Origin of the sequence: Fuscovulum blasticum DSM 2131 (assembly GCF_003034965.1) — a bacterium.
GTDB lineage: Bacteria > Pseudomonadota > Alphaproteobacteria > Rhodobacterales > Rhodobacteraceae > Pseudogemmobacter > Pseudogemmobacter blasticus.
In genome coordinates this window covers 1-55,822 of record NZ_PZKE01000010.1, presented here as the reverse complement: position 1 = coordinate 55,822, position 55,822 = coordinate 1, and the positions used below count along the sequence as shown (strand labels likewise).

Here is a 55,822-nt window from a genome sequence, read left to right as displayed (position 1 = left end):
TGTTCTGCGACCGGGTGTGTGACACGGCGGCCGAAGCGGTGCAGGGGGCCGATCTGGTGGTTCTGGCCGTGCCCGTGGGCGCGATGGAGGCCATCGCGATCGAAATCGCCCCGCATCTGAAGCCGGGCGCGGTGGTCACCGACGTGGGGTCCGTCAAGCAGGCGGTGGTCGAGGCGGTGGCGCCGCATATCCCCGCCGCTGTGCAGTTCATTCCCGGTCACCCGCTGGCGGGAACCGAATATTCCGGCCCCCGGTCGGGCTTTGCCACGCTGTTCCAGAATCGCTGGTGGCTGCTGACCCCGCTGGAAGGTACCGATCCGGCGGCGCTGGCGCGGCTGCGGTCGCTTCTGGATGCCATGGGCGCCAATGTTGATGAGATGGACGTGGCGCGGCATGATCTGGTGCTGGCCGTGGTCAGCCACACGCCGCACCTGATTGCCTATACCATGGTCGGCGTGGCCGATCACATGCGCCGGGTGTCCGAACAGGAGGTCGTGAAATACTCGGCCTCGGGCTTCCGCGACTTTACCCGGATCGCGGCCAGCGATCCGACGATGTGGCGCGATGTGTTCCTGACCAACAAGGATGCGGTTCTCGACATTCTTGGCCGGTTCACCGAGGAGTTGTTCGTGCTGCAACGGGCCATCCGCATGGGCGATGGCGACCATCTGCACGCCTATTTCACCCGCACCCGGGCCATTCGCCGTGGCATCATCGAGGCCGGGCAGGACACGGCCGCCCCTGACTTTGGCCGCGGTGTCGATCCGGCCAAGGGAACGGCGGGCGAATGAGGGCGGCGCTGGCGGTTGTCCTGACGCTGCTGTCCGCCCCGTTGGCGGCGCAGACGATGGACCGCTCACCCCGGCCCGTTCTGAACCCGGTCTATGCCACGGCCGCCCCCGCCGCCACGCCCGCCGCACCCCCGGCGGCCGAGGCGGGGACGCAGGCGGTGATCGCGGCGTCGCTGCGGCCGGCGCCGCGCCCCGGCGGTCTGGAACAGAAGGTTGCCGCCGCCCGCAAGGGGCAGGGCGACGAAGGGCTGGACCTGCTGGGTCTGCGCCCCGGCGGCAGCGCGGTGGAAACCGCCAGCGCCCCGGCCCCCGAACTGACCCCCGACCCGGCGCCGACCGGCAAGAAGAAGCGCAAGAAAGACCGCGAAACCGTGTCGAAGAAGGGCTCGGTCTGCGGGGTGGCGGCGATCAAGGGCGAAAAGATCGCCCCGATCAAGGCCAAGGTGAAGGGCTGCGGCCTGGCCGATGGCGTTCGCGTGACCAGCGTTTCGGGTGTGCGGCTCAGCCAGGCGGCCACCATCGACTGCGACACGGCCCGCGCGCTGAACACCTGGGTCGATCAGGTCTTGCAGCCCAGCTATGGCAATTCGGTGGTCGAGCTGAAGATCGCCGCGCATTACATCTGCCGCCCGCGCAACAACAAGAAGGGCGCCAAGATCAGCGAGCACGGCCGGGGCAAGGCCATTGACGTGGCCGGCTTCGTTCTGAGCAACGGCAAGACCCTGTCTGTCGCGCGCAACTTCGACCGGACGATGCGCCGCGCCTACAAGAGCGCCTGCGGCATCTTCGGCACCACGCTGGGGCCGGGGTCGGACGGCTATCACGAAGACCACATGCACTTTGACACGGCCAGACAGCGCAACGGGCCCTATTGCCGCTGAACGCTCAGCCGGTGGGCGGGTGCATCTGCGGGGCCGGACCCAGCGGGAAGGGGCCAAGGCTCATCCGCCCGTCCTGCAAGACCAGCGGCAGCCTCAGCACCGCCGGGTCGGCGGTCTGCCCGGCCAGCGCCCGCAGCATGTTGCCCACCGTCGGGCCAACGCCGGGCTGAACCGCGCCCGACGCCACCAGAAGGCCGGGCAGCCGGTCCCAGTTGGTCAGCGCCAGTTCGATCCGGCCGGCGGCAAACCCCTGGGCGTCGGCCTGAACCGTGCCGGTGGCGGCAAGGGACAACTGGCCCCAGGTAAAGCCCGCTTCGGCAATCTCGACCGTGTTCAGGAGGGGCGGGCGGTCTGCGGCGTGGCGATCCAGCGGGGCGCTGAATTGCAGGTGGATCGTGCCGGCCAACGTGTCCACCGCATCGGGGAAATCGGGGGGCGGCAGGTCGGGCAGGGTGACGGCCCGCACCCGGGCCAGAAGGGCGGGGTCGGGCGTCAGCGGCGCCAGATCGAAGGTCAGGAGATAGCCGCCCGGCGGGCTGTCCGGGTCAACCCGCAGGGTCACCGCAAATTCGCCAAGCCCCAGCGTCCAGCCCGCGTCCGAGCGCAGGTCAAGCCGGTCTCCGGTCAGCGTCACCTCGGTCAGCGGCACGTCGGGCGAGGGGGCCGAGCCAAGGGTCGCGGCCAGCGCCTGCCCGGTGACGGTGACCGTCTCGCCCGGCAGGGTGACGGTCTGGGTGGGGGGCAGGGCGGCGGTCAGGTGCCAGGGCTTCCAGCTTTGGGCAAAGACATGCAGTTCGGGCGCAAGCCAGCCCGTTCCGGTTGCCGGATCGGCCAGCCGCAGCCCGGTGATCCCCAGATCGAACCGGCCCGGAAAGCCCGTCACCGCCAGCGCCGTCTTTTCCGCGGTGATCCCCTGCGCCGCCTGTTGCTGGAACCAGCCCTCGGCACCGTCATGGATCAGCACCGATCCGCCGTACCAAAGGCCGCTCCACAGCACCGCGCCGATCCCGGCAAGCCATCCCAGCCAGCGCATCGCTTTCCCCTTTTCCTGCCGCCTTCCCCGGTGTTTACAGGGGGCCGCACAGGAGGGCCAGCTTTGGACGATGCGCTTTGGGTCTTCGGCTATGGATCGCTGATCTGGAACCCGGAATTTCCGGTGGCCGAGCGCAGGCTGGCGCGGGCAACCGGCTGGCACCGCAGTTTCTGTATGCGGTCGATCCACCATCGCGGCAGCGAGGCGGCGCCCGGTCTGGTGCTGGCGCTGGACCGCGCGCCGGAGGCCGCCTGCGACGGCGTTGCCTTTCGCGTGGCGCCGGGGGAGGAAGCCGCAACGCTGGCCGCGCTGCGTGAGCGCGAGCTGATCTCCTCGGCCTATCTTGAGGAATGGCTGGATCTGGACACCGCCACCGGCCCCCTGCGGGCGCTGGCCTATGTGATTGACCCGGTGCATGTGCAGTATTGCGGCGGCCTGCCGCTTGAGGAACAGGCCGAAATCATTGCCCATGCCCATGGCGGGCGCGGCCCGAACCGTGATTATCTTTGGGCCACGGCCGCCCATCTGGCCGAACTGGGCATTGCCGACCCCGATCTGGAATGGCTGTCGGCCCGCGTGCGCGCGCTGGTGGGCTGACGTCCCCTGCGGCAACTGGCCCCCTGCACGCAGAGGGCGATTTGAATTGGCAGCGCGGGTCGATCTGCTAGTCTGCGCGCAAGACCAACAACAGGGCAGTCCGTTCCGGCCATGAGAGCAGATCAGGCAACGCCGGGCACCACGTTCAGCCAGCCCATCCGTGCCCTGACCACCATGCTGGTGGTCTGCGCGCTGGTGGCGGCTGCCGCCTGGGCCATGCACGGGCAGATCGCCGGCATCGTTGCCGCCAACCCGGTGCTGAACGGGCTGATCGCCTTTGTCTTCGTGCTGGGGGTGCTGACCTGCTTCTGGCAGGTCTGGAGTCTGGCACAGTCGGTTAGCTGGATCGAAAGCGTCGTGCGCGGCAAGCCCGGCGCGGCCGAGGCGGCGCCGCCGGTGCTGCTGGCGCCGCTGGCGGCGCTGTTGCAGGCGCGCGGCAAGGCCCGGTCGATGACCATTTCGGCCACCTCGGGCCGGTCGATCCTGGATTCGGTCGCCCAGCGGGTGGACGAGGCGCGGGATATCACCCGCTATCTGGTGAACCTTCTGGTGTTCCTGGGCCTGTTGGGCACGTTCTGGGGGCTGGCAACCACGGTGCCCGCCGTGGTGGAAACCATCCGTGGCCTGGCCCCGAAGGAAGGCGAGACCGGGATCGAGGTGTTTTCCAAGCTGATGGGCGGCTTGGAAAGCCAGCTTGGCGGCATGGGCACGGCCTTTTCATCCTCGCTTCTGGGTCTGGCCGGATCGCTGGTGGTGGGGCTCCTGGAGCTGTTCGCCGGTCACGGCCAGAACCGTTTTTATCGCGAGCTTGAGGAATGGCTGTCCTCGATCACCCGGATTGGTCTGTCGGATGGCGATGGCAATGCCGACCAGTCGGTGATCGTGCAGGTGCTGGACAATCTGGCCGGGCAGATGGAGGGGCTGCAGGCGCTGCAGGCGCAGGCCGAGGCCAGCCGTGGCCTGCTGGAAGGGCGGCTTGGCGGGCTGGGCCAGTCGCTGGACCGGCTGGCCACGCGGCTTGAGGCGCAATCCGGCGACAGCGCCTTTCTGCAACGCATGGCCGAGGGGCAGGACCGTCTGGCCGAGGCGCTGGCGCGGCTGGCCGAGGGGCAGGAACGGCTGACCGCCACCCTTGCCGCCGCCCGGCCCGCCGAAGACACGGGCGAAGACCCCGAAAGCCGGATGCGCCTGCGGTCGATCGACGTGCAGCTTCTGCGGATTCTGGAGGAAATCAGCGCTGGCCGGGAAGAGGCGCTGGCCGATCTGCGTGCCGATCTGGCCGCGATGACCGCCGCCATCCGGCAGGCGGCCCGCACCCCGCCGGCCCCGCGGGGGTAAGCCATGGGCCTGTCGCGCCGCCGCGATTCCAACATGATCTGGCCCGGCTTCGTGGATGCCGTGACCACGCTGCTGATGGTGATGATGTTCGTGCTGACCATCTTCACCCTGATGCAGGCGGTGCTGCGCGACACGATCACCACAAAGGACAACGAGCTTTCGGCGCTGAACGAACAGGTGGCCGCCCTGTCGCAAGCCCTTGGTCTGGAACGAAATCGCGCCAGTGATCTTGAGGCGCAGGTGGGCCGCCTGACCACCTCGCTGGCCGAGGCCGAGGCGGCGGCGGTGCGACAGGACGGCGTGATCGCGGGCCTGCGCGCCGATCTGGCCACCCGCAGTTCCGAGCTTTCGGCCGCTGCTGCCAGGATCACCGCCTTCGAGGCCGAGGTGGCGGCGCTGGTCGCCGACCGCGACAAGGCGTTGTCCGATCTGGCGCTGGTGACGAAAGACCGCGACAGCACCGCCGCCCGCGCCGAAGGTCTGGCCGCGACGGTGGCCGAGCTTGAGGCGGCGAAGGTAAAACTGATCTCGGACGCCGAGGCGATGCAGATCGTGCTGGCCAAGGCGCGCGAGGAAATCGACGTCGGGGCCGAGGCGGCGCGGCTGGCAGCGGCCCGGACCGAGGCGCTTGAGGCGCTGGTGGCCGATCTGCGCAAGAAGGGCGAGGCCGACGGCGCGGCGCTTGAGGCGGCGAAGGTCAGCGTGTCCGAGGCGGAGGCGCGGCGGCTGGCGGATGCGGCGGCGCTGGAGGAATTGCGCAAGCGGTTGGCGGGGTCGGAAACGGAGCTGACGGCGATGACGCTGGCGCTGGAGGCCGAGCGGCTGAAGGCCGAGCAGACGCTGACGCTTCTGGCGGCGGCACGGGCGGCGGCCAGCACGACCACCGGCGAGAAGGACGCGGCGCTGAAGGCTGCCGAGGCCGCGCTGACCGCCGAACAGGACAAGGCGCTGAAAGCCGCGCGCGAGGTTGAACTGCTGAACCGGCAGATCGCCGATCTGCGCGGCCAGTTGGCCGGGCTGCAAGAGGTGCTGGACGCCGCCCGCAGCAAGGACGAGGCGGCGCAGGTGCAACTGGACACGCTGGGATCGCAACTGAACGCGGCCCTGGCACAAGTGGCCGCCGAGCAGAAGAAACGCGCCGAACTGGAAGAGGCCGAGCGCAAGCGGCTGGAGGCCGAAAAGGCCAATCTTGAAACCTTCCGGTCGGAATTCTTCGGACAACTCAGCAGGTTGCTGGCCGGCCGCGAAGGCGTGCGGGTGGTGGGAGACCGTTTCGTCTTCTCGTCCGAAGTGCTGTTCCAGCCCGGTGCCGCCGACCTGTCGCCTGAAGGCAAGGCGCAGATTGCCAGCGTGGTGCAGATCCTGAACGAGATCAAGGGCGAGATCCCCGCCGGCATTGACTGGATCATCCGGGTCGATGGCCATACCGACAACCAGCCACTGTCGGGACTGGGCGAATTCAAGGACAACTGGCAGCTTAGTCAGGCCCGCGCGCTGTCGGTGGTGCGCTACATGCAGACCGACCTTGGCTTTCCGCCCGACCGTCTGGCGGCCACCGGCTTTGGCGAATACCGCCCCGTGGTGCCGGGCGACAGCGAAGCCGCCCGCGCCCAGAACCGCCGGATCGAGCTGAAGCTGACCGAACGCTAGGGCGTTCCGGCCGGGTGTCAGGAAGGTATGCGGCGCGTATGATTTATGGGCGCTTCACGGCAGCACAGCCGATTCGCTGCGACAGTTTTGTCATTTTGACAAAACTGTCATTCACAGATCCGAAACCCGGCTCTATCCTGCCGTCATGTCCCTGTCTGCCCCGCCCTCCGATCACCGGACCCGCACCGCCGAGCGGCGGCGCGATGCGATGCGGCGGCGGCTGATCGAAAGCGCCGTGCCCCTTTGGGAAGAGCGAGGGCCGGATGCGGTGGTCATCGACGATGTGGTCCGCGCGGCGGAGGTCGCGCGCGGGACGTTCTACAAATACTTCGCGTCGGTCCATGACCTGAAGGTGGCGATCAGCGAGGAGCTGGCGGCGGAGCTGATTTCGCAGATCGAACCCGTGGTCCGCCCGGTTGCCGACCCGGCCCGGCAGATTGCCCTGGGCATGACGCTGTTCATCGAAACGGCGCGGGCCTTTCCGTTGCTGGCGCATTTCTTCCGCGCGACCGGGCTGGAGGCCGCAGGACCGGCGGCGCTGTTCTATGACTATCTGCCGTCCCATCTGGCGGAGGGCGTTGCACAGGGGCGGTTCCTGGATGATCCGCCCGCGGTTCAGCTTGATCTGATCGCAGGGGCCGCGCTTCTTTGCGTGCTGCGGCAGATCGAGGGACCGGCCGAGCCGGGGCATGTGCCGCGGGTGGTGGCCTCGGTCCTGCGCGGGCTTGGGCTTTCGGGGGCCGAGGCCCGGGCCGTTGTTGCCGATCTGGATGCCTGCCCGCTGTCCCTGCCTGACCAGAGCCTGCTGGTGCGCGCGCACCGCCGGCTTGAAACCGTCTCGACCCCGCAATGAACGAACGACCGGAGCGCCTGCCGATGAAGCCCCTTGCCCTTGCTGCCCTGCTGGCGCTGTCCTGCCTGCCCGCCGCGACACAGGCCGAAACGCCGTTCGAGGCGCTGATCGCCCGGTTCCGTGGCGGCGACGCCTATGCCGGGTTCACCAGTTCCAACGGCCGGCTTGAGGCGCAGTCGGTGGCGGTTGCCTCGAAATATGCCGGGCGGGTGACCGAGGTTCTGGTGGCCGAGGGCGCGCTTGTCGAGGCCGGGACGGTTATCGCCCGGCTGGATGACCGCGACACCCAGGCCCGGATGCTGGGCGCCAAGGCCGATGTGCTGCGCGCGCGCGCCGCCCGGCAGATTGCCGAGGCGGCGGTGATGCAGGCGCAAAGCACGCTGGACGTGGCCCGCACCAACCAGGAGCGGGTCAGCAAGCTGAACGCCGATGGCCATGCCGCGCAATCGGTGCTGGACGATGCGACCAATGCGCTGACCTCGGCCCAGGCTGCGCTGGCCATGGCGCAGGCGCAGGTGGCCGATGCCGATGCGCTGATCGAGGTGTCGGGGGCGTCCTTGCGGCAGCTTGAGGTGGCGCTGGATGACCTGACCATCCGCGCGCCGACGCGGGGCCGCGTGCTGTACCGGCTGCGCGAACCGGGCGAAGTCATCGCGGCGGGGTCTTCCATCGTCACGCTGCTGGATCTGAGCGATGTCTGGATGAACGTCTACCTGCCGGCCGATGCGGTGGGGCGGCTGATGCTGAACGACGAGGCGCGGCTGATCCTGGACCCGATTCCGAATTTCGTGGTGCCGGCGCGGGTGACCTTTGTCTCGCCCGAGGCGCAGTTCACGCCGCGGTCGGTCGAGACGGCGACCGAACGGCAGGATCTGGTGTTCCGCGTGAAGCTGACCATTCCGCGCGAGTTGCTGGAAAGGTTCGAAAGCCAGGTCAAGGCCGGGGTGCGGGGCATCGGGTTCGTGCGGTCCGACCCTTCGGCCGACTGGCCGGCCGAGCTGTCCGTGAAACTGCCGGAGTAGGCCGATGGACCCGGTTGCCCGGTTGCAGGGGGTCAGCCATGCCTATGGCGGCAGGCCGGCCCTGACCGATGTCACGCTGGATATTCCGGCGGGCTGCATGGCCGGGCTGATCGGGCCGGATGGCGTGGGCAAGTCCACGCTGATGGCGCTGGTCGCGGGGGTGCGGCAGCTTCAGACGGGCCGGGTTTCGGTTCTGGGCGCCGATATTGCCGGGGCGCGGGCCCGCAGCGCCATTGCGCCGCGCATTGCCTATATGCCGCAGGGGCTGGGCCGGAACCTTTACCCCACCCTGACCGTGCGCGAGAACCTTGAATTCTTCGGGCTGCTGTTCGGGCAGGGCCCGGCAGAGCGGGATGCGCGGATCGGGATGCTGCTCAAGGCGACCGGGCTTGATCCGTTTCCCGACCGCCCGGCGGGCAAGCTGTCGGGCGGGATGAAGCAGAAGCTGTCGCTGTGTTCGGCGCTGATCCATGACCCTGACCTGCTGATCCTGGACGAGCCGACCACGGGCGTGGACCCGCTGTCGCGCGGGCAGTTCTGGGATCTGATCGACCACATCCGCGCCAGCCGCCCCGGCATGAGCGTGCTGACCGCCACCGCCTATATGGAGGAGGCCGACCGTTTCGACTGGCTGGCGGCGATGGATTCCGGCCAGATCATCGCGCGCGGCACCCCGGCCGAGCTGCGGGCGCAGGGGGGCGCGGCCAGTCTTGAGGCGGCCTTCGTCAATCTGTTGCCGCCGGCGCGGCGCGGCGATACCACGCCCGTCGTGCTGCCCCCGCGCCCGGCGCACGAGGGGGCCGCCCCGGCCATCGAGGCCAGCCACCTGACCATGCGGTTCAACGAGTTCACCGCGGTCAGCGATGTGAGCTTCACCATCCCCGAGGGCGAGATCTTCGGGTTCCTGGGGTCGAACGGCTGCGGAAAATCGACCACGATGAAGATGCTGACCGGGCTTCTGACCCCCAGCGAGGGCACGACCCGGCTGTTCGGTGAACATCTGACCACGGGCGACATGCAAAGCCGGCTGCGCATCGGCTACATGTCGCAGGCGTTTTCGCTGTATGGCGAGCTGACGGTGCGGCAGAACCTGGCGCTGCACGCCCGGCTTTACGCCCTGCCGCCCGAGGGACGCGCGGCCCGCATCGCCGAGGTCTTGCAGGATTTCGATCTGGACGATGTTGCCGATGCGCGGCCCGAAGACCTGCCGCTGGGCATCCGCCAGCGGTTGCAGCTTGCGGTGGCGGTGCTGCACCGGCCCCGCATCCTGATTCTGGACGAGCCGACCTCGGGCGTTGATCCGGTGGCGCGCGACGTGTTCTGGCGCAAGCTGATCCGGCTGTCGCGGCAGGAGGGCGTGACCATCTTCATCTCGACCCATTTCATGAACGAGGCCGAGAGGTGCGACCGGATTTCCCTGATGCACGCGGGCAGGGTGCTGGACGTGGGGGAACCGGCCGAGATCGTGGCCCGCCATGGCGCGCCCACGCTGGAGGCCGCCTTCATCTCGGTGCTGGCCGCCGAAATGGGCGAGGCCGCGCGGCCGCTGGCCACGGGTCCGCTTGACCTGCCGCCCGCGCGGCCGGCGCGGCTGGCCTGGGCCGTCCGCACGCGGGCCTATGCCTGGAGGGAGGCGCTGGAACTGATGCGCGACCCGATCCGGCTGCTGTTCGCGCTGGCCGGGCCGCTGATCCTGTTCATCACCATGGGCTATGGCATTTCCTTCGACGTGGACGAGCTGGCCTTTGCCGCCCTTGACCAGGACCAGAGCGCCGAGAGCCGACAGGTGATCGAGGGGTTCACCGCGATCCGGCAGTTCGCGGATGCGGGGCCGGTCTCGGGGCCGCAGGATCTGATGGCCCGGATGGGGCGGGGGGAAATCGCGCTGGCGCTGGATATTCCCGATGGCTTCGGGCGCAAGCTGGCGGCGGGCGAGGTGCCCGAACTCTCGGTCTGGGTCGATGGGGCGATGCCCTTTCGGGCGGAAGTGGCGCGCGGATATGCGCTTGGGGTGCTGAACCGCAGCAACGAGGATCTGGCGGCGGGGCAGGCGGTTTCGGCTCCGGTCGGTTTCGAGACGCGGTTCCTGTTCAACCAGTCCTTCAAGAGCGCCAAAGCCATGGTGCCTTCGGTGATCATGCTGATCCTGATGCTGATCCCCGCGATCATGGCGGCGATCAGCGTGGTTCGGGAAAAGGAAACCGGCACGATCGCCAATTTCCGGTCAACCCCGGTGACGCGGCCCGAGTTCCTGATCGGCAAGCAGCTTCCCTATATCGTGGTGGCCTGGGCCAGCTTCTGGATGCTGGTGCTGCTGGCCCGCGGGCTGTTCGGTGTACCCTTCACCGGCAATGTCTGGGCCTTCGGCCTTGTCGCGCTGGCCTATGTCACGGCCTCGACCGGCTTTGGACAACTGATGTCGGCCTTCACGACGACGCAGGTTGCCGCCGTCTTTGCCACCGCCATCATCGCGATCATTCCGACGGTGAACTTCTCTGGCCTGATCGTGCCGACGTCGACGCTGGCCCCGGCCGGGTGGCTGATCGGGCAGGCTTTTCCGGGGGGCTGGTTCCAGCCGGTCAGCGTGGGGTCTTTCGTCAAGGGCTTTGGCGGGGCCGATCTTGCGGGGCCGGGGCTGGTGCTGGCGGGGTTCGCGGTCCTGTATCTGGCCCTGGCCGTTCTGGGCCTGCGCAAGCAGGAGCGATAGATGCAGAGCGTGAAGAACATCGCCACGCTGACGGTCAAGGAACTGCGGGCCCTGGCGCGGGACCGGGTGATGCTGGTGCTGATCCTTTACGTCTTTACCGCGGCGGTCTGGCTGGTGTCGAACGCCGCCTCGACCGAGGTGCGCAACCTGTCGGTGGGTGTGGTGGACGAGGACCAGAGCCAGCTTTCCGGGCGCATCACCGATGCCATCCGCCAGCCAATGTTCGCCACGCCGGTTCCGCTGACGCCGGCACAGGCGGCGGCCGGGCAGAAGGCGGGCAATCATGTGCTGGTGCTGTCCATTCCGCCGGGGTTTGAGCGCGACCTGATGAAAGGAAAGCCGGCCAGCCTGCTGCTGCTGGTGGATGCCACGGCGGTGGCCCATGCCGGCAACGGGGCCACCTTCCTGCAACAGGCGGTTCTGAGCGAGATCGCCGCCTGGGCCGGCCCCGACGCGGCGAGCGTGCCAAAGGTCGATGTGGCGTTCCGCAACCTCTACAACGCCAACCTGACGCCGCGCTGGTTTACCGCCGTCATGCAGTTGATGAACAACGTGACGATCCTGATGCTGATCCTGGCGGGTTCGTCGCTGATCCGCGAACGCGAGCATGGCACCATCGAACATGTGCTGGTCATGCCGGTGCATCCGCACGAGATTGCGCTGTCGAAGATCCTGGCCAACGGGATGGTGATCCTGTGCGCCCAGATCCTGAGCCTTGTTCTGGTTGTGGAAGGGCTGATGGGCGTGCCGGTGGCCGGGTCTTTGGCCGTGTATATCGTGGGGGCGGTGGTCTATGCCCTGGCGGTGGGCAGCATCGGGCTGCTGCTGGGAACGCTGGCGCAGAACATGGGGCAGTTCGGCCTGCTGGTGATTCCGGTGATCGTGGTGATGCTCTTGCTGTCGGGCGGCATGACACCGATCGAATCCATGCCCGACTGGTTGCAGATCGTCATCCGCATTGTCAGCCCCGCGCCGCATTTCGCGGCCTTTGCGCAATCTGTTCTTTACCGGGGGGTAGGGCTTGCGGCCGTCTGGCCGCAGATCGCGGCCATTTCCGCCATGGCGGTGGTTGCGGTGGCCGGTGTGCTGTGGCGCTTTCGCAAGTTGCTGGCCGGCTGAGGTGACGGCTTGCCCGGCGCCCCGTTGCAGGGCGCCGGGCGGTGTCTGGTCATTCGCCGTGGTGGTAGGTCACGGTCTTCACATCCTCGCCGGGGGCGGTTTTCTGGCGGCGGATGATCAGGCGGTTCAGCGCGTTGATATAGGCGCGGGTCGAGGCGACGATCGTGTCGGTATCGGCGGACGAGCCGGTGACGATGCGACCATCTTCTTCCAGACGGACCGAGACGGTGGCCTGCGCGTCGGTGCCTTCGGTCACGGCATGAACCTGATAGACCTGCAGCCGCGCCTTGTGCGGGAAGAGCATCTTCACGCAGTTGAAGGCGGCATCGACCGGGCCGTCGCCGGTGGCGTCGATGTGGTGATCGGTGCCGTCGATGGTCAGGATCATGTCCGCTTCCTGCGGGCCTTCGGTGCCGCAGATGACCCGCAGCTTTTTCAGTTGCAGGAATTCATAGGCATCGTTGGTTTGTTCATCCGCGACCAGCGCGATCAGGTCGTCGTCGTAGATTTCCTTCTTGCGGTCGGCCAGCGCCTTGAAGCGCACGAACACGTCATTCAACTGGTTGTCGGCCAGATCGAAGCCCAGTTCCTTGAGCTTGGAGCGCAGCGCGGCGCGGCCCGAGTGTTTGCCCATGGCGATGTTCTTCGCCGTCAGGCCGATGTCTTCGGGGCGCATGATCTCGAACGTCTGGACGTTCTTCAGCACGCCGTCCTGATGGATGCCGGATTCATGCAGAAAGGCGTTCTTGCCGACGATGGCCTTGTTGAACTGCACCGGGAAGCCCGACACCTGGCTGACGCGGCGCGACAGGTTCATGATCTTGGTCGAGTCGATGCCGGTGCGGTAGGGCAGGATGTCATTCCTGACCCGCATCGCCATGACCACCTCTTCCAGCGCGGTGTTGCCGGCGCGTTCGCCAAGGCCGTTGATGGTACATTCGATCTGCCGCGCGCCGGCCTCCACCGCCGCCAGGGCGTTGGCCGTGGCCATGCCCAGATCGTTGTGGCAGTGGGTGGCGAAGACGATGGTATCGGCGCCCGGCACCCGTTCCAGCAACATGCGGATGATCTTGGCGGATTCGAACGGGTAGGTGTAGCCCACCGTATCGGGGATGTTGATCGTGGTCGCGCCGGCCTTGATGGCGATTTCCACCACGCGGCAGAGGTAATCGGCCTCGGTCCGGGTCGCGTCCATCGGCGACCACTGGATGTTGTCGCACAGGTTGCGGGCGTGGGTCACCGTGTCGTGGATACGCTCGGCCATCTGGTCCATGTCCAGATTGGGAATGGCCCGGTGCAGCGGCGAGGTGCCGATGAAGGTGTGGATGCGCGGCGATTTCGCGTGTTTCACCGCCTCCCAGCAGCGGTCGATGTCCTTGGTGTTGGCGCGGGCCAGACCGCAGATGGTGCTGTTCTTCGCGCGCCGGGCGATTTCGCTGACGGCGGCGAAGTCGCCCTCGCTGGCGATGGGGAAGCCGGCCTCGATGACATCGACCCCCATTTCATCCAGCAGGGTGGCGATTTCGAGTTTCTCTTCATGCGTCATGGTCGCGCCGGGCGACTGTTCGCCATCGCGCAGCGTGGTATCGAAAATCAGGACGCGGGGTTGCGCATTCGTGTCGGTCATCGGGGAAATCCTTGGAATCTTAGCCTGTTTGCGTGGTCCGGGCGCTGGTCACCTCCGAGCGGTCGCGCCCAAGGGCACGCTCAGAGGCGGCTAAGAAGAAGAAGGCCAAGCGCGGCTGCCGGGCGGAAGCCCGTGCAGGTAGCAGGAATCTGCGGCGCTTTGGTCATGGGGCCGGACTATACGGGCGTTTTCCGCGAAGGAAAGAGCAGAAACGCATTCCCGGCGGTCTGGATGGCGGCGGCAGACGGATTAGGTTCCGCCGCAGCACGGCCATCGGGGGCCGCAGGGAAGGGACGATGCCGAAGCCGCGCCTGATTCTGGTGCTGGGCGACCAGCTTTCGGCGGATCTGTCGGCGCTGCGGGCCGCCGATCCGGCGCGCGATCTGGTGGTGATGGCCGAGGTGACGGGCGAGGGGGCCAGCGTCCCGCACCACCCGCAGAAGATTGCGCTGATCCTGTCCGCGATGCGGCACTTTGCGCAGGATTTGCGGGCGGCCGGCTGGCAGGTTGCCTATTCGCGGCTTGATGACCCGGGGAATGGCCAGACGCTGGCGGCCGAACTGCTGCGGCGGGCGGCGGATGCCGGGGCGGAGGCGCTGATCTGCACCCATCCCGGCGAATGGCGGGTGCTGGCCGACCTGCAGGCGCTGCCGCTGGCGGTGACGGTTCTGCCGGATGACCGCTTCCTGTGTTCGCCGGGTGACTTCGCGGCCTGGGCCGAGGGGCGCAAGGAGCTGCGGATGGAATGGTTCTACCGCGACATGCGCCGCAAGACCGGCCTGTTGATGGAGGGTGACAAGCCCGCGGGCGGCCAGTGGAACCTGGACGCCGAGAACCGCAAGCGGGCCGAGCGCAGCCTGTTGCGGCCAGCCCCGCTGCGGTTTGCCCCGGATGCGGTGACCGAGGAGGTGCTGACGCTGGTCGAGGCGCGGTTTGCCCATTTCGGGCGGCTGCGGCCGTTCGGCTGGCCGGTGACGCGGGCGCAGGCGGTGCAGGCGCTGGACGATTTCGTGACGCACCGCCTGCCCAGCTTTGGCGCCGAACAGGATGCCATGCTGGAGGGCGAGCCGTGGCTTTCCCATTCGCTGCTGTCGGCGGCGCTGAACATCGGGCTTCTGCGGCCGCTGGAGCTGTGCCGGGCGGCCGAAGACGCCTGGCGGGCGGGCCGGGTGCCGCTGAACGCCGCCGAGGGGTTCATCCGGCAGATCATCGGCTGGCGCGAGTTCGTGCGCGGCATCTGGGCGCTGAAGGGGCCGGCCTATCTGGAGGCGAACGCGCTGGGCCATGGCCGCGCCCTTCCGGCGGCCTATTGGGGCGGCGAAACGCGGATGGCCTGCCTGCGCGCGGCGGTGGGCCAGACGGGGGCGCTGGCCTATGCCCACCATATCCAGCGGCTGATGGTGACGGGCAACTTTGCGCTGCTGGCGGGGGTGGACCCGGCGGCAGTGCATCAGTGGTATCTGTCGGTCTATATCGACGCCTTCGAATGGGTCGAGGCGCCCAACACCCTGGGGATGAGCCAGTGGGCCGACGGGGGCGTGGTCGGGTCAAAACCCTATGTCAGTTCGGGCGCCTATATCGACCGGATGTCCGACCATTGCCGGGGCTGCGGCTACAAGGTTGCGGAAAAGGCGGGCGAGGCGGCCTGTCCGTTCAACCTGCTGTACTGGCACTTCCTGGACCGGCACCGGGCGCGGTTCGAGCGCAACCCCCGCATGGCGCAGATGTACCGGACCTGGGACCGGATGCCGGCCGACCATCGGGCGCGGGTGATGAACGGGGCCGAAACCGTGCTGGCCCGGCTGGACCGGGGCGATGTGGTGTAATTGTGCCCGTCACAAGGTTCGGCTGGCCCGGCATATCCGGCCGGTGTAAGCGCGCGGCATGATCCTGCACCGCATGACCCTTGCCGAGGCCGAACGGCTGCCGCGCTGGCGGCGGCCCGAGGCGCTGCTTTACCTCATGGCCTTTGCCATGCCGATGAGCTTTGCCACCTGGACCGCGCTGCTGAACAACTTCGTGATCGAGGCGGCGGGCTTTACCGGCAAGGAAATCGGCTGGCTGCATACGGTGCGCGAAATCCCCGGCTTTCTGGCGGTGGGGGTGATCCTGGTCCTGTGGGTGATGCGCGAACAGACGCTGGCGCTGGTGGCGCTGGCGCTGCTGGGCGGGGCGACGGCGGTCACCGCCTGGTTCACCAGCTTTGGCGGCCTGCTGGTGGTGACACTGCTGTCGTCGATCGGGTTTCATTATTTCGAGACGGTGAACCAGTCGCTGCAACTGCAATGGCTGGGCCGGGACCGCGCGCCGCGGGTGCTGGGGCGGATCATCGGCGTGGGGTCGGCGGCGTCGCTTCTGTCCTATGGGGCGATCGTGCTTTTGTGGGACAGGCTGGGCCTGGATTACAACACGGTCTATCTGGCCTCGGGCGGGATCACGCTGGCGCTGGTGGTGTTTGCCGCGCTGGCCTGGCCGCAGATCGAGGCGCCGCACCCCCAGCACCGGCATATGGTGCTGCGGCGGCGCTACTGGCTGTTCTACCTGCTGCAATTCATGGCGGGCGCGCGGCGGCAGATCTATGTGGTCTTTGCCGGCTTCATGATGGTGGAACAGTTCGGCATGAAAGTGTCGGAGATGACGGCGCTCTTGCTGGTGAACTTTGCCGTCAACATGGTGGCGGCCCCGGCCATGGGGCGGGCGCTGGGCCGCTGGGGCGAGCGCAATGTGATGGCGGTGGAATACATCGGCCTGACGCTGGTGTTCCTGGCCTATGGCGGGCTGACCTGGTTCGGCTGGGGCATCGTGGTGGCGGGGTTCCTGTATATCGCCGACCAGTTCTTCTTTTCGCTGTCCTTCGCGCTGAAGACCTATTTCCAGAAGATCGCCGATCCGCGCGACATTGCCCCCACGCAGGCGGTGGCCTTCACCATCAACCATATCGCGGCGGTCTTCCTGCCGGCGGCGCTGGGCTATCTCTGGGCGGTGGCGCCGGACAAGGTGTTCGTGCTGGGCGCGGGCATGGCGGCGGTGACGGTGGGGCTGGTGATGCTGATCCCGCGCCATCCGGCGCCCGGTCACGAAACCTTGTTGTCGCGCGGTTTGGCCCGCCCGGCCGAGTGACATTCGGCCCGCGCCCCCTATATTCCTTGGGCAGACAGATGAGGAGTTGCAGATGTTCCTTTTCGACCGCCGCAAGACCGAGATGGTGACCGCCGACCGCGCCCTGCCGGGCCGGGCCGAGCCGTTGCCCACCGCCGAGACGCATTTCCTGTCGGGGCTGCCGCTGAAAGCGCCGGTGCCCGAGGGGATGGAGGAGGCGATGTTCGGCATGGGCTGCTTCTGGGGCGTCGAGCGCAAGTTCTGGGCCGTGCCGGGTGTGTGGCTGACCATGGTCGGCTATGCCGGCGGGTTCACCCCGAACCCGACCTACAAGGAAACCTGCACCCAGTTGACCGGCCACAACGAGGTGGTGCGGGTGATCTACGACCCGAAGGTCGTGAGCTATGGCGAGCTGCTGAAGCTGTTTTGGGAAAACCACGACCCGACGCAGGGGATGCGGCAGGGTAATGACGTGGGAAGCACCTACCGCAGCGGCATCTACACCTTTACCGAGGCGCAGGAGACGGTGGCGCGGGCCAGCAAGGCCGCCTATCAGCAGGCGCTGACCGCCGCCGGGCGGGGGCAGATCACCACCGAGATCCTGCCCGCGCCGGTGTTCTATTACGCCGAGGACTATCACCAGCAGTATCTGGCGAAGAATCCTGACGGCTATTGCGGGATTGGCGGAACCGGCGTGTCCTGCCCCATCGGGGTGGGCGTCACGGCGGCCTGAAACGGGTGCGAAGGGGCCTGACGCTTGCGCCTAAGGCCCCAACCGCGTAACGCAAGGCCCACGCCCTGACCGGAGCCTGCGATATGACGACCTATTCCGCCCTTACTTCCACGCAAGGCGAAGCCGCCGCCCGCGCCTTGGCCGAGGCGGTTGAGCGGATGGAACCCGAGCCCTATGGCGTGGGCGTCTTCGAGGTGGAAGACGGGTCGGGCCTGTGGGAAGTGGCCGGTTATTTCCACGATGCGCCCGATGGCATCATCCTGGAAATCCTGGCCACGGCCTTTGGCGCCAAATCCTTCCTTGTGTCGGAGCTGCCCGAGGTGGACTGGGTGGCCAAGGTGCAGCGCGAGCTGCATCCGGTGGATGCGGGCCGCTTCTTCGTGTTCGGCAGCCATGATGCCGACAAGCTGCCCGCCGGCCGGGTGGCGTTGCAGATCGAGGCGAGCATGGCCTTCGGCACCGGCCACCATGCCACCACGCTGGGCTGCCTGCTGGCCTTTGACCATCTGTTCACCGAAGGGTTCCGCCCTGCGAACGTGGCCGACATCGGCGCCGGAACCGCGGTTCTGGCGATGGCCGCGGCCAAGGTTCTGCCCGAAGCGCGGGTGATCGCCAGCGACATCGACCCGGTGGCGGTGGATGTGTCCAAGGTGAACGTGGCGATCAACGGGCTGGAAGGCCGGATCGACTGTCTTGAGGCCGCAGGTTTCGATCATCGCCGGATCAAGGCGGCGGCGCCCTTTGACCTGATCTTCGCCAATATCCTGAAGGGGCCGCTGGTCGAACTGGCGCCGGCGATGGCAACCTATGCCGCACCGGGCGGGCGCGTGATTCTGTCGGGCCTGCTGGCAGTTCAGGCAGAAGCTGTGATTGAAACTTATCTTGGGTCAGGTTTCCGTCTTTTGAATCGCAACGATCTTGGCGAATGGTCGGCATTGGTGCTGGAAAAGGCAACCGGGCTTGAAAATAACGCCTGATTAAGTTCTCCTGAGCGAACGTTCCCTTATCCGGGCCACATTGAGGCGGCCTGTGGAAAGGGGGGCGTGTTGGAAAACGCTGTTTCCGGTGTGCAAATGTGGTCTGATCCTAATCTCAAGGAATTTTACGGCCGCGTTGAACGTATCGAAAAGATGCGCCGCAAGGGCTATGGCTTCGAGGCGCGGGGCACGCTGGGCCGGTCTTCGACCTTTCGGCGCGAAGGGTCTGTCGGGCGGCTGCTGCGGTCGCTGGTGGTGGTGATCGCCATCGGCTTTGTCCTGAAGGGCGCGATCCTGTTCCATGTCGGGGATGAAACCTATGATCGCCGGGTCGGCGAATTGGCGACCGGCACCGGCTTTGATCCGCTGGCCGCAACCCTGATGGCCGCCGATCCGGTGACGCGGATGATCGCGTCTTTCCTGGGGCAGGTCTTTCCGGCCTGAGCCTTTGGCCGAGATGCCGGGCTGAAAAGGCCGCCGTCGGGGCGGCCTTTTGCATGTTGGCGGCCGGGATGTGGTGCGGGGCCTGTGGCGCGGGGCGCGTAAAACAGAAAGACCGCCGGCAGGAACCCTGCGCGACGGTCTTTCATCGTCCGGCGACCGATGGTTCGGTCAGGGGTGGCTCAGCGCCCCAGCATCTCGATATCGCCACGGCACAGTCCGATGTCGTCCAGCTCGCGGTCCGAGAGCTTCGACAGGGCCTTGCGGGTGACACGTGCGTCGTTCCAGGCGCCGATCGTCGAGAAGACGGTCGAAAGCGCGTTGAACGCACGGTAAGTCGTGATGGCGCCGAACGGCGCCGGGCGGCTCGTTTCGATGGCGGCCATGATGGTGTTCCTTTTCACAAACTGCTCAATTCGGGGGCGTTGTGCCCCTCGGAGAGCGAGATAGACGTGCAGCGTGAGAAAAGCAATGAAGCGGCCAACAAGGCCGCCTTGCAGCCAATGCATGGCTGACACAAAGGTTTTGACGATTTTCAATCGGCCTGGGCGGCTGGCCGGCGCAAACGTCGTTATTCTGCGGCTCTGCGTCGTTTTCACGGCTTTGCATACAACCGCATCCCGAAGAATGCAACGCAGAAGTAACGTCTTGGCGGATGTTCTCTTTTCGTGCTAACCCTTCCTGCGACGAAAAGGAACAGCTATGCGCGTCATCGGCATCGACCCGGGGCTTCGGAATCTTGGCTGGGGGGTCATTGATGTGGCCGGCGCCCGGCTGTCGCATGTGGCGAACGGCATCTGCCACAGCGATGGCGCCACCGACGATCTGGCCCGCCGCCTGTGCAGCCTGCACGCCCAGTTGACCGAAGTGTTCCGCCTGTATCAGCCGGAAACCGCGGCGGTGGAGCATACCTTCGTGAACAAGGATGCGGTGGCCACGCTGAAGCTGGGGCAGGCGCGCGGCATCGCGCTTCTGGTGCCGGCGCAGTTCGGGCTGGAGGTGGGGGAATATGCCCCGAACGCGGTGAAGAAGACGGTGGTCGGTGTCGGCCATGCCGCCAAGGTGCAGGTGGACCATATGGTGCGGCTGCATCTGCCGGGCGTGCAGATCGCGGGCCCCGACGCGGCCGATGCGCTGGCGGTGGCGATCTGCCATTCCCATCATGTGCAATCGGCCGGCCGGTTGCAGCAGGCGCTGCGGAGGGCGGCGGGATGATCGGCAAGATTGCCGGGCGGCTGGACTGGAAGGGTCTGGACACCGTTCTGATCGACTGTCGCGGCGTGGGCTATATCGTGCATGTCAACGACCGCACCATGGCCGCGCTGCCCCCGGTGGGCGAGGCCTGCGCCCTTTATACCGATCTGCTGGTGCGTGAAGACCTGCTGCAACTGTTCGGCTTTCCCACCATGCTGGACCGCGAATGGCACAAGCTGCTGATGACGGTGCAGGGCGTGGGGGCCAAGGCGAGCATGGCCATTCTGGGGGCGCTGGGCGCCGAAGGGGTGGCGCGCGCGATCACGCTGGGCGATGCCCGTGCCGTGCAGGCCGCGCCGGGCGTGGGGCCGAAACTGGCGCAGCGGGTGATCCTTGAGCTGAAATCCAAGGCGCCTTCGGTCATGGCCATGGGCGCGCGGCTGTCGGGCACCGCCGAGACGGTCGAGCTGATCGAGCCGGCGCCGCCGGTGGCCGCCGCGCCCCGCAAGGCCGCGAAGGTTGACGAGGCCGCCGCCCGCCGCGCGGCCGGAACGGCGGATGCGCTGTCGGCCTTGCAGAACCTGGGCTATGGGCCGGGAGATGCGGCGCAGGCGGTGGCGACGGTTTCGGGCGAACAGCCCGACGCCGACACGGCCACGCTGATCCGGCAGGCGCTGAAACTTCTGGCGCCGAGGTAAGGCATGACCTCTGACCCCGCCCTGCGGCCCGAAAAGCTGCCCGAGGATTCCGACCGCGCGCTGCGCCCGCAGGCGCTGGAGGAATTCATCGGCCAGCACGAGGCGCGGGCGAACCTGCGCGTCTTCATCGACAGCGCCCGGATGCGGGGCGAGGCAATGGATCACACGCTGTTCCACGGCCCCCCCGGCCTGGGCAAGACCACGCTGGCGCAGATCATGGCGCGCGAGCTGGGGGTGGGGTTCCGCATGACCAGCGGCCCGGTGCTGGCGCGGCCGGGCGATCTGGCGGCGATCCTGACCAATCTGGAACCGCGCGACGTGCTGTTCATCGACGAGATTCACCGCCTGTCGCCGGTGGTGGAAGAGGTGCTGTATCCCGCGATGGAGGATTTCGCGCTGGATCTGGTGATCGGCGAGGGGCCGGCGGCGCGGACGGTGCGGATCGACCTGCAACCCTTCACGCTGGTGGGGGCCACCACGCGGCTGGGCCTGCTGACCACGCCGCTGCGCGACCGTTTCGGGATTCCGACCCGGCTGCAATTCTATACCGAGGACGAGCTGCATGAGATCGTTACCCGGGGCGCGCGGCTTCTGGGCGTGCAGGCGGAGGAGGACGGTTGCCGCGAGATCGCGCGGCGGGCGCGGGGCACACCGCGGATTGCCGGGCGGCTGTTGCGGCGGGTGGTGGATTTCGCGCTGGTCGAGGCGGGCGGCAAGATCAGCCGCGCGCTGGCCGACCGGGCGCTGACCCGGCTGGGGGTGGACAATCTGGGGCTGGATGGCGCGGACCGGCGCTATCTGGTGCTGCTGGCCGAGAATTACGGCGGCGGGCCGGTGGGGGTGGAAACCATCGCCGCGGCACTGAGCGAGCCGCGCGACGCCATCGAAGAGGTGATCGAGCCCTATCTGCTGCAACAGGGCCTGATCCAGCGCACCCCGCGCGGCCGGATGCTGGGCGCCAAGGCCTGGCGCCACCTGGGCCTTGAGGCGCCGCGCGCCCCGGGGCAGAGCGACCTGTTCGACGGGTGACCCCCTGGCCGGCGTCGGGCGGCGGGGGCGCTGCCCCCGCACCCCCGGGGTATTTGGGCCAAGAGGAAGGGGCTTGGGGCGGTGAGGTGGTTCTGGCGTCGCTGTGCGGCGGGGGCTTGACCCGCGCGGGTCGGCGGGGGATGACCGCGCCGCCGCCGAGAGGAGCCGGACCATGACCCCGCAGGAGATTGAAGCCCTTTTCACCCGCGCCGACGGCAGTTTCCTGTGTGCGCGCTGGGGGCGGCCCATCGTGCCGGTGGTCTTTGGCATCGAGGATGCGACGCTGCCGGTGGTGAAGGGGGCGATCGAGGCGGTGGTGGCGCTGGCCGGGCACCGGATGGCCGAGACCGACCCGGAACTGGGCGCGAACCTGATGGTCTTCTTCTTCCGCGACTGGGCCGAGCTGCCGCAGGTGCCGAACCTTGACCGGCTGGTGCCGGGGCTGGCCGGTCTGTGTACCCGGCTTGAGGCCGAGGGGGCGAACCAGTACCGGGCCTTCCGCTTTGACCCGGACGGCGCGATCCGTGCGGCCTTCGTGTTCCTGCGGATGGATGACCACCTGTCGGCCGTTCCGGCCGAGACGCTGGCGCTGGCGCAGGCGGTGCAGATCATCCTGCTCTGGTCGGACCGGGCCTTTGCAGCAGGGGCGCCGCTGGTGCGGGCGGGCGAGGCGGTGATGCTGCGGCCCGACATCGCCGCGCTGATCCGCGCCGCCTATGACCCGGTGCTGTCGGCGGTGGCGCAGGACCGCAGCCATGCTCTGCGGCTGGCGGCGCGGCAGTGAAAGAGGCCGATCTGTCCGCCCCCGTCAAAGCCTTCCTTGAGGCGCAGGGCTATGAGGTGAAGGCCGAGATCGGCGCCTGCGACCTGATGGCGGTGCGGGGGGACGAGCCGCCGGTGGTGGTGGAACTGAAGCTGACATTCTCGCTGGCGCTGGTGATGCAGGGGGTGGCGCGGCAGGCGCTGTTCGATGCGGTTTACCTTGCGGTGCCGCTGGGGCCGCGGGGCTGGGGCGCGCGCTACAAGGAGATCATCGCGCTGTGCCGCCGGCTGGGGCTGGGCCTGCTGGCGGTGCGGGGCGACGTGGTCGAGGCGCATCTTGACCCCGGCCCCTATCAGCCACGCCGGAATGTCCGGCAGGCAGGGCGGCTGTTGCGGGAGTTTTCGCGGCGGGTGGGCGATCCGAACACCGGGGGCACGACGGGCATCCGCCGCGTCACCGCCTACCGGCAGGATGCGCTGCGCTGTCTGGCGGCGCTGTCGGGCGGGGCGATGAAGGCGGCTGCGGTCGCGGCGGCGACCGGCGTCGCGCGGGCGGCTGTCCTGATGCGGGACGACCACTACGGCTGGTTCGAACGAGAGGCGCGCGGCATCTACCGGCTGACGCCGAAGGGGCGCGCGGCCCTGCAGGATGAGGCGACCGAACTCGCGCGGCTGGGGGTTACTCAGGCAGCGGGATGACCGAGATCGACATCTTGCCCGAGCCTTGGGTAATTTCGCTGGCATGGGCCAGGTAGATCAGGGCGTTTGACCGGGCATCGTAGATCCGCGTCACTTCCAGCGTCTTGAGGATCAGGGACTGGCGTTCCGAGAACACCTTTTCGCCGTCTTCGCCGGTGTCGATGTCGCCCAAGGTGATGGGGCCGGTCTGGGTGCAGTCGACGGCGGAATAGCTGGGGTCTTCGAACCAGTTGCCGTTGGTCAGCCGGTCATAGATCGAGCGTTCGAAATAAGCGAGGTGACAGGTCACGCCCTGCACCTTGGGGTCGGGGATGGCTTCGATGATGATGTCGTTTCCGACCCAGTCAACGCCGACGCGGCCCACTTCTTCGGCCATGGCGGGCAGGGCGGACAGGGTAAGGGCAAGGGCAACTGCGGGGGCGGCAAGGCGCATGGCGGGTTCCTTTCGGGCGGCGGGGGTGGTGGCATTCCCGCAGAAGAAAGAATAGGAAGCCAGCATCGCCGTTGCGAGGCCAGCATGTCCGATATTTCCGCCCATAGCCTGCCTGTCCGGGTTTATTACGAGGACACCGACCTGGCCGGCATCGTGTATTACGCCAATTACCTGAAGTTCATCGAACGGGGCCGCAGCGAATGGGTGCGGGCGCTGGGGGTGGACCAGACCGCGCTGAAGGCGGGGCAGGGCATCGTGTTTGCGGTGCGCCGGGTCGAGGCCGATTATCTGCGGCCGGCGAAATTCGGCGATGACCTCACCGTCACCACCCGTCTGCGCGAGATGGGCGGGGCGCGGATCGTGGTGGAGCAGGAGGTGCTGCGCGCGGGCGAGCGTCTGTTCCAGGCGGTGGTGACGCTGGTCTGCCTGAGCGACGACGGCCACGCCGCCCGTATTCCCGCCGAGGTGCGCGCCCGGCTTTCGCCGCCCGTTCACTAGGCACAGCCAAGACGGATTGGCGCGAAGTTTGATGCGCGGGGGACCGCCAGTCGCCAACTTGTGTTGGCAATCCCTCTGTATCCTTGCTAGAATCAGGGGTAACGGACCGGGAAACGGCCCGACGACATAACAGAGCAGGCGTAATGGAAACGGAAACCCTCGCATTGGCGCAGGAGATTGATTTCTCCTTGCTGGCCCTTTTCGCGCGCGCAACGCTGACGGTGAAGATCGTCATTCTCATGCTGTTGGGCATGTCCTTCTGGTCATGGGCGATCATCATCCAGAAACACATCATGTTCCGCGCCGCGCGGAACGAGGCGTCGATCTTCGACCGCGCCTTCTGGTCGGGCGAACCGCTGGATGAGCTGTATGAGAAGATCGGGTCAGACCCGCAGGGGGCCAGTGAAAAGGTCTTTGCGACCGGGATGCTGGAATGGCGGCGCAGCCACAAGCAGGACGGCGCCCTGATCGCCGGCGCGCAGGCCCGGATCGACCGGGCGATGGATGTGGCCATCGCGCGCGAAAGCGAGAAACTGAACAAGGGGCTGAGCTTCCTTGCGACCACCGGGTCAACCGCGCCCTTCATCGGGCTGTTCGGCACGGTCTGGGGGATCAAGCACAGCTTCGAGCAGATCGCGCTGAGCCAGAACACCAACCTTGCGGTGGTGGCCCCCGGCATTGCCGAGGCGCTGATGGCCACGGCGGTGGGTCTGGTCGCGGCCATTCCTGCCGTGGTGTTCTACAACAAGCTGAACGCCGACAGCGAACATATCCAGGGCGGCTATGAAAGCTTTGCCGATGAGTTCGCGACGATCCTGTCGCGCCAGTTGGACGCGTAGGTCATGGGCGCCGGGGTCATCAAGAAAGGCGGTGGCGGTGGGCATCGCCGCCGGCGTCGCGGCACCGCCGCCGCGATGAGCGAGATCAACGTCACGCCCTTTGTGGACGTGATGCTGGTGCTGCTGATCATCTTCATGGTGGCGGCACCCATGCTGACGGTGGGGGTGCCGGTCGAACTGCCGAAGACGGCGGCCAATGCTCTGCCGACCGAGCAGGAAGAACCGCTGACCGTCACGCTGACAGCCGACGGTCTGGTCATGGTGATGACCACCGAGGTGGCGCCCGACGAGCTGATCCCCAAGCTGAAGGCGATCGCGGCCGAGCGGACCAGCGACAAGATCTTTCTGCGGGCCGACGGGTCGCTGCCCTATGAACGGGTGGCGCAGGTCATGGGGGCGCTGAACGCCGGCGGCTTCACCAACCTTGGCCTTGTGACCGATGCGCAGGGTCCGGCTTTCGGCGCGGATGGCCAGGACTGAACCGATGGAAACGCGGTTGCAATCGGGCACGCTCTATTCTGGAATAGGGCATGCCGGGGCGCTCCTCTGGGTTCTCCTGGGGGACTGGCTGTTTGCGCCTGAACCACCGCAGGAGATCATCTCGACCCAGGTGTCGATGATTTCCGAGGCCGAGTTCGCGGCGATGCAGTCGGCGGCCCCGTCGGGTGCCGCCGAGGCGCCGGAACAGCCGTCCGAGATTGCCGCGCCCGAGCCGGTGCAGCCCGAGGCCCCGGCGGCGGAACCCGCGGTGGAAACGCCACCCGCGCCGCGCCCGGAGCCGCAGCCCGAACCGGAACCTGCTCCCGAACCGGAACCAGCGCCCGAGCCTGACCCCGAGCCGCTTCCGGTTGCCCCCGAACCGCAGCCCGAAGAGGTTGTGGTCGCCCCTGAAGAACAACCGCTGCCGTCGCTGTCGTCGTCGATGCGGCCAAAGCCCAAGCCCGCCGATCGCGTGGCACCTGCCCCGGTGGACGTGCCGGAAGATGCGCAGACATCCGAGGCCCCGGAAGAGGCCGTAAGCCCCGAACCGACGCCCGAGCCGCAGGTCGTGGAAGACACCACGGAAGAGACCTTGCCGCAGGAATCCGGCGACGTGCTGCGCACCGAGGCAACCGAGGAACAGGACCAGTCGCTGGGCATGACCGCCAGCATCCGGCCGAAGTCCAAGCCCGCCCGGCGCCCCGCCGCGACGGAAACCCCGACCGAGACCGCCGCAAGCAGCGAGTCCGGCAGTGCTGCCGAAAACGATGCCATTGCCGCGGCGCTGGCCGAGGCCACCGCCGAGGAACCCAGTTCCAGCAGCTCCAGCAGCAGCGCGGCCAGTTCCGGGGGGGCCAGCAGCGGACCTGCGGGCCCGCCGCTGAACGCGGGCGAGATCGGCGACATCCGGTCGGCCATCGGCAACAAGTGGAACCTTGGTGCCGTCTCGACCGATACGATGAGTACGGTCGTGGTGGTGCGGGTGGAGTTCGCGCCTGACGGGCGGCCGGGCAATATCAGCCTGATCGAAAGCAGCGGCCCGACACAATCGGCCATCGACACCGCCTTCAGCGCCGCCCGCCGCGCCATCCAGCGTGCCTATACCGAAGGCGGCATCCCGTTGCCGCCCGACAAATATGATACATGGAAGGTGCTGGATCTGGTCTTTGACGCCAACGGGATGAGATTCAGATGACCGACAGCCGCCACAAGACTATGGGCAAAAGGCCGAGCATTTGCCGGAATTCCCCTGAAACACCGACCCCATCCAAGGGTAAAAACAAGAAAAACGGAGCCAGAGGCATATGAGACCGTCTTTTCGATTTGTCACAGTCCTGATTGCGCTTGGTCTTGCGGCATTTGCCGGGCCGGCCGCGCAGGCGCAAGACGCCCCGCCGCCGCGCATCGTGATCGGCGCCGGTGTGATCGAGCCGATGCCTATTGCCGTGCCGGCCTTTGTCGATGAAGGCGGCGCCAGCGATCTGGCCCGCGACCTGAGCCGGGTCGTGGCCTCGGACCTGGTTGGAACCGGGTTCTTCCGCGAGATTCCGGCCGATGCGCATATCAGCCGGATCACCAGCTTTGACGGCGGTGTTGCCTTTGAAGACTGGAAGGCGGTCAATGCGCAGGTGCTGATCACCGGCGCGGTTTCGGCCAGCGGCGACCGGATCACCGTCAAGTTTCGCGCCTATGACGTGCTGAACGGCAAGGTCATGGACGGTGCCGCGTTGCAGTTTGCCGGCACCACGGCAGGCTGGCGGCGTATGGCGCACAAGGTGGCCGATGTGGTCTATTCCAAGATCACCGGCGAAGGCGGCTACTTCGACAGCCGCGTGGTGTTCGTCAGTGAAAGCGGCCCCAAGAACGCCCGCCTGAAGCGGCTGGCGGTTATGGATTACGACGGCGCGAATGTGCAGTATCTGACCGACTCGGGGTCAATCGTGCTGGCGCCGCGCTTTTCCCCCACGGGCGACCGCATCCTTTACACCAGCTACGAAACCGGCTTTCCGCGCATCACGCTGATGGATGTGGGCAGCCTCAAGCGGCGCACGCTGGAGGAACAGCCGGGCACCATGACCTTTGCGCCGCGCTTCTCGCCCGATGGTGGCACGGTGGTGTTCAGCCTGGAACGCGGCGGCAACTCTGACATCTATGCGCTGAACATCCGCTCGGGCCAACTGAGCCAACTGACCAATTCGCCCTCGATCGAGACGGCGCCTTCGTTCAGCCCCGACGGCAGCCAGATCGTGTTCGAAAGCGACCGCTCGGGCACCCAGCAGGTCTATATCATGCCGGCTTCGGGCGGCGAGGGCCGCCGCATCTCGGGCGGCGAGGGGCGCTACTCCACCCCGGTCTGGTCGCCGCGCGGGGACCTGATCGCCTTTACCAAGCAGAACGCGGGGCGGTTCCACATTGGCGTCATGCGCACCGATGGCAGCGAAGAGCGCCTGCTGACCGCCAGCTTCCTGGACGAAGGCCCGACCTGGGCGCCGAACGGCCGGGTGATCATGTTTACCCGCGAAACCAGCGGCGGCGGCGGTCAGGCCTCGCTGTGGTCGGTTGACATCACCGGGCGGAACCTCAAGCAGATCCCGACTGACGGGCCGTCCAGCGACCCGGCCTGGTCGCCCTTGCTGCCGTGATCGTGACGCGCGCCCGATTCCCTTGGGCGCGCAAACCTGCTAGACAAGGCCAAATGCCCGATTTCGCGCGAACGAGAAGGATTCTCCCGATGATGCTTGCCCCCAAGGCCCTGCTTGTTTTGGCCGCTCTGACGCTGGCCGCCTGCCAGAACCCCGACCGCTATGGTTCGGGCGGGGCCGGCGGTGCCGGTGGCATGGGGGGCGCCGGCGGATCGGGCGGCTATATCGACACCACGGGTCTGGGCGACCCCAGCGATCCGCGGTCGATTGCCTATTTCAACCAGACGGTCGGTGACCGGGTGCTGTTCGCGGTTGACCAGTCGACCCTGTCGCCCGAGGCGCGGACGATCCTTTCGGGGCAGGCGGGCTGGCTGAACCAGAATCCGGGCTATGCGATCATCATCGAAGGCCATGCCGACGAGAAGGGCACCCGCGAATACAACCTTGCGCTGGGCGCCCGCCGTGCGGCCGCCGTGCAGCAGTTCCTGATCAGCCAGGGCGTGGCCGGCAACCGGATGAAGACCATCTCTTACGGCAAGGAACGCCCGATCGAGGTGTGTTCGGAAGAAGCCTGCTATGCCAAGAACCGCCGCGCCGTGACGGTGCTGTCGGCGGGCGCGGGGGTCTGACGCGATGCGTCGTACCCTGCGACTTGCCCTTCTGCTGACGGCGCTTCCCGTCGCCGCGCTTGCGCAGGACAAGGCGCAGACGCTGGCGGACATCCGGGTCGAGCTGGGCCAGCTTGCGGCCGAATTCAACGCGCTGAAGGCCGAGACCGTGGCCAGCGGCGCCTCGGCCAGCTTCGGCGGCGGCGATGCGCTGCAACGGATGGATGCGATCGAGGCCGCGCTGGCGCGGCTGACCTCGCGCGCCGAGGACGTTGAACTGCGGCTGAACCGGGTGGTGGCGGACGGCACCAACCGGATCGGCGATATCGAGTACCGCCTGTGCGAGGTGACCGAGGGTTGCGACCCGATGAACCTTGGCAAGACCTCGGTGCTGGGCGGCGCGACCGGGGCTGCGGCCCCTGCGGCGGCGCCGGCCCCCACGGGCACCACATCCAGTGCAACAGGCGGTGCAGAAATGGCCGTCGCAGAAAAAGACGACTTCGACCGGGCCAAGGGGGTGCTCGGTCAAGGTGACTTTCGCCAAGCTGCAACGCTCTTTGAGGCCTATGCCCAATCCTATCCTGGCGGGCCGCTGATCCCCGAGGCGAACTATCTGCGGGGCGAGGCGCTGACCAGCCTGGGTGAGACGTCCAACGCGGCCCGCGCCTATCTGGACGCCTATTCCGCCGATCCGCAGGGCCAGTTCGCGCCGGACGCGCTGCTGAAACTGGGGCAGGCGCTGGGCGCCCTGGGCCAGACGCCCGAGGCCTGCGTGACGCTGGCCGAGGTGTCCACGCAATATCCGGCGTCACAGGCCGCAACGCAGGCGCCGGTCGCCATGCAGGGGCTGGGGTGCCCGTAAGCGCAGGCGGCGGGCTGACCGGCGCGGGCAGCGACGCCCGCCTTTTGCAGGTGGCCCGACAGGGCCTTGACCGGACCGGCCCCCCGCACGGGGCGCTTGGCCTTGCCGTTTCGGGCGGCAGCGATTCCCTGGCGATGCTGCATCTGATGGCCGAGGCCGCCGCGACGGCGGGCCGGGCCTTGCAGGTGGTGACCGTGGACCACGGGCTACGGCCCGAGGCGGCTGCGGAAGCCGAGTTTGTGGCCGGCATCTGTGCCGGTCTGGGGCTGCCGCATCGGGTGCTGGTCTGGGATCATGGCGGCCGTATCGAGGGCAATCTGATGCAGACGGCGCGGCGGGCGCGCTATCGGCTGATGGCCGATTGGGCCGTGGCAGCGGGCATCGGGGATATTGCGCTGGCCCATACCGCCGATGATCAGGCCGAGACCTTCCTGATGGGGCTTGCCCGCGAGGCGGGGCTGGACGGGCTGACCGGGATGAGCGGCAGCTTTGCGGAAGGCGGCGTGCGCTTCCACCGCCCGTTCCTGCGCCAGACCCGCGCCGATCTGCGCGGCTATCTGGCCCGGCGGGGCGTGGCCTGGATCGACGATCCGTCGAATGACAATGACCGTTTCACCCGCGTCCGGGCGCGGCGGGCGCTTGGCGCGCTGAAGCCGCTGGGCATTACGGTGGATCGGCTGGCTGCGGTCATCGACCATCTGGCGATGGCGCAGGGTGTGGTGACGGGGGCCGTTGCCCAAGCCGGGCGCGATCTGGTGGCCGAGGGGGCGGGGGGGCTGATGTTCGACGCCTGCGCGCTGTGGGCCTGCGATGCCGAGGTGGCGCGGCGGCTGCTGGTGGCGATGGTGCGCTGGATCGGGGGGGCGGACCATCCGCCCCGGGCCGCCAAGATTGCCGCCCTGACCGCGGGCTTGCGCGAGGGCCGCGAGGCCACGCTGGGCGGCTGCCGGTTCCGCCAGAAGGCGGGCAGGGTAAGCGTGACGCGCGAGATGCGGGCCGTGCAGGGCGCGGTGCCGCTTGGACAGATCTGGGACGGGCGTTGGCGCGTTACCGGGCCGGGTGGTGCGGGGCTGGAGATCCGCGCCCTTGGCGCGGCCGGTTTGCGGCTTTGCCCGGACTGGCGGGCGACGGGAATTGCGCGGCCGGTGCTGGAGGCAAGCCCGGCCATCTGGCAGGGCGAAACGCTGATCGCGGCGCCTTGCGCGGGGTTTGGCGCCGGCTGGGGCGCGGAAACGGCGCCGGATTTCGGAAGTTTCCTGTTATCGCATTGAACCCTGCCCACATCTGACTATCTTGGAGACAAGACCGCGGCCCGAGACGGGCGCGCGGGCAATGCGGGAGTCTTTTCGTGAACAATGCACGAAACATCGCCTTCTGGGTCGTTCTGCTGCTGCTGATCCTGGCGCTTTTCAATCTGTTTTCCGGGGGGCAGACGGCCCTGTCATCGCGGACCCTGTCCTATTCGGACTTCATCGCCCAGGTTGATTCCGGCAAGGTTGCCAGTGTCACGCTGGATGGCGAGCGGGTGATCGTGCGCGGGTCGGACGGTTCGACCTACACCACGATCCGGCCGGAAGGCGAAATCCTGGCCGACCGGCTGATCGGCAAGGGCATCGAGGTGCAGGCCACGCCGCAACAGCAATCTGGCTTCATGTCGCTGCTGATGACCTTCCTGCCCTTCCTTGTGCTGATCGGCATCTGGATCTTCTTCATGAACCGGATGCAGGGCGGTGGCCGGGGCGGCGCCATGGGGTTCGGCAAGTCGAAGGCCAAGCTGCTGACCGAGAAGAACGGCCGTGTCACCTTTGACGATGTGGCCGGCATCGACGAGGCCAAGGAAGAGCTGGAAGAGATCGTCGAATTCCTGCGCAACCCGCAGAAGTTCAGCCGTCTGGGCGGCAAGATCCCGAAGGGCGCGCTGCTGGTTGGCCCGCCCGGCACCGGGAAAACCCTGCTGGCCCGCGCCATTGCGGGCGAGGCGGGGGTGCCGTTCTTCACCATTTCGGGCTCTGACTTCGTGGAAATGTTCGTGGGCGTCGGCGCATCCCGTGTGCGCGACATGTTCGAACAGGCCAAGAAGAACGCGCCCTGCATCGTCTTCATCGACGAAATCGACGCCGTGGGCCGTGCGCGCGGCGTGGGCATCGGCGGCGGCAACGACGAGCGCGAGCAGACGCTGAACCAGCTTCTGGTGGAAATGGACGGGTTCGAGGCGAATGAGGGCGTGATCATCATCGCGGCCACCAACCGCAAGGACGTGCTGGACCCCGCCCTGCTGCGGCCCGGCCGGTTTGACCGCCAGATTCATGTGCCGAACCCCGATATCAAGGGGCGCGAGAAGATCCTGTCGGTTCACGCCCGCAAGGTGCCGCTGGGGCCGGATGTTGACCTGCGCACCATCGCGCGCGGGTCGCCGGGCTTCTCGGGTGCGGACCTGATGAACCTGGTGAACGAGGCGGCGCTGATGGCCGCGCGGGCGGGCCGCCGCTTTGTCACCATGGTGGATTTTGAGAACGCCAAGGACAAGGTGATGATGGGGGCCGAGCGTCGCAGCATGGTGCTGACGCAGGACCAGAAGGAAATGACCGCCTATCACGAGGCCGGCCATGCCATCGTCGGGATGAGCCTGCCGAAATGCGACCCGGTCTACAAGGCGACGATCATCCCGCGCGGCGGCGCGCTTGGCATGGTGATGAGCCTGCCCGAAATGGACCGGCTGAACTGGCACAAGGACCAGTGCGAGCAGCGCATCGCCATGACCATGGCGGGCAAGGCGGCCGAAATCCTGAAATGGGGCGCCGAGTCGGTGTCGAACGGACCGTCGGGCGACATTCAGCAGGCATCGGCGCTGGCCCGCGCCATGGTGCTGCGCTGGGGCATGTCGGATGTGGTGGGCAATATCGACTATGCCGAAGCCGCCGAAGGCTATCAGGGCAACACCGGCGGCTTCTCGGTTTCGGCCGAGACGAAGCGGGCGATCGAGCAGGAAGTGAAGCGCCTGATCGACGAGGGCTATGAAAAGGCCCGCAACATTCTGATCGAGCGTCAGGAAGACTGGGAACGGCTGGCCAAGGGGCTGCTGGAATACGAAACCCTGACCGGCGACGAGATCCGCAAGGTGATTGCGGGCGAGAAGCTGGGCGAGGACGACGATGCCGACACGCCCGCGCCGGGCGGCGGGGCGCCGTCTGTGGCGGCGATTCCCAAGACGAAAAAGCCCCGGTCGCCGAAGCCCGACCCGGAACCGGCGCCGCTGTAAAGGCCCGCCAGACAGGAAGGCCCCGCTTTGGCGGGGCCTTTTGCTTTTGGCCGGGCTTGGCTAGGGTCGTCCCACCAACAGCCTTGCGGAGAGCGGCGATGATCACGGCATATCGGGCGCGCGACAACCGGCTGGAGCGTATAGACCCCGAGGATGGCGGTCTGCTGGATGCCGTCTGGATTGACCTGGAAGCCCCGACCCCGGCCGAGGAAGATGCGGTGGAGGCCGCGCTGGGGCTGGACATTCCCACCCGCGAGGACATGCAGGAAATCGAGGTGTCGTCGCGGCTTTATGATGAGCGGGGCGCGCTGTTCCTGACCGCGCAGGTGGTGGCCATGCCGGTGGGCAAAGACCCGGAAACCGGCCCTGTCACCTTTGTGCTGACGCGGGAACGTCTGGTGACGGTGCGCTATCACGCGCCGCGGTCGATGGCCTATTTCGCCGAGCGGGTGGTCGCGCAGCCGTTGGGCTGCACCAATGGGCAATCCACCATGCTGGCGCTGCTGGAAACGCTGGTGGACCGTCTGGCCGACATTCTGGAGGGCGAGATGCGCAAGCTGGACGCGCTGACCCGTGCCATCTTCGAGGCGCATCGCCCCAAGGGCCGGGCGCAGACGCTGGCGGTGATCATGCAGCGGATCGGCCGGGCGGAAGACCTGAACGGCAAGGTTTCGGAAAGCCTGGCGACGATCCAGCGGATGCTGGGGTTCCTGTCGGTGCCCTCGGGCGGGGCGGCGGCGCTGTCGGCGCTGAAGGGCATCGACAAGACGCGGCTGAAGGTGCTGATGCGCGACGTGAAATCGCTTCAGGAAACCGCCGGAACGCAAGAGCGCAAGATCCTGTTCCAACTGGACGCCACGCTGGGGGTGATCAACATCCAGCAATCCGACATCATCAAGATCTTCTCGGTGGTCGCCTTCGTCTTCCTGCCGCCGACACTGATTGCCAGCATCTACGGGATGAACTTCGAACACATGCCGGAGGTGAAATGGGAGTGGGGCTATCCGATGGCGCTGGTGGCCATGGTGCTTTCGGCGCTGGTGCCCTGGCTGATCTTCCGCTGGAAGAAATGGCTGTGACTGTCGCATTCCCGGAGGTGCAAGAATGCCTGCCCTGATCCCCACCCAATTCCGCGGCACTGTCACCTGGCTGGGCGTGCAGCGCCGGCCGGTGGAAAAGCTGGAGATCTTTGGCGAGCCGGTGGCGGAAATGCCGCTGACCTTTGCCGGCTTTGCGCCCGAGGTTCATGCCGGGCTGACCCGCCCGTCCTGCAGCCGGGTGCTGGCGCAGCATCCGCGCGGCACGACGATCCGCAATGCGCGGCAACTGTGCCTGGTGTCGGCCGAGGATCTGGCCGAAATCGCCGCCCGCCTGGAGATGGAGCGGATCGACCCGGCCTGGCTGGGGGCCAGCGTGGTGATTGCCGGGCTGCCCGATTTCAGCTTCCTGCCGCCGTCATCGCGGTTGCAGGGGCCGGACGGGGTGACGCTGGTGGTGGACATGGAAAACCGCCCCTGCCAGGAACCGGCGGTGACCATGGCCAAGGCCACGGGCGGGCAGGGCAAGGCGTTCAAGACCGCGGCCAGGGGCCGGCGCGGCGTGACCGCCTGGGTGGAGCGGGAAGGCACGCTGCGCCTGGGCGATTCGCTGGTGCTGCATGTGCCCGACCAGCGGGTTTGGGCGCATCTGGAGGCCGCGCGGGCCGGGGCGGCGGGCTAAGGCGCCGGCCCATCGTTGCGTTCCTTGTTCGCGAGTTTCCGATCGGAAACCGGCCACGCCGAATTTCGCGGGGAACACGTCGCAAACCGGCCTCGAACCGGGCGGATCGCCCGGTATCACGTCGCTAACGGAACATCCGGCAAGAAACCGGGCCCCCAGGGAGTGCGACATGGCCTTCAAGACCGACATCGAAATTGCGCGCGAAGCCAAGAAGAAGAACATCATGGAAATCGGGGCCAAACTTGGCATCCCGTCCGAAAGCCTGCTGCCCTATGGCCATGACAAGGCCAAGGTCAGCCAGGAGTTCATCAAGGGTCTTGCGGGCAAGCCCGATGGCAAGCTGATCCTGGTCACCGCGATCAACCCGACGCCCGCCGGCGAAGGCAAGACCACCACCACCGTGGGTCTGGGCGACGGGCTGAACCGCATCGGCAAGAAGGCGGTGATCTGCATCCGCGAAGCCAGCCTTGGCCCGAACTTCGGGATGAAGGGCGGGGCGGCCGGCGGCGGCATGGCGCAGGTGGTGCCGATGGAGGAGATGAACCTTCACTTCACCGGCGACTTCCACGCGATCACCAGCGCACACAACCTGCTGTCGGCGATGATCGACAACCACATCTACTGGGGCAACGAATTGCAGATCGACGCCCGCCGCGTGGTGTGGCGCCGGGTGATGGACATGAACGACCGCGCGCTGCGCGACATTGTGGTGAACCTGGGCGGCGTGTCGAACGGCTTTCCGCGCCAGACCGGGTTCGACATCACGGTCGCAAGCGAAGTGATGGCGATCCTGTGCCTGTCGAACGATCTGGAAGACCTGCAAAAGCGGCTGGGCGACATCGTGGTGGCCTATACCCGCGAGAAGAGGCCGATCTATGCCCGCGACATCAAGGCCGACGGTGCGATGACCGTTCTGCTGAAGGACGCGATGCAGCCGAACCTGGTGCAGACGCTGGAGAACAACCCGGCCTTCGTGCATGGCGGCCCGTTTGCCAACATCGCCCATGGCTGCAACAGTGTGATCGCCACCAAGACCGCGCTGAAATTGGGGGAATATGTGGTGACAGAGGCCGGTTTCGGGGCCGATCTGGGCGCCGAAAAGTTCTTTGACATCAAATGCCGCAAGGCGGGGCTGAAGCCTTCGGCGGCGGTGATCGTGGCCACCGTCCGCGCCATGAAGATGAACGGCGGCGTCGCCAAGGCCGATCTGGGCACCGAGAACATCGAGGCGGTCAAGAAGGGCTGCCCGAACCTTGGCCGCCATATCGCCAACGTCAAATCCTTCGGTGTGCCGGTGGTGGTGGCGATCAACCACTTCTACAGCGACACCGACGCGGAAATCGCCGCGGTGAAGGAATATGTCGCGGCGCAGGGCGCCGAGGCGATCCTGTGCCAGCACTGGGCGAAGGGATCGGAAGGGATCGAGGCGCTGGCGAAGAAGGTTGTCGCGCTGGCCGAAGGCGGCAGCGCCAATTTCGCGCCGCTTTACCCCGACGAGATGGGCCTGTTCCAGAAGATCGAGACCATTGCCAAGCGCATCTACCACGCCGACGAGGTGCTGGCCGACAAGTCGATCCGCGACCAGCTCAAGGCCTGGGAAGCGGCGGGTTACGGCCATCTGCCGATCTGCATGGCCAAGACCCAGTATTCGTTCAGCACCGATCCGAACCTGCGTGGCGCGCCCACCGGCCATTCGGTTCCGGTGCGCGAGGTGCGGCTTTCGGCCGGGGCCGGGTTCATCGTGGTGATCTGCGGCGAGATCATGACGATGCCGGGCCTGCCCAAGGTGCCGTCGGCCGAGGTGATCCGGCTGAACGATCAGGGCTTTGTCGAGGGGCTGTTCTAAGCCGCCGCATTGCCCTTTCCGGTCGGCCCGGCTAATTCCTTGGGCCGACCAGAAGGGACCAAGACGATGCGCAAGCCTGCTGATTGCACGACCATGGCCCATATCCGGGCCGAGATCGACCGGCTGGATGATGATCTTGTCCGGCTGTTTGCAGAACGGGCGGGCTATATCGACCGCGCGGCCGAGATCAAGGCGGGGGTGGACCTGCCGGCCCGGATCAACGACCGCGTGGAAGAGGTGGTGCAGAACGTGCGCCGCCACGCCGAAACCTACGGGCTGCCGCCCGATCTGGTGGAAAAGCTGTGGCGGCGTCTGATCGACTGGTCCATCGCGCGGGAAGAAAGCCGCCTTGGGCCGGACAGTCTGCGGAAGGGATGAATGGTGGCAACACACCACGGCAGGCCAGGAGGAAGGTTGCTGGAGGTTGTACTTGCCCTGTTGTTTGCTGTCTTTTCCGGTGCGTTTCTGGTCGTTTGCGCGGTGCTCCCCGTCTATTTGCTGACGATCTTCGGAGTTAAGGGGGGACGCCGTGTCGGCAGGTTGGGCATCGCCTCGCTGGTGACTGGTATCTTCCTTCTGAAATACCCCTGGAGTGCCTTGCTGAGATACTACCGCTACGAGGCGCATACGCTGCGCCCGATCAAGGACGAAACAACGAATGACCGCCACCCTGATTGACGGCAAGGCCATCGCGGCCCGAATGCGTGCGGATGTGCGGGCCGATGCCGAGGCGCTGGCCGCCGCGGGCTGGGTGCCGAAGCTGATCTCGATTTCGGTGGGCGATGTGGCGGCGGCGGAGCTTTACGTTCGCAACCAGCACCGGCAGGCCGAGGCCGCCGGTGTGGCCTTCGAATCGCGCAATTACCCCGAGACGATCAGCCTTGAGCAGTTGACGGGCGTCATCGCCGGCCTGAACGCCGACCCGCGGGTGAACGGCATCATCATCCAGCGCCCGCTGCCCGGGCATATTCCGGTGAAGGCGCTGCAAAAGGCCGTGCATCCGCTGAAGGATGTGGAAGGGATGCACCCGGCCTCGATCGGGAACATCGTCTATAATGACCTGACGCTTGGCCCCTGCACGGCGGTTGCCGCGGTGGAAATCCTGAAGACCCTGCCGCTGAAGATGGAAGGGCTGGATGTCTGCGTGATTGGCCACAGCGAGATTGTCGGCAAGCCGATTGCCTTTCTGATGATGGGGCTGGGGGCCACGGTGACGGTGTGCCACCACATGACGCGCCAGGTCGCGCTGCATTCGCGCGCGGCGGATGCCGTGTTCGTGGCGGTCGGCAAGCCGGGGCTGGTGACGGGGGCGATGCTGAAACCCGGCGCGGCGCTGATCGACATCGGCATCAACCGCACCGCCGACGGGCGGGTGGTGGGCGACGCCGATTTCGACAGTTGCGCCCAGGTGGCCGGCTGGATCACCCCGGTGCCGGGCGGGGTGGGGCCGGTGACGGTGGCGATCCTGATGAAGAACGCCGTTCTGGCAACACGGATGCAGATGGACCATTACCGCGCCGCCTTTGCGGCCGCGGTCTGAGAAGGGGGAAAGCGGATGACCGCCAGGGTGATCGACGGCAAGGCCTTTGCGGCCAATGTGCGGGCGCAGGTTGCGGCGCATGTGGCGCGGCTGAAGGAAGAACAGGGCCTGACCCCCGGTCTGGCGGTGGTGCTGGTGGGCGAAGACCCGGCCAGCCAGGTTTATGTCCGCAACAAGGGCACCCAGACGGTCGAGGCCGGAATGGCCAGTTTCGAACACAAGCTGCCGGCCGATACGTCCGAGGCCGATCTGCTGGCGCTGGTGGCCCGGCTGAACGCCGATCCGAAAGTTCACGGGATTCTGGTGCAGTTGCCGCTGCCTGCTCATCTGAATTCCGAGCTGATCATCAATACGATCGACCCAGCCAAGGATGTGGACGGATTCCACATTTCGAACGTTGGCCTGCTGGGGACCGGGCAGAAGAGCATGGTGCCCTGCACGCCGCTGGGTTGCCTGATGATGCTGCGCGATCATCACGGCAAGCTGGCCGGGCTGAACGCGGTGGTGGTGGGGCGGTCGAACATCGTGGGCAAGCCGATGGCGCAGCTTCTGCTGGGCGACAGTTGCACGGTGACCATCGCGCACAGCCGCACCAAGGATCTGGCCGAGGTCTGCCGCCGCGCCGACATTCTGGTCGCCGCCGTGGGCCGGCCCGAGATGATTACCGGCGACATGGTGAAGCCCGGCGCGACGGTCATCGACGTGGGCATCAACCGGATCGAACGCGACGGCAAGGCCCGGCTGGTGGGCGACGTGCATTACGAAAGCGCGGCGGCGGTGGCCGGCGCGATCACCCCGGTGCCGGGCGGCGTGGGGCCGATGACCATCGCCTGCCTGCTGGCCAATACCCTGACCGCCTGCTGCCGCGCAAACGGCCTGCCCGAACCCGAAGGGCTGACCGCCTAACGCGGCATCGGGATCGCCCGCGCCTTCGGCCCGGTCAGCACCGCCAGCGCGCCGGGCTGCATCAGCCCGGTCAGCGCGGGATCATGGCTCCACAGCCCGCCGGTATAGGCGCCATAGGCCGGCAGGATGATGCGCGCGGCATCGGCCAGAAAGCAGGGCCGCGCCTGTCCGGCCAGCCGCGCCTTGGGGTGATAATGCCCCGAAACCTCATGTCGCTGCGCGGGGTCTGCGATGTGGCGGAAGGTCAGCGCGCCCAGGGTCAGGCTGGCCCGGTGGGTGCCGGCCAGCGCGATGGGGCCGGGGTCATGGTTGCCTTCGATCCAGGTCCAGTCGCGCCCGGCCATCAGCCGCGCCAGCCAGAGCATCGCGTCTTCCTCCAGCGCCCCGGCGGCGGCGGTGTCGTCGAAACTGTCGCCCAGGCAGATCACGCCGGCCGGGCGGGTGGCGGCGATGTCGGCTTCCAGCCGTTCCAGCGTGGCGCGGGTTTCATAGGGCGGCAACAGCGCGCCGCCGCGCCGGGCCAGCCGGGCCGACTTGCCAAGATGCAGGTCCGAAACCGCCAGAACCCGCCGCGCCGGCCACCACAGCGCCCCCGAGGGCAGGGCGTGCAGGGTTTCCGGGCCAAGGGTCAGGGTCTGGGACATGCGGCCTTGTCGCGGCCCCGTGCCCCGCTGACAAGGCCCCTGCTTCCAGTTGGTCCAAATACCCCGGGGGTCCGGGGGCAGCGCCCCCAGCCGGGTCAGGCCAGCCCCGCCGCCGCCATCAGGGCCTGCGCCTGCGCTTCGGCCAGCCGTTCGCGGCCCTGGCCATGGATCGGCACCTTGCCGGGTTCCAGGAACAGCGGCGCGGCCAGCGGTGTCAGCCGGGGCAGGCGGATCAGGTCGATCCGGCCTTCGATCCGGGCGAGCAGGTCTTCGATGCGGGCAAAGTCGATCAGGCCGCGCATCGCCTCTTCGCGGGTGATCTGCAGCAGAAGGTGGTCGGGGTCGTATTTGCGCAGCGTGTCATAAAGGATGTCCGACGAAAACGTGGCCTGCCGCCCGGTCTTGCGGCGGCCCTGATGGCTGCGCTCGATCAGGCCGGCGACAAGGGCCACGTTGCGGAAGGTGCGTTTCATCAGCGCATTGCCCTGCAACCAGCTTTCCAGCCCCTGCCGCAGCGTTTCGGCGGCAAACAGCGGGGCGGCGTCGGTCACGGGCGACAGGCCCCAGACAAGCGTGGCATAATCGGTGGCGACAAAGCCAAGCGGATCAAGCCCCTGATCCTCCATCTGTTTGGTGACCAGAAGCCCCAGCGTCTGCTGGGCGTTGCGGCCGGCGAAGCCGTAGATCACCAGATGTTCACGCCCGTCATGCGGGAAACTTTCCACCAGCAGCCGGTCGCGGCGCGGCAGGGCCGAGACTTGCCGTTGCAGCGCCAGCCAGCGCGCGGTGTGGTCCGGCAGGAAGGGCCAGCCGGGCCGGTTCAGCAGCGCAAGGATGCGGTCGGACAGTTGGGTTGATGTGGCGAATTTGGTGCCGTTGAACACCGCGACCTTGGGGTCGCGGCCGGGGGTGCGGCTGACCTCGACGGTCATTTCGTTCAGGCCTTCATAACGCACCACCTCGCCCCCGATCAGGAAGGTGTCGCCGGGGGTAAGGGTCGCGGCGAAGGCCTCTTCAACCTCGCCCAGAGGGGTGCCGCCGAAGCGGCCCTTGAGGCGGACCTTCAGGGTTTCGGTGTCGATGATGGTGCCAAGGTTCTGCCGGATCAGCGCGGCGCTGCGCGGGTCGCGCAGGTGCCACAGATCGCCCGTCTGCTTCAGGCGCTGCCAGCGGTCATAGGCGCGCAGCGCATAGCCGCCGGTCGCGACGAAATCGAGCGTGGCGTCGAAATCCGGCCGGGTCAGGGCGTGATAGGGGGCGGCGTCGCGGATTTCGGCATAAAGGTCGTCGGCCCGGAAGGGACCGGCGCAGGCGGCGATCAGGAGGTGCTGGCAAAGCACGTCGCGCGGGCCGGAGCCGCGCGGTTCGCCATCCAGATCGCGGGCGAGCGCGGCATCCAGCGCGGCCTGACATTCCACAACCTCGAAGCGGTTCGCGGGCACCAGCAGCGCCTTCGAGGGGGCGTTGTAGCGGTGGTTGGCGCGGCCGATCCTTTGCACAAGGCGTTTCACGTTCTTCGGCGCGCCGACCTGGATCACCAGATCCACATCGCCCCAGTCGATGCCAAGGTCGAGCGAGCCGGTGCAGACCACGGCGCGCAGGCGGCCTTCGACCATGGCCGCCTCGACCCGTTCGCGCTGTTCGCGGGCCAGGCTGCCGTGGTGAATGGCGATGGGCAGGCCGTCTTCGTTCTGCAGCCAGAGATCGTGAAAGAACAGTTCGGCCTGGGCGCGGGTGTTGTGGAAGATCAGCGTGGTGCGATGGGCGCGGACCTGTTGCAGGATCGCGGGAATGGCGTGCCGCCCGCCGCCGCCCGACCAGGGGGGCGGGGTGCCGGTGTCGAGCATGGAAATGTCGGGGTCGGGGCCGGGGTCGGCCAGCAGGATTTCGGTGCCGGGGGCCAGAAACCGGGCCAGCGCGGGCGGGTCTTCCACGGTGGCGGACAGGCCGATGCGGCGCAGGCCGGGGGCAAGGCGCCCGAGCCGGGCCAGCAGCAGGGCAAGCTGGTCGCCGCGTTTCGATTCGGCCACGGCATGAAGTTCATCGACGATCACCCGTTGCAGGGTGCTGAACATCCTGGGGGCGTCTTCGTAGCTGAGCAGAAGGGCCAGGCTTTCCGGCGTGGTCAGCAGGATATGCGGCGGGTCGACGCGCTGGCGCTTGCGGGCGGTCTGGCCGGTGTCGCCGGTGCGATCCTCGACCCGGATCGGTAGGCCGGCGCCTTCAAGGGGGGCGCGCAGGTTGCGGCGGATGTCGGCGGTCAGCGCCTTGAGCGGCGAGATATAGAGCGTGTGCAGGCCGGGCGGGGGCGCGGGGCCAAGTTCGGCCAGGCTGGGCAGGAAGCCGGCCAGCGTCTTGCCGCCGCCGGTGGGCGCGATGAGCAGCGTCGCGGGCGCTGCGGCGCGGTCAAGCATGGCCTGCTGATGCGGGTGCAGGGCCCAGCCGCGGGCGGCGAACCAGGTGGACAGGGGGGCGGGAAGGGCGGTCATCGGCGCAGGCTGCGGCGGCGCGGGGCGTTTCGCAATGCGTTGCGGTTAATCAGGCGAGAATATGGGGGAAATCCCGATCTTTGCCCGCCGGGGCGGCGCCGGTCCGGGCGGTGCGGCCGAATCGCCCCGTCGCAGCGGCGGTGCCGGGGGTTTTGCACCCCCGGACCCCCGCAGGGTATTTGAGCCAAGATGAAGCCGCGGCGGATGGCAGAAGGGGGGCGCAGGGCGCGGGGGCTTGCGGCAGCGGGGGGCGAGGCCTAGGAGAGAGAAGATTTTTCCGGTGTGGGCAGGATGCGGCTACTTTTTCTGGGCGATGTGATGGGCAAGACCGGGCGGACGGCGGTGGCCGAGCGGTTGCCGGGGCTGCGCGCGGCCTGGGGCCTGGACTTCGTGGTGGTCAATGGCGAGAACGCCACGGGCGGCATGGGGCTTTCGGCGGAACATGCCAAGCTGCTGCTGGGGGCGGGCGCCGATGTGGTGACGCTGGGCGACCACGCTTTCGACCAGAAGGACATCGTGCCGTTTCTGGAGCAGGAGCCGCGGGTGCTGCGGCCGATCAACTATTCCAAGCTGGCGCCGGGGCATGGCGCGCGGGTCTATGACGCGCCGGGCGGGCGGCGGGTGCTGGTGGCGCAGGTGCTGGGCCGGGTGTTCATGAAGCAGCCTTTCGATGACCCGTTTTCCGCCATCGAGCCGGTGTTGAAGACGCATCGGCTGGGGGCGGCTGTGCAGGCGGCCATCGTGGATGTTCATGCCGAAGCGACCAGTGAGAAGATGGGCATGGGGCATTGGTGCAACGGGCAGGCAAGCCTTGTGGTGGGCACCCATACCCATGTGCCAACCGGGGATGCGCAGATCCTGTCGGAAGGCACGGCCTATATGACCGATGCCGGCATGTGCGGCGATTATGACAGCGTGATCGGCATGGAGAAGCTGGAGCCGATGCGCCGCTTTGTTACCGGCATGGCCAAGGCGCGGTTCGAACCGGCGGCGGGCGAGGCGACGTTGTCGGGTGTCTATGTCGAGACCGATGACCGGACGGGCCGCGCAACACGGGTCGAGATGGTGCGGCAAGGCGGGCGGCTGTCGCCCTCGGGGCCGGTGATGTGAACCTGGCGGGCAACGCAAGGGGGTATGGGTTGGAGACGGTAGCATGTTCGGCTTGAGTGTTCCGGCGGACTGGGCACCCTGGGTGGCGCTGGCCATTCTGGTGGTGATGTTCACCATGTTCGTGCTGGAAACGATGCCGGTGGAGGTGACGGCCATCGCCGCGGCGGCGGTGATGCTGATCACCGGCCTGCTGCCGCTGAAGGACGCGACGGCGGTGCTGTCGAATTCGGCCCCCTGGACGATTGCGCTGATGTTCCTGGTGATGGGCGGGCTGGTGCGCACCGGGGCGGTGGAGGCGGTGATCCGCACCACGGAACGCTATGTGGACGGGCGGCCGAAACTGACCATCGTGGCGCTGTTCGGCTTTTGCGCTGCCGCCTCGGCCTTCATGAACAACACGCCGCTGGTGGCGGTGATGATCCCGGTGGTGATCCAGATCGCGGTCAAGATCGGGGTGGCGCCGTCCAAGATGCTGATCCCGCTGAGCTACATGACGGTGCTGGGCGGCATGATCACGCTGATCGGCACCTCGACCAACATTCTGGTGGACGGGGTGGCGGCCAAGGCGGGGCTTCAGCACTTCAGCCTGTTCGAGGTGGCGCCGCTGGGAATCGCGGTATCTCTGGCGGGCGGCCTGTATCTGGCGACGATCGGCCGGCGGCTGTTGCCCGAGCGGCAGTCGATGGGCACGCTGCTGAGCGACCGGCGGAAGATGAAATACTTTACCGAGGTGGCGATCCCCGAGGACAGTGTGCTGATCGGGCAGGCGCCGCTGGAGGTGGACCTGTTCAAGCGGGACGGGGTGCGGCTGATCGACGTGTTGCGCGGCGACGCCAGCCTGCGGCGTGACATGGCGCCGGTGCGGCTGATGGCGGGCGACCGCGTGGTGCTGCGTACCGAGATGACCGAGCTTCTGGACCTGCAACGGCGCAAGGACGTGCATCTGGTCGACAAGCTGTCCAGTGTTAAGACCGAGACGGTCGAGGTGCTGATCGGGCCGGGCTGCCGGATGGAGGGCCAGCGGCTGGGCGACCTGCGGCTGCGGCGGCGCTATGGCGTTTACCCGATTGCCGCGCATCGGCGGAACCAGAACATCGGCCGGCAACTGGACGATCTGGTGGTGCGGGTGGGTGATACGCTGCTGCTGGAAGGCGCGATCGAGGACATCCAGCGGCTGGCGGCGGACATGGACCTGGTGGATGTCAGCCGGCCTTCGATCAAGCCGTTCCGGCGCGCGAAGGCGCCCATCGCGGTGGCGGCGCTGGTGTTCATCGTGCTGCTGTCGGCCTTTGACGTGGCCCCGATCCAGGCGCTGGCGCTGGTGGCGGTGGCGGTGATCCTGCTGACGCGCTGCGTGGACAGCGAGGAGGCGTTCAGCTTCATCGACGGCCGCCTGCTGGCGATGATCTTTGCCATGCTGGCGGTGGGTGAGGGGCTGGACCAGTCGGGCGCGGTGGAGCTGATTGTCGATGCGGCAGCGCCCGCGCTGGCGGGGCTGTCGCCGTTCCTGCTGATTCTGGCGGTCTATTTCATCGGGCTGGTGCTGACCGAGTTCCTGTCGAACAATGCCGTGGCGGTGATCTACACGCCGGTGGCCATCCAGTTGGCGCAGAACCTGGGCTATGATCCGCGGCCCTTCGTGGTGGCGGTGATGTTCTCGGCCACGCTCGCCTTCGCGACGCCGGTGGGATACCAGACCAACATGATGGTCTATGGTCCGGGCGGGTATCGGTTTTCCGATTTTACCCGGGTGGGCCTGCCGCTGAACCTGCTGACCATGCTGGTGGCTTCGGCGCTGATTCCGCTGCTTTGGCCGCTGTAAGGGGCGGGGTGCCCCGGCCGCGCGGGGTTGCCCACACGTTGCCCGCCGGTGTAAGGGACCGCATCATCGCAAAGACCAAGGGGTAAACGGCCATGGCCGGCCATTCGAAATGGGCGAACATCCAGCACCGCAAGGGCAAGCAGGACAAGGCGCGCTCGGCGACTTTCTCGAAGTTGGCGAAGGAGATCACCGTCGCCGCCAAGATGGGGATGCCGGACCCCGACATGAACCCGCGGTTGCGGCTGGCGATCAAGGCCGCCAAGGCGGTGTCGATGCCGAAGGACGTGATTGATCGCGCGATCAAGAAATCGCAGATGGGCGATGCGGCGGATTACACCGAGATGCGCTATGAAGGCTATGGCGCAGGCGGCATTGCCATCATCGTCGAGGCGCTGACCGACAACCTGAACCGCACCGCCAGCAACGTGCGCAGCTATTTCACCAAGGCCGGCGGCAACATGGGCCAGACCGGCAGCGTGAGCCACAGCTTCGACCGGGTGGGCGAGATTTCCTATCCGCTGGCGGCGGGCAGCGCCGATGACGTGATGATGGCCGCGATCGAGGCGGGGGCCGACGACGTGGAAACCGACGACGAGGCGCACTGGATCTATTGCAAGGTCGAGGATCTGGCGGCGGTTTCGGATGCGCTGGAAGCGGCGCTTGGGGAATCGACCGAATCCAAGCTGATCTGGCGGCCGCAGTCGCGCACCGAGGTGGATCTTGAGACGGCGCAGAAGCTGATGAAGCTGATCGACCTTCTGGAAGAGGATGACGACGTGCAGACCGTCACCCACAATTTCGACGTGCCCGAGGACGTGGCCGCGAAGCTGTAATCCGCGACCCATCGCGCAGGACGACCCGACGCCCGCCCCGGAACACGGGGCGGGCGTTCTGCATGGCGATGCAGGGCTGTCACCGGCCGTTCATCCGGGCGTCATGGGCCCGACATTGGCGCGTCATTGCGGCGTCACCGGCGGTCGGGATGCTGTCCCCGACAGCAGCCCGGGGGATTCGGATGACGGGGATGATGCGGACGGGCGGGTTTGACGGGGCCGAGCCGGTTCTTCCCGCCCCCCTGGAGCCGCGGCCGGGGCCGGCCGGCGCGGCGGAGCCTGTCTTCACCTATTCCCACGCGGGCCAGACGCGGTTGCGGCGCAGGCTGATCCGGCTGGCCGAGGCGGCGGCGGGGCGCAACCGGCTGGAGCGGCTGTATCAGGACTGGCGGGCCCGGCCGCGCCCGGTGCGCGAGCCGGTGCTGACGGCGGCGGTGCGGGCGCTGGGCCTGTGGCCGCAGTTCCTGGCGGGCGGCTATGACCGCATCCCGCGCGAGGGCGGGCTGGTGATCGTGGCGAACCATCCCTTCGGCATCGTGGACGGGCTGATCCTGGGGCATATCGCCTGTTCGGTGCGGCCGGATGTGAAGCTGATGGTGCACAGCCGGCTGTGCCAGCCGCCCGAGGTGAAGGACGTGCTGCTGCCGGTGGATTTCGGCGGCGGGGCCGAGGCGCGGCGCATTTCGGCCGAGACGCGGCGGCAGGCGATGGACTGGGTGGCGGCGGGGCATGTGCTGGTGATCTTTCCGGCCGGCGGCGTGGCCACCGCGCCGAAGCCGCTGGCACGGACGGCGGCGGATGCCGCCTGGCATCCGTTCGTGGCGCGGCTGGCGCTGGTGCCCGGCGCGCGGGTGGTGCCGGTGTTCTTTCACGGGCGCAATTCGCGGCTGTTCCAGGTGGCCAGCCACTGGAGCTATCCCCTGCGGGTGGCGCTGATCTTCCGCGAAACGCTGCGGCGGCGGGGCCGGGCGGTGCCGGTTTCGGTGGGCGAGGCGGTGGCCTGCACCGGCGTGCCACGGGCCGAGGTGACGGCGCATCTGCGGCGGCTGACCTTTGCGCTGGCGGGGCGGCGCGGGCCGCGGGCCGAGGAGGAGTTCGTCTTTCCGGCGCGCATCCGCTGGTAGCGGTCAGGCCACCAGCGCGCGGGCGGCGTGGTCACGAATGGCGCGGGTCAGCGGCGCAAGGGCCGGGGCGACCAGCCGGGTGAACTGCCAGTACAGCGGCACGTCAAGCGGGGTTTCGGGCGCAAGGTCCACCAGCCGCCCGGCGGCAAGATGGGCCGTGACCAGTGCTTCGGGGTTCATGCCCCAGCCAAGGCCCAGAAGGGCGGCCTCGACGAAGCCCTGGGAGGAGGCGATGCGATGGGCGGGCAGGGGCCCGGGGCGGGCGGTGCCGGTGGCCTGCGCGGCCCAGCGATCCTGCAGCCGGTCGGCATCGGAGAAGCGGATCGAGGGGGCCTGTCGCAGCGCATCGGCCGTCAGGCCTTGCGGGAACCAGCGGGCGGCGAAGGCGGGGCTGGCGGTGGCGCGGTAGCGCAGCGCGCCAAGCGGCAGCGTTTCGCAGCCCTGCACCGGGCCGGGATGGCCGGTCAGGGCGGCCACGACCTCTCCCTTCCGAAGCCAGTCCAGGCTGACATCCTGATCGTCGATGACAAGATCGTAAAGCACATCCGGCACGGCGGCCAGCGCGGGCAGCACCCAGGTGGCCAGGCTGTCGGCGTTGAGGGCAAGGCGCAGCGTGGCGGTGGTGGGCGTCAGGCCGGGCAGGTCTTGCGTCAGGCGGGATTCGAGCAGCGCCACCTCGTCATGGTGGCGGATCAGGCGCAGGCCGGCGGCGGTGGCGGTGCAGGGCTGGCCACGCCGGATGAGCAGGGTGCCGGTGGTTTCCTCAAGCGCCTTGATGCGCTGCGAGATGGCCGAGGGCGTGACGTTCAGCCCGGCGGCGGCCAGATCGAAGCTGCCGCGACGGTGGACGGCGGCGAGGGCGGCAAGCTGGGCGGGATCGAGCATGGCGGGGTTTCCGTGCCGGGGGGCCCAGGAGCGGGGGCCTTGCCCCCGCACCCCCAGGGTATTTGGGCCAAGATGAGGATTAGCATAACTTAAGGATGGAGAGAAACATTAATTCGGCTTTTTCGGCCCTGTGGGGTAGGTGCGGAGGGACGAGGAATGGCGGACAGGGGAACGGCATGTTCGAGGCGGCGGTTGCGGGGTTTTTCACCGGGTTGAGCCTGATCCTGGCGATCGGGGCGCAGAATGCCTTTGTGCTGCGGCAGGGCTTGCGGGGGGAACATGTCGGCGCGGTGGTGGCGGTCTGCGCGCTGTCGGATGCGGTGCTGATCGGGGCGGGGGTGGCGGGGTTCGGCGCGGCGTCGCAGGCGCTGCCGGGGCTGGCCGAACTGGCGCGCTGGGCGGGCGTGGGGTTTCTGGTGGTTTATGGCGCGTTGCGGTTCCTGGCGGCGCGCAAGGGGGGCGAGGCCTTGCAGCCCGCGCCCGACGCGGTGGTGCCGCTGCGCCGCGTGCTGGCGATCTGCCTGTTCCTGACCTGGGCCAATCCGCATGTCTATCTGGATACGGTGGTGCTGCTGGGGTCGATCAGCGCGCAATATGCGCCGCGGGGGCTGGCCTTCGGTCTGGGGGCGGGGGCGGCGTCCTTTGCCTTTTTCGCGGCGCTGGGCTACGGGGCGCGGCTGCTGGCGCCGGTCTTTGCCAACCCGCGCGCCTGGGTGGTGCTGGAGATCGGGGTGGGGCTCACGATGTGGGCCATCGCGGCGGGGCTTGCCTTTTCCTGACGGGCAGTGTGGGTGTGCCGGCATGAGCGGAACGGGTGACAGAGGCCGGCCCCTGGCGGGTGTGGCGTGGATGCTGGCGTCGGGCATTGCCTTCGTGGGCGTGAATGGCGGCGTCAAGCATCTGGGCACCGACCTGCCGGCGGCGCAATCGGCCTTCATCCGCTTTGCCTATGGCGTGCTGTTCTTTCTGCCGATGCTGGGGCCGATCTGGCGCAAGGGCTTTCCGGCGCCGGTCTGGCGGCTGTTCGGCTGGCGGGGGCTGCTGCATGTGGCGGCGGTGGTGTTCTGGTTTCATGCCATGGCGCGGGTGCCGGTGGCCGAGATGTCGGCGATTGCCTTCCTGAACCCGGTGATCGTGCTGGTGCTGGCCGGGCTGATGCTGGGCGAGCCGCTGGGGATGCGGCGGCTGCTGGTGGTGCTGGCGGCGCTGGCGGGTGCGATGATCGTGCTGCGGCCGGGGTTCCGGGCGGTGACGGAGGGGCATCTGAGCCAGATGGCGGCGACGCTGTGCTTTGCGGTCAGCTATCTGTTCGCCAAGCGGCTGAGCCAGTTGGCCCCGCCGGGGGTGGTGGTGGCGATGATGTCCTTCAGCGTGACGCTGGGGCTGTTGCCGCTGGCGCTGTGGGTGTGGGTGCCGGTCGATCTGAACCAGATGGTCTGGCTGGGCGGGGTGGCCGGGCTGGCGACCTTTGGCCATTACGCAATGACGCGGGCCTTTGTCGCGGCGCCGCTGACGGTGACGCAGCCGGTCACGTTCCTGCAGATCCTGTGGTCGGCCGCCTTGGGCGCGCTGGCCTTTGCCGAGCCGGTGGACCCCTGGGTCATTGCCGGGGGCGCGGTGATCATCGGCGCGGTCAGCCTGAACACCTGGGCCGAGGCGCGGCGGGGCCTGGCGCTGGCCGAGGCCGAGGCGGAGAGTGTTGCGCCCTGAGGGCGCGCGCCGCGCGGTCGGGTTACCGGCGGTTCAGCACGGCGGCCTAGGGTCGCGCGGAACGGCGTTCCCGCGGAGGTTTGCATGGCCGACGATACCACGATCCTGGGGCTTCCCCTGATCCTGCCCAACCAGGCGCAGAAACATGTCACCCATAACGAGGCGCTGGCGGTGCTGGACGTGATCGTCCAGCTTGCGGTGATCGACCGCGACCGGATCCTGCCGCCCGCGCTGCCGGCGCTGGGCGACCGGCATATCGTGGCGCCGGGGGGGCAGGTGGACTGGGCCGGGCAGGATGGCCGGGTTGCGGTGATGACGGCGGCGGGCTGGCAGTTCCATGCGCCGCTGCCGGGCTGGCAGGCGCATGTGATTTCCGAAGGCGTGACGGCGGTGTTCGACGGGCTGCACTGGGGCGTGCCGGTGGCGGCGGAGGGGGCCTTCCAGCGGCTGGGCATCGCGACCGGCGCCGATGCGGTGAACCGGCTGGCGGTGGCCGCGCCGGCGACGCTGTTCACCCATGCGGGGGCGGGGCACCAGATGAAGCTGAACAAGGCCGCCCCGGCGGATACGGCCAGCCTGCTGTTCCAGACCGGCTGGTCCGGCCGGGCCGAGATGGGCACGGCGGGGGGGGAGGATTTCTCGATCAAGGTTTCGGCCGATGGCAGCGGCTGGTTCAGCGCGCTGGTGGCGGCGGCCGGATCGGGCGAGGTGACGCTGCCGCAGCCGCTGCATCTGGGCGGGCAGGCCGCCGATCCGGTGGCGCCGCAGGACGGGACGCTGTGGCTGAACACGGCCAGCGGCGAGGTGAAGATGCGCAGCGCCGGCCGGACCGAGGTGCTGGCGGGGCGGCAGGCGCCGCTGGGGCTGTGGGACTGGTGGTATGACCTGCGGCTGGGATCCACCACGGTGTCGGCGTCGGACCTGTTCCTTGGCGCCGCGATTTCCAGCGGCACGAACACGACCGCCGTCCCGGCGACCGCGCGCAAAGGGTTCAATCCGCTGGGGGTTTTCCTGCGGTCTTCGACCTCGGCCAACGGGGGGTATCGGTATGTTGCCCCGTCAACCAGCGGCGGGAACAATTTCTATTGCGGGGCGGTGGCGCTGAAATTCCGCGCGCAGTTCCAGTGGCTGACCGATTTCACCGGCCGCACGGTGCGGGCGGGCCTGCACAGCACCACCAATGCCGTCGATGCGCAGCATGGCGTGTATTTCGAGGTTCTGGGCGACCAGCTTGTCGGCAAGACGGCGGCGAACAATGTCCGCAGCAGCACGGCGGCGCTGACGCTGGCGCTGGGGGTGGCCTATACGATGGATGTCGAGGTCAACGCGGCGGGCACGGCGGCGCGGTTCCGGGTCTGGGCCGATGCCGAGGAGACGGCGGTGTTGGACCAGACCCTGACGACGAACATCCCCGCCAATCCGGCCTATGTGGTTGCAGCGGCCTTTGTGGCGACCGAGGTTTCGACAACTGCCAGCGACATCGGGGTGCTGTACAGCCTGGGCGTGGGCACGGTGGCGGGCTGCGACCGGCAGCGCGGCTGACAGTGGATCTGTCCGGTCTGTTTGACAGGCAGGACGGCTGCGCCCTAATGAAGCCGGGGATCGTTCGAAAGGCCACCGGATGCGCATTGCCGTTGTTGGTGCAGGATATGTCGGCCTGGTGTCCGGCGTCTGTTTTTCGGACTTCGGGCATGAGGTCGTCTGCATCGACTCGGACCCTGACAAGATCCTGCAACTGCGGCAGGGCGTGGTGCCGATCTATGAACCCGGGCTGGAAGACCTGCTGGCCCGCAACCTGGCCAGCGGGCGGCTGACCTTCACCACCGACATGGCGCAGGCGGTGGACGAGGCCGAGGCGGTGTTCATTGCCGTCGGCACCCCGACGCGGCGGGGCGACGGCCATGCCGACCTGAGCTATGTGATGGCGGCGGCGGCCGACATTGGCCGCGCGCTGACCGGCTATGCGGTCGTGGTGACCAAATCCACCGTGCCGGTGGGGACCAATCGCAAGGTGGCCGCCGTGCTGCGCGAGGCCAATCCGCAGGCCAGTTTCGATATGGTGTCCAACCCCGAATTCCTGCGCGAGGGGGCGGCCATCGACGATTTCATGCGCCCCGACCGGGTGGTGATCGGCACCGAGACCGAGCGGGCGCGCAAGGTCATGGCCGAGCTGTACCGCCCGCTGAGCCTGCGGGAGTTTCCGGTGGTTTATACAGGTCTCGAAAGCGCCGAGATGATCAAATACGCGTCCAATGCCTTTCTGGCCACCAAGATCACCTTCATCAACGAGATTGCCGCCCTGTGCGAACGGGTGGGGGCCGATGTGAAGGCGGTGGCCAAGGGCATGGGCATGGACGGGCGGATCGGGTCGAAGTTCCTGCACGCCGGGCCGGGCTATGGCGGGTCTTGCTTTCCCAAGGATACCCGCGCCCTGGCGCGCAGCGGGCAGGACCATGCGGTGCCGATGCAGATCGTGGAGACGGTCATCAAGGTGAACGAGGAGGTCAAGCGCCGGATGTTCCTGAAGATCGAGGATCTGCTGGACGGCCGGCTGCGCGACAGGACGATCGCGGTGCTGGGGCTGACCTTCAAGCCCAATACCGATGACATGCGCGAGGCGCCGTCGCTGACGCTGGTGCCGGCGCTGGTGGGGGCCGGGGCCAAGGTGCGGGTCTGCGATCCGCAGGGACAGCGCGAAGGCGAGGCGCTGCTGCCGGGCGTGAAATGGTGCGACAGCGCCTATCAGGCGGTACAGGGGGCCGATCTGGTGGTGATCCTGACCGAATGGAACGAATTTCGCGCGCTGGATCTGGCGCGGCTGGCCAAGCGCATGGCGGTGCCGCAGATGGCCGATCTGCGCAATATCTATGACCCGGACGAGGTGCGGGCGGCGGGCTTTGTCCGCTATGCCGGCGTGGGGCGCTGATCGTTCAGACCCGGCCAAGGGCCGCTGCCGCCAGCAGCACCGCCGTGCCGGAGGCCGAGGCGCGGTGAAGCCCGGCCCGGTGCAGGGCCATGGCGCGGCCCGGCCCGGCGGGGGGCGCGGCAAGAAAGCCGTCCAGCGTGCGGCGGGCGGCAGGCGTCAGCAGGGCGGCGGTCTGTTGCAGCGCCTGCGCCTGCGCCTGCATGGCCCAGCCCCAGCGGCCCGAGCCGAGCAGCGCCAGCCGCCGCAGCGCCCCGCGCAGATCGCCGCTGCCGCCCAGGGCATTGCCGGGGTGCTGGCGGTAAAGCGCGACGGGCAGCGGGTCGAGCACCAGCCGCGCGCCGGCGCCGGCCAGAAGCTGATAGATCCACCAGTCATGCCAAGGGATGGCGCGCGCCCCTTGCGGCCCCAGCAGCGCCAGCGCCTGCCGGACCAGCGCCAGCGCGGCGGCGTTCAGCACCAGCGTGTGACCGCAAAACAGGTTCTGCGCCAGCGCGTTGCCGAAACCGGGCACCGCCCGCGGCGGGCGGGACCGGCGCAGCGGCCGCAGGGCGGCATCGCAGAGCAGGCTTTCGGCGGCATAAAGCGCGGGCGCGGGGTCAGGCCCCAGCCTTCGCAGCGCGCGTGACAGCTTGCCGGGCAGCCAGACATCATCCTGATCGGCCAGCGCCACCGGCCCGGCGGGCAGGTCGGGGTGGCCGAGGGCGGACAAGAAATTTGCCGCCGCCGTGCCGGTGCAGGGGCCGGGCACCAGATGCAGCGGGTGGCGGCGGGCGAAACCGGCCAGGATCGCCGGTGTCGCATCGGTCGAGGCGTCGTCAGACACGAACAGCGCCCAGTCGGGGTGCGTCTGTCGGGCCAGGCTTGCCAGTTGCGCGGGCAGGTGGCGGGCGCCGTTGCGGGTGGCCATGACGATGGTGACATGCGGCGGCAAGGGCAGGGCTCCGGCCTGGGGGGTGTGCCTGTTATGGCGGGGGAAGGTTAAGTCTTTCGCCAGTTTCGACCGGAATTGTGCCGAAACGCCCGGGTTTCGCCCTGCTTTTCCCGCCCCGTCACCCGGTTTGGCCGCCAGCCTGCGGGGCGGAACCATGTGGCGGGGGCCCCGGGTGTATTCTTTCCAGACGATCGAGACCTTTCTCGGCGCGCCGGCCAATCTGCTGTCGGGGGTTGAGGATCTGCTGCTGTGCGAACAGGGCGGGCGGCTGATGCTGTATTCCGCCACACGCGCGGGCGGGGGCCTGCTGGCGCTGGCCGTGGGCGACAGCCTGTCGCTGGTCGATACGATGTCGGTCGCCTCGACCGGGCAGGTGCCGGCGCCGGCCACGCTGGAACTGATGCCGGGCATGGCCAAACCGGCCCTGGCGGTTTCGGGCGCGAACCAGACGGCGATGCTGACCTATCGGCTGACGGCCGATGGCGGGATTGGCGGGATCTTTCGCCCGGCCGGCGGGCTGTCCGGGGTGATCAGCGCGGAAACCTTGGTTCAGGTTGGCGGGCAGACCTATTTCTATGCGGCACGGGCCAATGACGGCACGATCCAGATTCAGGGCTGGAACCCGGCCGGCACAATGACCCAGATTGGCAGCCTGTCCACGGGGACGGCGGTGCAGTGGGTGGACATCAGCCGGCTGACCTCGGTCAGCGTGGGCGGGCAACCCTATCTGGTGGCGCTGTCGCTGGCGGGGGACCGGGTGGTCAGCTACGCCGTGGGCAACGATGGCCTGCTGACCGAGACCGGGCGCATCGGCGCGGCGGGCGGGCTGGGCATGGCCGATCCGTCGGGTGTGGCGCAGGTGGGGCTGGACGGGCACAGCTATCTGGTGGTCGCTTCGGCGGGGTCATCCTCGCTGAGCGTGATCGAGGTGACGGCGCAGGGGCGGCTGGTCGTGGCCGATCATGTGATCGACACGCTGGATACGCGGCTGGCGGGCGTTTCGGCGGTGGCGACGGTGACGCTGGGCGACCGCGCCTTCGTGGTGGCGGGGGGCGGCGATGGCGGGCTGCATCTGTTCGCGCTGCTGCCCGACGGGCGTCTGGTGCTGGTGGCCACGCTGCTGGACAGTGCCGACACCGCGCTGGAGGGCATCAAGGCGCTGGAGGTGCGCGCGGTCGATGGCCAGATCGAGGTGTTCGTGGCGGGCGAAGGCACCGGCATCACCCGGCTGCGGCTGGACCCGGGCCCGCTGGCCCCCACGCTGACCGGCAGCGCCGGGGCCGACACGCTGACCGGCGGCGAGGCGGGCGATCTGCTGCTGGGCGGCGCGGGAGATGATCTGCTGTCGGGCGGTGGCGGGGCCGACCTGATCCGCGACGGGGCGGGGGCTGACACGCTGTCAGGCGGGGCGGGGGCGGATGTGTTCGTGCTGGATGCCGATGGTGCGGCGGACCGGATCAGCGACTTTCAGGTCGGGATCGACCAGATCGACCTGTCGGCCTGGGGCCGGGTGTTCGATGCCGCCGACCTGACCATCACGCCCACGGCAACCGGCTGCATCCTGGCCTGGGGGGGCGAGGTGCTGGAAATCTGGTCGTCGAACGGGCTGCCGATCACGGCGGCCATGCTGGGCCGCAGCACGCTGTTCCCGCTGTGGCATGAAATGCCCGCGCGCACCGATGACGCGGGCCGGTTCATCGGCAGCGATGCGGCCGAGGCGATCTGGGGCACGGCCGGGAATGACGTGATCCTGGCCTCGGCCGGGGCGGATACTGTTGACGGGGGCGAGGGGCGCGATCTGGTGGATTTCCAGGCGCTGGGGGCGGGCGTTGCGGCCAGCCTTGCCGCGCAGCCCGTGGCGGTGACGGCCGGGGCGGCGGCGGGAACCGTGCTGACCGGCATCGAGGATCTGGCCGGCACCGGCTTTGCCGATACGCTGACCGGCGATGCGGGGGCGAACGCGCTGTGGGGGCAGGCGGGCAATGATCTGCTGGCGGGCGGGGCCGGCGCGGACACGCTGGACGGCGGCGAGGGCAATGACACGTTGCGCGGCGGCGCCGGGGCGGACCGTCTGGCGGGCGGCGGCGGCGTGGATTACGCCACCTATGCCGATGCGGTGGCGGGGGTGCGCGCCGATCTGTCGAACCCGGCGGCGAATACCGGCGATGCGGCGGGCGACAGCTATGTTTCGGTTGAAAACCTTGCCGGGTCGCAATCCGCCGATACGCTGACCGGCGATGGCGGCGACAATGTGCTGGTTGGCAATGGCGGGGCCGACCTGCTGGCCGGCGGCGCGGGCGCCGACACGCTGGATGGTGGCGAGGGCAATGACACGCTGCGCGGCGGTGCCGGGGCGGACCGTCTGGCGGGCGGCAACGGGGTGGATTACGCCACCTATGCCGATGCCACGGCGGGGGTGCGGGCCGATCTGTCGAACCCGGCGGCGAATACCGGCGATGCGGCGGG

52 protein-coding genes (1 of these 52 cut by a window edge) are annotated in these 55,822 nt (G+C 68.0%); 44 read left to right on the top strand and 8 right to left on the bottom strand.

All coding sequences use genetic code 11. The features are described 5' to 3' along the window. Both C5F44_RS11510 and C5F44_RS11505 read left to right on the top strand, forming a co-directional pair. Nucleotides 1-791, top strand: the 3' portion of a protein-coding gene (locus C5F44_RS11510) for a prephenate/arogenate dehydrogenase family protein (protein WP_107673683.1). The gene continues 145 nt to the left of window position 1, outside the view; only the last 791 of its 936 coding nucleotides appear in the window; its start codon lies off the left edge, out of view; the stop codon is at nt 789-791. After that, nucleotides 788-1,672, top strand: a complete 885-nt coding sequence (locus C5F44_RS11505) for an extensin-like domain-containing protein (RefSeq protein WP_107673682.1) — start codon at nt 788-790, stop codon at nt 1,670-1,672. The genes C5F44_RS11510 and C5F44_RS11505 overlap by 4 nt, the downstream gene beginning before the upstream one ends. A 4-nt stretch (nt 1,673-1,676) precedes the next feature. Here the strand turns inward: C5F44_RS11505 and C5F44_RS11500 are convergent, their stop codons facing one another. Continuing rightward, on the bottom strand, nt 1,677-2,705 hold the full coding sequence (locus tag C5F44_RS11500) for a DUF2125 domain-containing protein (RefSeq protein WP_107673681.1): 1,029 nt from the start codon (nt 2,703-2,705) through the stop codon (nt 1,677-1,679). A 63-nt stretch (nt 2,706-2,768) separates the two neighbouring features. Between C5F44_RS11500 and C5F44_RS11495 the strand changes: the two genes are divergently transcribed. The 7 genes from C5F44_RS11495 to C5F44_RS11465 all read left to right on the top strand — a co-directional run bounded on the left by C5F44_RS11495 (nt 2,769) and on the right by C5F44_RS11465 (nt 11,991). Next, nucleotides 2,769-3,302, top strand: coding sequence for a gamma-glutamylcyclotransferase (locus tag C5F44_RS11495; RefSeq protein ID WP_107673680.1), 534 nt, complete (start codon nt 2,769-2,771; stop codon nt 3,300-3,302). 111 nt (nt 3,303-3,413) lie between these two features. Continuing rightward, complete coding sequence (locus C5F44_RS11490) at nt 3,414-4,640, top strand: biopolymer transporter ExbB (protein ID WP_107673679.1); 1,227 nt, start codon at nt 3,414-3,416, stop codon at nt 4,638-4,640. A gap of 3 nt (nt 4,641-4,643) precedes the next feature. Next, entirely contained in the window at nt 4,644-6,290 is a 1,647-nt protein-coding gene (locus C5F44_RS11485; protein WP_107673678.1) for a peptidoglycan -binding protein, read from the top strand. Nucleotides 6,291-6,435: 145 nt separating this feature from the next. Beyond that, nucleotides 6,436-7,143: a TetR/AcrR family transcriptional regulator gene (locus C5F44_RS11480; protein ID WP_107673677.1), complete on the top strand. Its 708-nt coding sequence runs from the start codon at nt 6,436-6,438 to the stop codon at nt 7,141-7,143. Further along, nucleotides 7,140-8,165, top strand: a complete 1,026-nt coding sequence (locus C5F44_RS11475) for an HlyD family secretion protein (protein ID WP_235822613.1) — start codon at nt 7,140-7,142, stop codon at nt 8,163-8,165. Before C5F44_RS11480 ends, C5F44_RS11475 begins: the two co-directional genes overlap by 4 nt. A gap of 4 nt (nt 8,166-8,169) precedes the next feature. Further along, nucleotides 8,170-10,872 carry a ribosome-associated ATPase/putative transporter RbbA gene (gene rbbA / locus C5F44_RS11470; RefSeq protein ID WP_107673676.1) on the top strand — a complete coding sequence of 901 codons (2,703 nt, stop codon included), beginning with the start codon at nt 8,170-8,172 and terminating at the stop codon, nt 10,870-10,872. Further along, on the top strand, nt 10,873-11,991 hold the full coding sequence (locus C5F44_RS11465) for an ABC transporter permease (RefSeq protein WP_107673675.1): 1,119 nt from the start codon (nt 10,873-10,875) through the stop codon (nt 11,989-11,991). A gap of 49 nt (nt 11,992-12,040) precedes the next feature. Here the strand turns inward: C5F44_RS11465 and C5F44_RS11460 are convergent, their stop codons facing one another. Beyond that, a complete protein-coding gene (locus C5F44_RS11460) occupies nt 12,041-13,618 on the bottom strand; it encodes a 2-isopropylmalate synthase (protein ID WP_107673674.1) in 1,578 nt (525 codons plus the stop codon). A gap of 296 nt (nt 13,619-13,914) precedes the next feature. Here C5F44_RS11460 and C5F44_RS11455 point away from each other — a divergent pair, with 296 nt between their 5' ends. From C5F44_RS11455 to C5F44_RS11435, 5 genes are all read left to right on the top strand, one after another. Then, nucleotides 13,915-15,444 (top strand): cryptochrome/photolyase family protein, encoded by a 1,530-nt coding sequence (locus tag C5F44_RS11455; protein ID WP_107673673.1) that lies wholly within the window; start codon nt 13,915-13,917, stop codon nt 15,442-15,444. A 58-nt stretch (nt 15,445-15,502) separates the two neighbouring features. After that, on the top strand, nt 15,503-16,738 hold the full coding sequence (locus C5F44_RS11450) for an MFS transporter (RefSeq protein WP_107673672.1): 1,236 nt from the start codon (nt 15,503-15,505) through the stop codon (nt 16,736-16,738). A gap of 52 nt (nt 16,739-16,790) precedes the next feature. Further along, a complete protein-coding gene (msrA, locus tag C5F44_RS11445; RefSeq protein ID WP_107673671.1) occupies nt 16,791-17,450 on the top strand; it encodes a peptide-methionine (S)-S-oxide reductase MsrA in 660 nt (219 codons plus the stop codon). A gap of 83 nt (nt 17,451-17,533) precedes the next feature. Next, nucleotides 17,534-18,427, top strand: coding sequence for a 50S ribosomal protein L11 methyltransferase (locus C5F44_RS11440; protein WP_107673670.1), 894 nt, complete (start codon nt 17,534-17,536; stop codon nt 18,425-18,427). A gap of 96 nt (nt 18,428-18,523) precedes the next feature. Continuing rightward, nucleotides 18,524-18,871, top strand: a complete 348-nt coding sequence (locus C5F44_RS11435) for a hypothetical protein (protein WP_107673669.1) — start codon at nt 18,524-18,526, stop codon at nt 18,869-18,871. A 179-nt stretch (nt 18,872-19,050) separates the two neighbouring features. Here C5F44_RS11435 and C5F44_RS11430 read toward each other — a convergent pair whose 3' ends face one another. Continuing rightward, entirely contained in the window at nt 19,051-19,254 is a 204-nt protein-coding gene (locus tag C5F44_RS11430) for a DUF1127 domain-containing protein (RefSeq protein WP_107673760.1), read from the bottom strand. Between the two features lie 316 nt (nt 19,255-19,570). Here C5F44_RS11430 and ruvC point away from each other — a divergent pair, with 316 nt between their 5' ends. From ruvC to C5F44_RS11405, 5 genes are all read left to right on the top strand, one after another. Further along, nucleotides 19,571-20,083, top strand: a complete 513-nt coding sequence (ruvC, locus tag C5F44_RS11425; RefSeq protein ID WP_107673668.1) for a crossover junction endodeoxyribonuclease RuvC — start codon at nt 19,571-19,573, stop codon at nt 20,081-20,083. Next, nucleotides 20,080-20,760: a Holliday junction branch migration protein RuvA gene (gene ruvA / locus C5F44_RS11420; protein ID WP_107673667.1), complete on the top strand. Its 681-nt coding sequence runs from the start codon at nt 20,080-20,082 to the stop codon at nt 20,758-20,760. Before ruvC ends, ruvA begins: the two co-directional genes overlap by 4 nt. A 3-nt stretch (nt 20,761-20,763) precedes the next feature. Next, entirely contained in the window at nt 20,764-21,789 is a 1,026-nt protein-coding gene (gene ruvB, locus C5F44_RS11415; RefSeq protein WP_107673666.1) for a Holliday junction branch migration DNA helicase RuvB, read from the top strand. A gap of 172 nt (nt 21,790-21,961) precedes the next feature. Then, nucleotides 21,962-22,573 carry a hypothetical protein gene (locus C5F44_RS11410; protein ID WP_107673665.1) on the top strand — a complete coding sequence of 204 codons (612 nt, stop codon included), beginning with the start codon at nt 21,962-21,964 and terminating at the stop codon, nt 22,571-22,573. After that, nucleotides 22,570-23,250 (top strand): DUF2161 family putative PD-(D/E)XK-type phosphodiesterase, encoded by a 681-nt coding sequence (locus C5F44_RS11405; RefSeq protein ID WP_235822612.1) that lies wholly within the window; start codon nt 22,570-22,572, stop codon nt 23,248-23,250. Before C5F44_RS11410 ends, C5F44_RS11405 begins: the two co-directional genes overlap by 4 nt. On the opposite strand, the gene C5F44_RS11400 is transcribed toward C5F44_RS11405, so the two are convergent. Beyond that, nucleotides 23,231-23,683 (bottom strand): CreA family protein, encoded by a 453-nt coding sequence (locus C5F44_RS11400; RefSeq protein ID WP_107673758.1) that lies wholly within the window; start codon nt 23,681-23,683, stop codon nt 23,231-23,233. The two genes, C5F44_RS11405 and C5F44_RS11400, sit on opposite strands and share 20 nt — an antisense overlap. Nucleotides 23,684-23,767: 84 nt before the next feature. Between C5F44_RS11400 and ybgC the strand changes: the two genes are divergently transcribed. The 16 genes from ybgC to folD all read left to right on the top strand — a co-directional run bounded on the left by ybgC (nt 23,768) and on the right by folD (nt 38,882). Next, on the top strand, nt 23,768-24,181 hold the full coding sequence (ybgC, locus tag C5F44_RS11395; protein WP_107673664.1) for a tol-pal system-associated acyl-CoA thioesterase: 414 nt from the start codon (nt 23,768-23,770) through the stop codon (nt 24,179-24,181). Between the two features lie 143 nt (nt 24,182-24,324). Further along, nucleotides 24,325-25,020, top strand: a complete 696-nt coding sequence (gene tolQ / locus C5F44_RS11390) for a protein TolQ (protein ID WP_107673663.1) — start codon at nt 24,325-24,327, stop codon at nt 25,018-25,020. 3 nt (nt 25,021-25,023) lie between these two features. Further along, nucleotides 25,024-25,500: a protein TolR gene (tolR, locus tag C5F44_RS11385; RefSeq protein ID WP_107673662.1), complete on the top strand. Its 477-nt coding sequence runs from the start codon at nt 25,024-25,026 to the stop codon at nt 25,498-25,500. Beyond that, complete coding sequence (locus C5F44_RS18005) at nt 25,487-26,695, top strand: cell envelope biogenesis protein TolA (protein ID WP_181318255.1); 1,209 nt, start codon at nt 25,487-25,489, stop codon at nt 26,693-26,695. Before tolR ends, C5F44_RS18005 begins: the two co-directional genes overlap by 14 nt. Before the next feature lie 109 nt (nt 26,696-26,804). After that, nucleotides 26,805-28,142, top strand: a complete 1,338-nt coding sequence (tolB, locus tag C5F44_RS11375) for a Tol-Pal system beta propeller repeat protein TolB (protein WP_107673661.1) — start codon at nt 26,805-26,807, stop codon at nt 28,140-28,142. 89 nt (nt 28,143-28,231) lie between these two features. Beyond that, nucleotides 28,232-28,771, top strand: a complete 540-nt coding sequence (gene pal, locus C5F44_RS11370; RefSeq protein WP_107673660.1) for a peptidoglycan-associated lipoprotein Pal — start codon at nt 28,232-28,234, stop codon at nt 28,769-28,771. Between the two features lie 4 nt (nt 28,772-28,775). Beyond that, on the top strand, nt 28,776-29,612 hold the full coding sequence (ybgF, locus tag C5F44_RS11365; RefSeq protein ID WP_107673659.1) for a tol-pal system protein YbgF: 837 nt from the start codon (nt 28,776-28,778) through the stop codon (nt 29,610-29,612). Then, the gene (tilS, locus tag C5F44_RS11360; protein WP_107673658.1) at nt 29,603-30,883 is read left to right on the top strand and encodes a tRNA lysidine(34) synthetase TilS; all 1,281 of its coding nucleotides are present in this window, start codon (nt 29,603-29,605) and stop codon (nt 30,881-30,883) included. The genes ybgF and tilS overlap by 10 nt, the downstream gene beginning before the upstream one ends. A 77-nt stretch (nt 30,884-30,960) precedes the next feature. Further along, on the top strand, nt 30,961-32,871 hold the full coding sequence (ftsH, locus tag C5F44_RS11355) for an ATP-dependent zinc metalloprotease FtsH (RefSeq protein WP_107673657.1): 1,911 nt from the start codon (nt 30,961-30,963) through the stop codon (nt 32,869-32,871). Nucleotides 32,872-32,969: 98 nt separating this feature from the next. Then, a complete protein-coding gene (locus tag C5F44_RS11350) occupies nt 32,970-33,950 on the top strand; it encodes a magnesium transporter CorA family protein (RefSeq protein ID WP_107673656.1) in 981 nt (326 codons plus the stop codon). Between the two features lie 25 nt (nt 33,951-33,975). Continuing rightward, nucleotides 33,976-34,590, top strand: coding sequence for an MOSC domain-containing protein (locus C5F44_RS11345; protein WP_107673655.1), 615 nt, complete (start codon nt 33,976-33,978; stop codon nt 34,588-34,590). A 169-nt stretch (nt 34,591-34,759) separates the two neighbouring features. Next, nucleotides 34,760-36,436 carry a formate--tetrahydrofolate ligase gene (locus C5F44_RS11340; protein WP_107673654.1) on the top strand — a complete coding sequence of 559 codons (1,677 nt, stop codon included), beginning with the start codon at nt 34,760-34,762 and terminating at the stop codon, nt 36,434-36,436. 66 nt (nt 36,437-36,502) lie between these two features. Further along, entirely contained in the window at nt 36,503-36,814 is a 312-nt protein-coding gene (locus C5F44_RS11335; protein ID WP_107673653.1) for a chorismate mutase, read from the top strand. Between the two features lie 36 nt (nt 36,815-36,850). Beyond that, entirely contained in the window at nt 36,851-37,114 is a 264-nt protein-coding gene (locus tag C5F44_RS11330) for a hypothetical protein (RefSeq protein WP_146161938.1), read from the top strand. Next, complete coding sequence (locus C5F44_RS11325) at nt 37,095-37,976, top strand: bifunctional 5,10-methylenetetrahydrofolate dehydrogenase/5,10-methenyltetrahydrofolate cyclohydrolase (protein WP_107673651.1); 882 nt, start codon at nt 37,095-37,097, stop codon at nt 37,974-37,976. The genes C5F44_RS11330 and C5F44_RS11325 overlap by 20 nt, the downstream gene beginning before the upstream one ends. A gap of 15 nt (nt 37,977-37,991) precedes the next feature. After that, nucleotides 37,992-38,882 carry a bifunctional methylenetetrahydrofolate dehydrogenase/methenyltetrahydrofolate cyclohydrolase FolD gene (gene folD, locus C5F44_RS11320; protein ID WP_107673650.1) on the top strand — a complete coding sequence of 297 codons (891 nt, stop codon included), beginning with the start codon at nt 37,992-37,994 and terminating at the stop codon, nt 38,880-38,882. Here folD and pdeM read toward each other — a convergent pair. Both pdeM and C5F44_RS11310 read right to left on the bottom strand, forming a co-directional pair. Beyond that, entirely contained in the window at nt 38,879-39,526 is a 648-nt protein-coding gene (gene pdeM, locus C5F44_RS11315; RefSeq protein ID WP_107673649.1) for a ligase-associated DNA damage response endonuclease PdeM, read from the bottom strand. The two genes, folD and pdeM, sit on opposite strands and share 4 nt — an antisense overlap. Nucleotides 39,527-39,621: 95 nt before the next feature. After that, nucleotides 39,622-42,015, bottom strand: a complete 2,394-nt coding sequence (locus C5F44_RS11310) for a ligase-associated DNA damage response DEXH box helicase (protein ID WP_107673648.1) — start codon at nt 42,013-42,015, stop codon at nt 39,622-39,624. Nucleotides 42,016-42,306: 291 nt separating this feature from the next. Between C5F44_RS11310 and C5F44_RS11305 the strand changes: the two genes are divergently transcribed. From C5F44_RS11305 to C5F44_RS11290, 4 genes are all read left to right on the top strand, one after another. Continuing rightward, nucleotides 42,307-43,125: a TIGR00282 family metallophosphoesterase gene (locus C5F44_RS11305; protein ID WP_107673647.1), complete on the top strand. Its 819-nt coding sequence runs from the start codon at nt 42,307-42,309 to the stop codon at nt 43,123-43,125. Nucleotides 43,126-43,168: 43 nt separating this feature from the next. After that, nucleotides 43,169-44,947: an SLC13 family permease gene (locus tag C5F44_RS11300; protein ID WP_107673646.1), complete on the top strand. Its 1,779-nt coding sequence runs from the start codon at nt 43,169-43,171 to the stop codon at nt 44,945-44,947. A 92-nt stretch (nt 44,948-45,039) separates the two neighbouring features. Continuing rightward, nucleotides 45,040-45,780, top strand: a complete 741-nt coding sequence (locus tag C5F44_RS11295) for a YebC/PmpR family DNA-binding transcriptional regulator (RefSeq protein WP_107673645.1) — start codon at nt 45,040-45,042, stop codon at nt 45,778-45,780. Between the two features lie 182 nt (nt 45,781-45,962). Next, a complete protein-coding gene (locus tag C5F44_RS11290; protein WP_107673644.1) occupies nt 45,963-46,904 on the top strand; it encodes a lysophospholipid acyltransferase family protein in 942 nt (313 codons plus the stop codon). A gap of 3 nt (nt 46,905-46,907) precedes the next feature. On the opposite strand, the gene C5F44_RS11285 is transcribed toward C5F44_RS11290, so the two are convergent. Next, nucleotides 46,908-47,789, bottom strand: a complete 882-nt coding sequence (locus tag C5F44_RS11285; protein WP_107673643.1) for a LysR family transcriptional regulator ArgP — start codon at nt 47,787-47,789, stop codon at nt 46,908-46,910. A 176-nt stretch (nt 47,790-47,965) separates the two neighbouring features. On the opposite strand from C5F44_RS11285, the gene C5F44_RS11280 reads away from it, so the two are divergent. The 4 genes from C5F44_RS11280 to C5F44_RS11265 all read left to right on the top strand — a co-directional run bounded on the left by C5F44_RS11280 (nt 47,966) and on the right by C5F44_RS11265 (nt 52,425). Further along, on the top strand, nt 47,966-48,568 hold the full coding sequence (locus tag C5F44_RS11280) for a LysE/ArgO family amino acid transporter (protein WP_107673642.1): 603 nt from the start codon (nt 47,966-47,968) through the stop codon (nt 48,566-48,568). A 22-nt stretch (nt 48,569-48,590) separates the two neighbouring features. Then, nucleotides 48,591-49,499, top strand: coding sequence for a DMT family transporter (locus C5F44_RS11275; RefSeq protein WP_235822611.1), 909 nt, complete (start codon nt 48,591-48,593; stop codon nt 49,497-49,499). A gap of 84 nt (nt 49,500-49,583) precedes the next feature. Next, nucleotides 49,584-51,041 carry a DUF2793 domain-containing protein gene (locus C5F44_RS11270; RefSeq protein ID WP_107673640.1) on the top strand — a complete coding sequence of 486 codons (1,458 nt, stop codon included), beginning with the start codon at nt 49,584-49,586 and terminating at the stop codon, nt 51,039-51,041. A 79-nt stretch (nt 51,042-51,120) separates the two neighbouring features. Next, complete coding sequence (locus C5F44_RS11265) at nt 51,121-52,425, top strand: UDP-glucose dehydrogenase family protein (protein ID WP_107673639.1); 1,305 nt, start codon at nt 51,121-51,123, stop codon at nt 52,423-52,425. Between the two features lie 4 nt (nt 52,426-52,429). On the opposite strand, the gene C5F44_RS11260 is transcribed toward C5F44_RS11265, so the two are convergent. Next, a complete protein-coding gene (locus C5F44_RS11260) occupies nt 52,430-53,356 on the bottom strand; it encodes a glycosyltransferase (protein ID WP_181318254.1) in 927 nt (308 codons plus the stop codon). A gap of 172 nt (nt 53,357-53,528) precedes the next feature. Here C5F44_RS11260 and C5F44_RS17835 point away from each other — a divergent pair. Then, nucleotides 53,529-55,822: hypothetical protein (locus C5F44_RS17835; protein ID WP_181318253.1), on the top strand; the 2,294-nt coding region annotated here is incomplete at its 3' end.

Excerpts from the sequence above, each read along its gene's own strand:
- C5F44_RS11505 (WP_107673682.1), top strand. The coding sequence starts at position 788 with ATGAGGGCGGCGCTGGCGGTTGTCCTGACGCTGCTGTCCGCCCCGTTG.
- C5F44_RS11500 (WP_107673681.1), bottom strand. The coding sequence starts at position 2,705 with ATGCGCTGGCTGGGATGGCTTGCCGGGATCGGCGCGGTGCTGTGGAGC.
- C5F44_RS11490 (WP_107673679.1), top strand. The coding sequence starts at position 3,414 with ATGAGAGCAGATCAGGCAACGCCGGGCACCACGTTCAGCCAGCCCATC.
- C5F44_RS11485 (WP_107673678.1), top strand. The coding sequence starts at position 4,644 with ATGGGCCTGTCGCGCCGCCGCGATTCCAACATGATCTGGCCCGGCTTC.
- C5F44_RS11480 (WP_107673677.1), top strand. The coding sequence starts at position 6,436 with ATGTCCCTGTCTGCCCCGCCCTCCGATCACCGGACCCGCACCGCCGAG.
- C5F44_RS11475 (WP_235822613.1), top strand. The coding sequence starts at position 7,140 with ATGAACGAACGACCGGAGCGCCTGCCGATGAAGCCCCTTGCCCTTGCT.
- rbbA (WP_107673676.1), top strand. The coding sequence starts at position 8,170 with ATGGACCCGGTTGCCCGGTTGCAGGGGGTCAGCCATGCCTATGGCGGC.
- C5F44_RS11465 (WP_107673675.1), top strand. The coding sequence starts at position 10,873 with ATGCAGAGCGTGAAGAACATCGCCACGCTGACGGTCAAGGAACTGCGG.
- C5F44_RS11460 (WP_107673674.1), bottom strand. The coding sequence starts at position 13,618 with ATGACCGACACGAATGCGCAACCCCGCGTCCTGATTTTCGATACCACG.
- C5F44_RS11455 (WP_107673673.1), top strand. The coding sequence starts at position 13,915 with ATGCCGAAGCCGCGCCTGATTCTGGTGCTGGGCGACCAGCTTTCGGCG.
- C5F44_RS11450 (WP_107673672.1), top strand. The coding sequence starts at position 15,503 with ATGATCCTGCACCGCATGACCCTTGCCGAGGCCGAACGGCTGCCGCGC.
- msrA (WP_107673671.1), top strand. The coding sequence starts at position 16,791 with ATGTTCCTTTTCGACCGCCGCAAGACCGAGATGGTGACCGCCGACCGC.
- C5F44_RS11440 (WP_107673670.1), top strand. The coding sequence starts at position 17,534 with ATGACGACCTATTCCGCCCTTACTTCCACGCAAGGCGAAGCCGCCGCC.
- C5F44_RS11435 (WP_107673669.1), top strand. The coding sequence starts at position 18,524 with ATGTGGTCTGATCCTAATCTCAAGGAATTTTACGGCCGCGTTGAACGT.
- C5F44_RS11430 (WP_107673760.1), bottom strand. The coding sequence starts at position 19,254 with ATGGCCGCCATCGAAACGAGCCGCCCGGCGCCGTTCGGCGCCATCACG.
- ruvC (WP_107673668.1), top strand. The coding sequence starts at position 19,571 with ATGCGCGTCATCGGCATCGACCCGGGGCTTCGGAATCTTGGCTGGGGG.
- ruvA (WP_107673667.1), top strand. The coding sequence starts at position 20,080 with ATGATCGGCAAGATTGCCGGGCGGCTGGACTGGAAGGGTCTGGACACC.
- ruvB (WP_107673666.1), top strand. The coding sequence starts at position 20,764 with ATGACCTCTGACCCCGCCCTGCGGCCCGAAAAGCTGCCCGAGGATTCC.
- C5F44_RS11410 (WP_107673665.1), top strand. The coding sequence starts at position 21,962 with ATGACCCCGCAGGAGATTGAAGCCCTTTTCACCCGCGCCGACGGCAGT.
- C5F44_RS11400 (WP_107673758.1), bottom strand. The coding sequence starts at position 23,683 with ATGCGCCTTGCCGCCCCCGCAGTTGCCCTTGCCCTTACCCTGTCCGCC.
- ybgC (WP_107673664.1), top strand. The coding sequence starts at position 23,768 with ATGTCCGATATTTCCGCCCATAGCCTGCCTGTCCGGGTTTATTACGAG.
- tolQ (WP_107673663.1), top strand. The coding sequence starts at position 24,325 with ATGGAAACGGAAACCCTCGCATTGGCGCAGGAGATTGATTTCTCCTTG.
- tolR (WP_107673662.1), top strand. The coding sequence starts at position 25,024 with ATGGGCGCCGGGGTCATCAAGAAAGGCGGTGGCGGTGGGCATCGCCGC.
- C5F44_RS18005 (WP_181318255.1), top strand. The coding sequence starts at position 25,487 with ATGGCCAGGACTGAACCGATGGAAACGCGGTTGCAATCGGGCACGCTC.
- tolB (WP_107673661.1), top strand. The coding sequence starts at position 26,805 with ATGAGACCGTCTTTTCGATTTGTCACAGTCCTGATTGCGCTTGGTCTT.
- pal (WP_107673660.1), top strand. The coding sequence starts at position 28,232 with ATGATGCTTGCCCCCAAGGCCCTGCTTGTTTTGGCCGCTCTGACGCTG.
- ybgF (WP_107673659.1), top strand. The coding sequence starts at position 28,776 with ATGCGTCGTACCCTGCGACTTGCCCTTCTGCTGACGGCGCTTCCCGTC.
- C5F44_RS11350 (WP_107673656.1), top strand. The coding sequence starts at position 32,970 with ATGATCACGGCATATCGGGCGCGCGACAACCGGCTGGAGCGTATAGAC.
- C5F44_RS11345 (WP_107673655.1), top strand. The coding sequence starts at position 33,976 with ATGCCTGCCCTGATCCCCACCCAATTCCGCGGCACTGTCACCTGGCTG.
- C5F44_RS11340 (WP_107673654.1), top strand. The coding sequence starts at position 34,760 with ATGGCCTTCAAGACCGACATCGAAATTGCGCGCGAAGCCAAGAAGAAG.
- C5F44_RS11335 (WP_107673653.1), top strand. The coding sequence starts at position 36,503 with ATGCGCAAGCCTGCTGATTGCACGACCATGGCCCATATCCGGGCCGAG.
- C5F44_RS11325 (WP_107673651.1), top strand. The coding sequence starts at position 37,095 with ATGACCGCCACCCTGATTGACGGCAAGGCCATCGCGGCCCGAATGCGT.
- folD (WP_107673650.1), top strand. The coding sequence starts at position 37,992 with ATGACCGCCAGGGTGATCGACGGCAAGGCCTTTGCGGCCAATGTGCGG.
- pdeM (WP_107673649.1), bottom strand. The coding sequence starts at position 39,526 with ATGTCCCAGACCCTGACCCTTGGCCCGGAAACCCTGCACGCCCTGCCC.
- C5F44_RS11310 (WP_107673648.1), bottom strand. The coding sequence starts at position 42,015 with ATGACCGCCCTTCCCGCCCCCCTGTCCACCTGGTTCGCCGCCCGCGGC.
- C5F44_RS11305 (WP_107673647.1), top strand. The coding sequence starts at position 42,307 with ATGCGGCTACTTTTTCTGGGCGATGTGATGGGCAAGACCGGGCGGACG.
- C5F44_RS11300 (WP_107673646.1), top strand. The coding sequence starts at position 43,169 with ATGTTCGGCTTGAGTGTTCCGGCGGACTGGGCACCCTGGGTGGCGCTG.
- C5F44_RS11295 (WP_107673645.1), top strand. The coding sequence starts at position 45,040 with ATGGCCGGCCATTCGAAATGGGCGAACATCCAGCACCGCAAGGGCAAG.
- C5F44_RS11290 (WP_107673644.1), top strand. The coding sequence starts at position 45,963 with ATGACGGGGATGATGCGGACGGGCGGGTTTGACGGGGCCGAGCCGGTT.
- C5F44_RS11285 (WP_107673643.1), bottom strand. The coding sequence starts at position 47,789 with ATGCTCGATCCCGCCCAGCTTGCCGCCCTCGCCGCCGTCCACCGTCGC.
- C5F44_RS11280 (WP_107673642.1), top strand. The coding sequence starts at position 47,966 with ATGTTCGAGGCGGCGGTTGCGGGGTTTTTCACCGGGTTGAGCCTGATC.
- C5F44_RS11275 (WP_235822611.1), top strand. The coding sequence starts at position 48,591 with ATGAGCGGAACGGGTGACAGAGGCCGGCCCCTGGCGGGTGTGGCGTGG.
- C5F44_RS11270 (WP_107673640.1), top strand. The coding sequence starts at position 49,584 with ATGGCCGACGATACCACGATCCTGGGGCTTCCCCTGATCCTGCCCAAC.
- C5F44_RS11265 (WP_107673639.1), top strand. The coding sequence starts at position 51,121 with ATGCGCATTGCCGTTGTTGGTGCAGGATATGTCGGCCTGGTGTCCGGC.